Source organism: Sporosarcina sp. SAFN-010 (assembly GCF_059415065.1).
The window spans coordinates 1-57,671 of the sequence record NZ_JBPFDS010000006.1 but is presented as its reverse complement, the minus strand read 5'-3'; the positions used below and the strand labels follow the sequence as shown (position 1 = coordinate 57,671).

57 protein-coding genes and 1 rRNA gene (1 of these 58 running past the window's edge) are annotated in these 57,671 nt (G+C 40.4%); 12 read left to right on the top strand and 46 right to left on the bottom strand.

Going from position 1 to position 57,671, the window contains the following annotated elements:
* The 5 genes from ACR65F_RS08720 to ACR65F_RS08700 form a co-directional block, all read right to left on the bottom strand.
* Positions 1–18 carry the beginning of an MFS transporter gene (locus ACR65F_RS08720; RefSeq protein WP_440504099.1) on the bottom strand. It extends 1,248 nt beyond the left edge of the window, so 18 of the gene's 1,266 nt are visible here — the first part of the coding sequence; its start codon is at positions 16–18; its stop codon lies beyond the left edge, outside the window.
* An 897-nt stretch (positions 19–915) separates the two neighbouring features.
* Positions 916–2,214: an FtsW/RodA/SpoVE family cell cycle protein gene (locus tag ACR65F_RS08715; protein WP_440504097.1), complete on the bottom strand. Its 1,299-nt coding sequence runs from the start codon at positions 2,212–2,214 to the stop codon at positions 916–918.
* Positions 2,204–2,602: a helix-turn-helix transcriptional regulator gene (locus tag ACR65F_RS08710; RefSeq protein ID WP_039041388.1), complete on the bottom strand. Its 399-nt coding sequence runs from the start codon at positions 2,600–2,602 to the stop codon at positions 2,204–2,206. Before ACR65F_RS08710 ends, ACR65F_RS08715 begins: the two co-directional genes overlap by 11 nt.
* 1 nt (position 2,603) lies before the next feature.
* The gene (locus tag ACR65F_RS08705; RefSeq protein ID WP_440504095.1) at positions 2,604–3,140 is read right to left on the bottom strand and encodes a sigma-70 family RNA polymerase sigma factor; all 537 of its coding nucleotides are present in this window, start codon (positions 3,138–3,140) and stop codon (positions 2,604–2,606) included.
* 427 nt (positions 3,141–3,567) lie between these two features.
* Positions 3,568–4,446: a LysR family transcriptional regulator gene (locus ACR65F_RS08700; RefSeq protein WP_440504093.1), complete on the bottom strand. Its 879-nt coding sequence runs from the start codon at positions 4,444–4,446 to the stop codon at positions 3,568–3,570.
* Between the two features lie 134 nt (positions 4,447–4,580).
* On the opposite strand from ACR65F_RS08700, the gene ACR65F_RS08695 reads away from it, so the two are divergent.
* Positions 4,581–5,771: a coenzyme F420-0:L-glutamate ligase gene (locus ACR65F_RS08695; protein WP_440504091.1), complete on the top strand. Its 1,191-nt coding sequence runs from the start codon at positions 4,581–4,583 to the stop codon at positions 5,769–5,771.
* 435 nt (positions 5,772–6,206) lie between these two features.
* Here the strand turns inward: ACR65F_RS08695 and ACR65F_RS08690 are convergent, their stop codons facing one another.
* The 10 genes from ACR65F_RS08690 to ACR65F_RS08645 form a co-directional block, all read right to left on the bottom strand.
* Positions 6,207–6,920 (bottom strand): DUF8548 family protein, encoded by a 714-nt coding sequence (locus tag ACR65F_RS08690; RefSeq protein ID WP_440504089.1) that lies wholly within the window; start codon positions 6,918–6,920, stop codon positions 6,207–6,209.
* A 438-nt stretch (positions 6,921–7,358) separates the two neighbouring features.
* Entirely contained in the window at positions 7,359–7,664 is a 306-nt protein-coding gene (locus tag ACR65F_RS08685; protein ID WP_440504088.1) for a hypothetical protein, read from the bottom strand.
* 83 nt (positions 7,665–7,747) lie between these two features.
* The gene (locus ACR65F_RS08680) at positions 7,748–9,388 is read right to left on the bottom strand and encodes a recombinase family protein (protein ID WP_440504086.1); all 1,641 of its coding nucleotides are present in this window, start codon (positions 9,386–9,388) and stop codon (positions 7,748–7,750) included.
* 286 nt (positions 9,389–9,674) lie between these two features.
* Entirely contained in the window at positions 9,675–11,369 is a 1,695-nt protein-coding gene (locus ACR65F_RS08675) for a DNA primase family protein (protein WP_440504085.1), read from the bottom strand.
* 73 nt (positions 11,370–11,442) lie between these two features.
* Positions 11,443–12,003, bottom strand: coding sequence for a hypothetical protein (locus ACR65F_RS08670; protein ID WP_440504083.1), 561 nt, complete (start codon positions 12,001–12,003; stop codon positions 11,443–11,445).
* 266 nt (positions 12,004–12,269) lie between these two features.
* Positions 12,270–13,124, bottom strand: a complete 855-nt coding sequence (locus ACR65F_RS08665; RefSeq protein ID WP_440504081.1) for a hypothetical protein — start codon at positions 13,122–13,124, stop codon at positions 12,270–12,272.
* Between the two features lie 223 nt (positions 13,125–13,347).
* Positions 13,348–13,653 carry a hypothetical protein gene (locus ACR65F_RS08660; RefSeq protein WP_440504079.1) on the bottom strand — a complete coding sequence of 102 codons (306 nt, stop codon included), beginning with the start codon at positions 13,651–13,653 and terminating at the stop codon, positions 13,348–13,350.
* Between the two features lie 62 nt (positions 13,654–13,715).
* Positions 13,716–14,237 carry a DUF1643 domain-containing protein gene (locus tag ACR65F_RS08655; protein ID WP_440504078.1) on the bottom strand — a complete coding sequence of 174 codons (522 nt, stop codon included), beginning with the start codon at positions 14,235–14,237 and terminating at the stop codon, positions 13,716–13,718.
* Between the two features lie 100 nt (positions 14,238–14,337).
* Positions 14,338–14,568 (bottom strand): hypothetical protein, encoded by a 231-nt coding sequence (locus ACR65F_RS08650; protein WP_440504077.1) that lies wholly within the window; start codon positions 14,566–14,568, stop codon positions 14,338–14,340.
* Positions 14,569–14,768: 200 nt separating this feature from the next.
* Positions 14,769–16,007, bottom strand: a complete 1,239-nt coding sequence (locus ACR65F_RS08645) for a DNA cytosine methyltransferase (RefSeq protein WP_440504076.1) — start codon at positions 16,005–16,007, stop codon at positions 14,769–14,771.
* 205 nt (positions 16,008–16,212) lie between these two features.
* On the opposite strand from ACR65F_RS08645, the gene ACR65F_RS08640 reads away from it, so the two are divergent.
* Positions 16,213–17,115 (top strand): HNH endonuclease, encoded by a 903-nt coding sequence (locus tag ACR65F_RS08640; protein WP_440504074.1) that lies wholly within the window; start codon positions 16,213–16,215, stop codon positions 17,113–17,115.
* Positions 17,116–17,177: 62 nt separating this feature from the next.
* On the opposite strand, the gene rlmH is transcribed toward ACR65F_RS08640, so the two are convergent.
* The 18 genes from rlmH to rpsF all read right to left on the bottom strand — a co-directional run bounded on the left by rlmH (position 17,178) and on the right by rpsF (position 33,342).
* Positions 17,178–17,657: a 23S rRNA (pseudouridine(1915)-N(3))-methyltransferase RlmH gene (gene rlmH / locus ACR65F_RS08635; protein WP_440504072.1), complete on the bottom strand. Its 480-nt coding sequence runs from the start codon at positions 17,655–17,657 to the stop codon at positions 17,178–17,180.
* 79 nt (positions 17,658–17,736) lie between these two features.
* Entirely contained in the window at positions 17,737–17,901 is a 165-nt protein-coding gene (locus tag ACR65F_RS08630) for a CxxH/CxxC protein (protein ID WP_125101109.1), read from the bottom strand.
* A 165-nt stretch (positions 17,902–18,066) separates the two neighbouring features.
* Positions 18,067–19,368 carry a S1C family serine protease gene (locus ACR65F_RS08625; RefSeq protein WP_440504071.1) on the bottom strand — a complete coding sequence of 434 codons (1,302 nt, stop codon included), beginning with the start codon at positions 19,366–19,368 and terminating at the stop codon, positions 18,067–18,069.
* Between the two features lie 116 nt (positions 19,369–19,484).
* Entirely contained in the window at positions 19,485–19,946 is a 462-nt protein-coding gene (locus ACR65F_RS08620) for a ribosomal eL19 family protein (protein ID WP_440504069.1), read from the bottom strand.
* On the bottom strand, positions 19,909–20,094 hold the full coding sequence (locus tag ACR65F_RS08615) for a hypothetical protein (RefSeq protein WP_440504067.1): 186 nt from the start codon (positions 20,092–20,094) through the stop codon (positions 19,909–19,911). Before ACR65F_RS08615 ends, ACR65F_RS08620 begins: the two co-directional genes overlap by 38 nt.
* Before the next feature lie 39 nt (positions 20,095–20,133).
* Positions 20,134–20,922 (bottom strand): MBL fold metallo-hydrolase, encoded by a 789-nt coding sequence (locus ACR65F_RS08610; RefSeq protein ID WP_125101111.1) that lies wholly within the window; start codon positions 20,920–20,922, stop codon positions 20,134–20,136.
* Positions 20,923–20,934: 12 nt separating this feature from the next.
* Entirely contained in the window at positions 20,935–21,753 is an 819-nt protein-coding gene (locus ACR65F_RS08605; protein WP_440504066.1) for a two-component system regulatory protein YycI, read from the bottom strand.
* Entirely contained in the window at positions 21,740–23,074 is a 1,335-nt protein-coding gene (locus ACR65F_RS08600) for a YycH family regulatory protein (RefSeq protein ID WP_440504065.1), read from the bottom strand. Before ACR65F_RS08600 ends, ACR65F_RS08605 begins: the two co-directional genes overlap by 14 nt.
* Entirely contained in the window at positions 23,071–24,900 is a 1,830-nt protein-coding gene (walK, locus tag ACR65F_RS08595) for a cell wall metabolism sensor histidine kinase WalK (protein WP_440504064.1), read from the bottom strand. Before walK ends, ACR65F_RS08600 begins: the two co-directional genes overlap by 4 nt.
* A 4-nt stretch (positions 24,901–24,904) precedes the next feature.
* Positions 24,905–25,615 (bottom strand): response regulator YycF, encoded by a 711-nt coding sequence (gene yycF, locus ACR65F_RS08590; protein ID WP_039044061.1) that lies wholly within the window; start codon positions 25,613–25,615, stop codon positions 24,905–24,907.
* Positions 25,616–25,859: 244 nt separating this feature from the next.
* Positions 25,860–27,149: an adenylosuccinate synthase gene (locus ACR65F_RS08585; RefSeq protein WP_039044060.1), complete on the bottom strand. Its 1,290-nt coding sequence runs from the start codon at positions 27,147–27,149 to the stop codon at positions 25,860–25,862.
* A gap of 123 nt (positions 27,150–27,272) precedes the next feature.
* Complete coding sequence (dnaB, locus tag ACR65F_RS08580) at positions 27,273–28,625, bottom strand: replicative DNA helicase (RefSeq protein WP_037592940.1); 1,353 nt, start codon at positions 28,623–28,625, stop codon at positions 27,273–27,275.
* Between the two features lie 15 nt (positions 28,626–28,640).
* Positions 28,641–29,087 (bottom strand): 50S ribosomal protein L9, encoded by a 447-nt coding sequence (gene rplI / locus ACR65F_RS08575; protein ID WP_039044059.1) that lies wholly within the window; start codon positions 29,085–29,087, stop codon positions 28,641–28,643.
* Between the two features lie 2 nt (positions 29,088–29,089).
* A complete protein-coding gene (locus ACR65F_RS08570) occupies positions 29,090–31,060 on the bottom strand; it encodes a DHH family phosphoesterase (RefSeq protein ID WP_039044058.1) in 1,971 nt (656 codons plus the stop codon).
* Positions 31,061–31,072: 12 nt separating this feature from the next.
* Positions 31,073–32,047, bottom strand: coding sequence for a YybS family protein (locus ACR65F_RS08565; RefSeq protein WP_125101115.1), 975 nt, complete (start codon positions 32,045–32,047; stop codon positions 31,073–31,075).
* A gap of 161 nt (positions 32,048–32,208) precedes the next feature.
* Complete coding sequence (gene rpsR / locus ACR65F_RS08560; RefSeq protein WP_025784263.1) at positions 32,209–32,445, bottom strand: 30S ribosomal protein S18; 237 nt, start codon at positions 32,443–32,445, stop codon at positions 32,209–32,211.
* 42 nt (positions 32,446–32,487) lie between these two features.
* Entirely contained in the window at positions 32,488–33,009 is a 522-nt protein-coding gene (ssb, locus tag ACR65F_RS08555; protein ID WP_039044056.1) for a single-stranded DNA-binding protein, read from the bottom strand.
* Between the two features lie 45 nt (positions 33,010–33,054).
* Positions 33,055–33,342, bottom strand: a complete 288-nt coding sequence (gene rpsF, locus ACR65F_RS08550; RefSeq protein ID WP_025784265.1) for a 30S ribosomal protein S6 — start codon at positions 33,340–33,342, stop codon at positions 33,055–33,057.
* 179 nt (positions 33,343–33,521) lie between these two features.
* On the opposite strand from rpsF, the gene ACR65F_RS08545 reads away from it, so the two are divergent.
* A complete protein-coding gene (locus ACR65F_RS08545) occupies positions 33,522–34,094 on the top strand; it encodes a DUF3267 domain-containing protein (protein WP_440504062.1) in 573 nt (190 codons plus the stop codon).
* Positions 34,095–34,206: 112 nt separating this feature from the next.
* On the opposite strand, the gene ychF is transcribed toward ACR65F_RS08545, so the two are convergent.
* Together ychF and ACR65F_RS08535 are read right to left on the bottom strand one after the other, a co-directional pair.
* The gene (ychF, locus tag ACR65F_RS08540; protein ID WP_125101117.1) at positions 34,207–35,307 is read right to left on the bottom strand and encodes a redox-regulated ATPase YchF; all 1,101 of its coding nucleotides are present in this window, start codon (positions 35,305–35,307) and stop codon (positions 34,207–34,209) included.
* Between the two features lie 92 nt (positions 35,308–35,399).
* A complete protein-coding gene (locus ACR65F_RS08535; protein WP_025784268.1) occupies positions 35,400–35,603 on the bottom strand; it encodes a DUF951 domain-containing protein in 204 nt (67 codons plus the stop codon).
* A 131-nt stretch (positions 35,604–35,734) separates the two neighbouring features.
* On the opposite strand from ACR65F_RS08535, the gene yyaC reads away from it, so the two are divergent.
* The gene (gene yyaC, locus ACR65F_RS08530; protein WP_440504060.1) at positions 35,735–36,376 is read left to right on the top strand and encodes a spore protease YyaC; all 642 of its coding nucleotides are present in this window, start codon (positions 35,735–35,737) and stop codon (positions 36,374–36,376) included.
* Here the strand turns inward: yyaC and ACR65F_RS08525 are convergent.
* The 11 genes from ACR65F_RS08525 to rpmH form a co-directional block, all read right to left on the bottom strand.
* The gene (locus ACR65F_RS08525) at positions 36,287–36,991 is read right to left on the bottom strand and encodes a DUF554 domain-containing protein (protein WP_440504058.1); all 705 of its coding nucleotides are present in this window, start codon (positions 36,989–36,991) and stop codon (positions 36,287–36,289) included. The genes yyaC and ACR65F_RS08525 overlap by 90 nt on opposite strands.
* A gap of 63 nt (positions 36,992–37,054) precedes the next feature.
* Positions 37,055–37,897, bottom strand: coding sequence for a ParB/RepB/Spo0J family partition protein (locus tag ACR65F_RS08520; protein WP_039044052.1), 843 nt, complete (start codon positions 37,895–37,897; stop codon positions 37,055–37,057).
* A complete protein-coding gene (locus ACR65F_RS08515; protein WP_125101120.1) occupies positions 37,890–38,651 on the bottom strand; it encodes a ParA family protein in 762 nt (253 codons plus the stop codon). Before ACR65F_RS08515 ends, ACR65F_RS08520 begins: the two co-directional genes overlap by 8 nt.
* Positions 38,652–38,797: 146 nt before the next feature.
* On the bottom strand, positions 38,798–39,661 hold the full coding sequence (gene noc, locus ACR65F_RS08510) for a nucleoid occlusion protein (protein ID WP_039044050.1): 864 nt from the start codon (positions 39,659–39,661) through the stop codon (positions 38,798–38,800).
* A 216-nt stretch (positions 39,662–39,877) separates the two neighbouring features.
* Positions 39,878–40,594: a 16S rRNA (guanine(527)-N(7))-methyltransferase RsmG gene (rsmG, locus tag ACR65F_RS08505; RefSeq protein WP_440504056.1), complete on the bottom strand. Its 717-nt coding sequence runs from the start codon at positions 40,592–40,594 to the stop codon at positions 39,878–39,880.
* A gap of 55 nt (positions 40,595–40,649) precedes the next feature.
* Positions 40,650–42,539 (bottom strand): tRNA uridine-5-carboxymethylaminomethyl(34) synthesis enzyme MnmG, encoded by a 1,890-nt coding sequence (mnmG, locus tag ACR65F_RS08500; RefSeq protein ID WP_440504055.1) that lies wholly within the window; start codon positions 42,537–42,539, stop codon positions 40,650–40,652.
* Between the two features lie 56 nt (positions 42,540–42,595).
* A complete protein-coding gene (gene mnmE / locus ACR65F_RS08495) occupies positions 42,596–43,981 on the bottom strand; it encodes a tRNA uridine-5-carboxymethylaminomethyl(34) synthesis GTPase MnmE (RefSeq protein ID WP_039044047.1) in 1,386 nt (461 codons plus the stop codon).
* A gap of 399 nt (positions 43,982–44,380) precedes the next feature.
* A complete protein-coding gene (gene jag / locus ACR65F_RS08490; RefSeq protein ID WP_440504053.1) occupies positions 44,381–45,190 on the bottom strand; it encodes an RNA-binding cell elongation regulator Jag/EloR in 810 nt (269 codons plus the stop codon).
* Complete coding sequence (yidC, locus tag ACR65F_RS08485) at positions 45,187–45,969, bottom strand: membrane protein insertase YidC (RefSeq protein ID WP_440504051.1); 783 nt, start codon at positions 45,967–45,969, stop codon at positions 45,187–45,189. The genes jag and yidC overlap by 4 nt, the downstream gene beginning before the upstream one ends.
* A 73-nt stretch (positions 45,970–46,042) precedes the next feature.
* Positions 46,043–46,387, bottom strand: a complete 345-nt coding sequence (gene rnpA / locus ACR65F_RS08480; RefSeq protein WP_039044044.1) for a ribonuclease P protein component — start codon at positions 46,385–46,387, stop codon at positions 46,043–46,045.
* A gap of 77 nt (positions 46,388–46,464) precedes the next feature.
* Positions 46,465–46,599 (bottom strand): 50S ribosomal protein L34, encoded by a 135-nt coding sequence (rpmH, locus tag ACR65F_RS08475; RefSeq protein WP_025784280.1) that lies wholly within the window; start codon positions 46,597–46,599, stop codon positions 46,465–46,467.
* Positions 46,600–47,119: 520 nt separating this feature from the next.
* Between rpmH and dnaA the strand changes: the two genes are divergently transcribed.
* The 8 genes from dnaA to ACR65F_RS08435 form a co-directional block, all read left to right on the top strand.
* Entirely contained in the window at positions 47,120–48,469 is a 1,350-nt protein-coding gene (dnaA, locus tag ACR65F_RS08470) for a chromosomal replication initiator protein DnaA (protein WP_039044043.1), read from the top strand.
* Positions 48,470–48,642: 173 nt separating this feature from the next.
* Positions 48,643–49,779, top strand: a complete 1,137-nt coding sequence (gene dnaN / locus ACR65F_RS08465; RefSeq protein ID WP_039044042.1) for a DNA polymerase III subunit beta — start codon at positions 48,643–48,645, stop codon at positions 49,777–49,779.
* Between the two features lie 98 nt (positions 49,780–49,877).
* Entirely contained in the window at positions 49,878–50,117 is a 240-nt protein-coding gene (gene yaaA / locus ACR65F_RS08460) for a S4 domain-containing protein YaaA (protein WP_440504049.1), read from the top strand.
* On the top strand, positions 50,107–51,231 hold the full coding sequence (recF, locus tag ACR65F_RS08455; RefSeq protein WP_440504047.1) for a DNA replication/repair protein RecF: 1,125 nt from the start codon (positions 50,107–50,109) through the stop codon (positions 51,229–51,231). Before yaaA ends, recF begins: the two co-directional genes overlap by 11 nt.
* A 79-nt stretch (positions 51,232–51,310) precedes the next feature.
* A complete protein-coding gene (gene gyrB / locus ACR65F_RS08450; RefSeq protein WP_440504045.1) occupies positions 51,311–53,233 on the top strand; it encodes a DNA topoisomerase (ATP-hydrolyzing) subunit B in 1,923 nt (640 codons plus the stop codon).
* An 80-nt stretch (positions 53,234–53,313) separates the two neighbouring features.
* Positions 53,314–55,875, top strand: a complete 2,562-nt coding sequence (gyrA, locus tag ACR65F_RS08445; protein WP_440504044.1) for a DNA gyrase subunit A — start codon at positions 53,314–53,316, stop codon at positions 55,873–55,875.
* Positions 55,876–55,986: 111 nt separating this feature from the next.
* Complete coding sequence (locus ACR65F_RS08440) at positions 55,987–57,099, top strand: HD-GYP domain-containing protein (RefSeq protein ID WP_440504042.1); 1,113 nt, start codon at positions 55,987–55,989, stop codon at positions 57,097–57,099.
* 422 nt (positions 57,100–57,521) lie between these two features.
* A 16S ribosomal RNA gene (locus ACR65F_RS08435) occupies positions 57,522–57,671 on the top strand; the annotation flags it as partial.

The following is a 57,671-nucleotide window of genomic DNA, read 5'->3' as shown; positions in this document are numbered from 1 at the left end:
TTTCTTTGACTGACTCATGATGTTTTCCCCTATTCCATATTTCATTTCTATTTTCAAAGTAACTGTCTAACGTCCTTTTCTACTTTGAAAGAAGTTTTATGATGAAAGTGCCGTTATTAAAGAGAATTCTTCAGGTTAATATATCCATCATTAAATTTATTATTACCGCCTACTATACTTGCTCCTTCCCACACAGTTCCTTAAAAAATTATTTTATTTAAAATACAAGCAACATTCATAATTATAGTGACTTTTAATAACCAAGTTACTTTTCGTAACAATAATAAACCTCTGTGGATAATGTGTCAATGCTATGAACTTCGTTGGAATAATAAGATAAATTTAAATAATTCATATGTATACCATTTGCGAGTTTTGTTATTAATTCATAAATTACAGATAGGTATTTTAACAAATACACTTCTGCTCTAGTATTACTTCAAACATAAAAAATAAACTGAAATTATTAATTCTATTAAAATGAATAAAACCCCGTCATATTTAATCGACGGGGTTGCATATTGTCAAACTCGCAAATATAAACTAAGAACACACCTTGTAACAATACTTCTAAGTAACAACTACAATAGGTATTTCTTTATGATCCCTTACTGATTGGGTCTCATATTAGTTTGAAAGAAACGATAGAATTTCAATGGAGAGTAACTCGAGTAAACCCTGTATGATTTCTGTTAATCAACACGACTGACAAAAATAATAAGAACCTTATTTACTTTGATACGGTTCTCAGTCTTAGGGATAAGCACAGTTTGATACAGCACTTTTATAAGTCCAACTAAGTCTCAATTTTGGGCTTTCTAGTGGGCTATCCTTCATTACCATTTTAAATATGAATTTTTCTGACGCTATTACAAATCGCGAAAAAGCGGATATAGGCTTTTCATACGGCTTTCTTTAAGCTGAAAATACTTGTTTTCCGATGTACGCTTTTCGTCGATAGACACTTAAGACTAAGCCGATTAAAAAGGCATTTAGCAGTAATGGTGTAATTCCGTAGCTAATAAATGGTAACGGCACACCTGTTAGTGGTAAGAACCCAAACACCATGAAAATCGAGTAAATACTTTGAAAGCTGTATAATGCCACTGCTGCTAAAACCAGTAGTTTACCAAATGATTGTGGCATTGTACGAACCATCCATAAAATGCGTAGTGCAACAGCGAGTATGACAATAATAACTGCGATTCCTGCAACATAGCCATACGATTGAATCAGCTGTACCAGTGCGTAATCAGTATGTGCTTCCGGTACATAGTACATCGTCTCCGCACCGAACCAGCCAGCTCCTGCGAGTACTGTTCTTAAATGAAGCATCATGTAACCTGCTGAATCCGCGTATAATTCAGGATGTAAAAATGCTGCAATGCGCTCTGTTTGGTAAGGCACAAGTAAATAGTTATAGGCATATACACTATACGCCAATAGTGCTAATCCAAGTCCCCCTGCTACTAAAAATACATAAAGCTTCACTTTTCGATTGAAATAGCTAAAGCTAAACAATACAGCTACAACTCCAATAAATAAAAGCATTACAGCAGGATTCGCTATCATTATGAAAAAGAATAACGGAAGTAGAAATAATCCTATCAGTGTCCAACCTTTCCATTTACGTTCAGTAAAAAATCCTGCAAAAGCTACTAATAATAATGGTAGTACCGCCCATGGCTGAATACGAATTGGACCTATTGTAAATATTGCCTGCCCATTAACAAAGTCGGTCGGCATAAACCATAAACTAGATAAAAACAACAGCCCAACCCCATAAATTAGCATACTAAAGCGTTGCAATTTACGATAATCGAAATACATGATGACAGCTATTCCTGCAATGGCTAGTATAATATGTATAATTTTATGTTCGACAAAGTAACGATTCATACCTGATCCAAATTGTTGACTAAAATCCGTCGTTAAAATCGGTATAAAGCTTACGAGAATTAATAACATTACTGCACCAATTAGCCAGAAATCCCACTTTGGCCTATGAATTTTGTCCATCGATTTCCCAAGCTGTGAAGCAGAGCCCATTTCTGCAATCGCTTTTTGCTCAGCTTCTTTTGGTGAGTGGCCTTTATTCACCCAGGCTTGTTTGGAATTAGTCAGATGGTGCTGCAATTCTTCTTCTACATAGCTTCGTGCCTCTTTTGAACGAATATAGCTTGTGACTTGCTGCAGAAATTGTTTACTCGACATGCATTCGCACCCCCCAAATTAATTCTTTAACGGATAGCTTTACATGTGCATTATCTTCTTGTAATTGCTTTTTCCCGAGCTTTGTTAATTGATAATACTTCACACCACTTTCCCACCTTGCAGAAAGCCATTGGTTCTGCTCGGCTTCATGTAAAATCGAATAAATAGTTCCTTCATTGTTAACAATTTGTTCTACACCGCGTACATGCAGCATTTGCGTTAACTCCGTGCCTGATTTTAATTCTGTAAGCATGGATAAAATTGTTTGTTTTAGGGGCACAATGTGTAATTGGTTATGTATTTGCTTTTGATGCTTTGCCATGAATTCTACTTTATTAAAGACAGTTTGATCGACTGCTTTTTTCAAATTTTTTAAGCGTTCTTCCACCTTAATCACGCTCCAGTCGTTTTTTTAATGATTGTTTTGCTTTTCGAAGTCTCGTTTTTACCGTACTTTCGTTTAGCTGCAGGACGTCTGCTATTTCCTTCATTGATTGCTCTTCGTAATAACATAAATAGATCACTTCACGGTACTTCACCGGTAGCGCGAACACGGCTCGTGCTAACTCATCGTCTTGTTGCTGCTGAATAACCTGCTGCTCGACACAATCCCCACTATTCACTTGTGTGAATATGTTTTCTTCAGTCACATGCACATTTTTTGCATACCAACTTTTCAAATAATCTTTTGAATGATTAATCGCAATGCGCCATAACCAAGTTTTCATTGAGGAATTAAACTGGAAGGTTGGCAATGCTTTATAGCACTTCACAAAAATTTCTTGTGTTAAATCTTCTGCAATAGGGAGGTTATGTACGTACTGCATAACAAGCTGTAATATATCTTGACCATAATCGTTCATTAGTTCATCGATGATTGTTTCATACGGAAGTAATTTCGCTTGTATAATTGAGTAACTACCCATTCCATGCCCTCCCTTCATAACATTAGACGAGTGCCGACTGTTATTAGTTTTCTTTTTATTTACAATAAAATTTACTATGCAGCACCTTCGAGTAATTGTGATGAAAAAGAATTTTCTTTTAGTATGCCGCAGCATTTGAAATGGATAATGTCATTTGTTGATTTTATTCGCGTCAAATAAAAATATCGTTCTCACTTAAAAGTTTGGTGACGCATTAAAAACCACTTCAACACTGCTAATTCTAAGTGTGAGGCATTTTTAAATACTGATTTATAATTATTGAGACGAAAATATTTAAAATTTAACTAAAACAAAAATCACCTAGAGTGTTGATATATCAACACTCTAGGTGATTCTCTTCAAAACCGCACTTACGTATGGTCTGGTTCTCCATACTACATGTTAATGAGTATTTTCAGCTTCGGCATTATTTTATAAGTTCTATAAATCTCTTTGCAGCACGCGTTAATGGAACGTTCTCTAAATAACATAGGCCAATAATCCTCTTTGGAATTTCCTCTACTAGCTGTATCTCGTATAATTCCCCACTCTCTAAATATTTTTTTGAGAACTCCTTGATTACACACGAAATCCCTAAATTTATTTTTGCGAATTCTAAAACCAAATCAAAAGATCCTAATTCAAATACAGGTGAAAATTGAAAACCCTTCTTTTCAAAGAAATGCTCCACAAACAATCGTGAATTCGATTTCTTTTCTAAAAAAATGAGTGGCATTCTCATTAAATACTCAAAACTAACCGGTTGTTCAGTAAGAGTTTTATATTTTTCTCCGCAAACAAAGATATCTTGAATTTCCTTACAGGGAATGACTTGTAGATTTTCCTCATTGATTGGTAAATTACACACACCAATATCTACCTTTCCTGATTTAATTAAGTCACAAATTTCTGTTGTAGTTCCATTTAATATATTTAATTTGATCCCAGGATATCCCTTATGGAATTTTTCCAAGTAAGGTAATAAGAAATAGCGAGAGATGGTGTCTCCAACTCCGATTCGTAATTGTCCAGTCTTTAATGATTTAAATTCTAAAAGTTTGTCTTCTGCAGCGTTTATGATTCCCAATGCTGACTTTATATGCTCATTCAACAGTTCTCCTTCAATTGTTAATACCACTCCTTTTGATGTTCGATGGAAAAGCAGAATATCTAGTTCTTTCTCCAATTTCGATATAGATTGACTAACAGCTGGTTGGGTCATGTAAAGTTCTTGTGCTGCTTTTGAAAAACTTTTATTAGCGCTAACAACGTTAAATATACGGTATAAATCCAATTTCCCTATCATATAAGCCCTCCTTATATCTGATATAATGAATATTAATTTTACTTATATCACTTTGTAAGGGTATAGTAAACATATAATGTTTATATATATGGACATAATTATAGTAAACATACTCGATTAGAGGAGAGATTAAATTGACAAGAGCCGTTGGAACAGTAGTTCGTGGGCTTCGCAGTCCCATCATCAACCAAGGTGACAATATGGAACAAATCACTGTTGACACAGTATTAAATGCAGCAAATCTCGAAGGCTTTACGATAGAGGATCGCGATATTGTTACAATTACTGAATCCATTGTCGCTCGGGCGCAGGGAAACTATGCGACAGTTGATCATATAGCAACAGATATAAAAACTAAATTCGGCGATGATACAATTGGTGTCATTTTCCCGATTCTTAGTCGTAACCGATTTGCAAACTGCTTGAGAGGGATTGCAAAAGGAGCAAAAAAAATAGTCTTAATGCTAAGCTATCCTTCTGATGAAGTGGGGAATCACCTGGTAGACATCGATGAGCTAGACGCGAAAGGCATCAATCCATGGACGGATGTATTAACTGAAGCCCAGTTCCGTGAACATTTCGGTTATGGCAAACATACTTTCACAGGCGTTGACTACATCGAATACTATAAATCCTTGATTGAAGCTGAAGGTGCAACTTGTGAAGTTATCTTCTCTAATAATCCAAAAACAATTCTGGACTATACAAAGAATGTTTTAACATGTGATATTCACTCACGCGTAAGAACAAAACGTATATTAACAAACAATGGTGCTGAAAAAGTATATGGTCTAGATGATGTTCTTTCAAAATCAATTAACGGCAGCGGCTTTAATGAAGCATATGGCCTACTTGGTTCAAATAAAGCAACCGAAGACAGTGTAAAACTATTTCCGAACAACTGCCAACCAGTCGTTGATGGAATTCAAGCAAAAATTAAAGAATTAACTGGTAAAACTATTGAAGTAATGGTTTATGGCGATGGAGCATTTAAAGATCCTGTGGGTAAGATTTGGGAGCTTGCGGATCCAGTAGTATCACCTGCTTATACAAAAGGACTTGACGGTACTCCAAACGAAGTGAAACTAAAGTACTTGGCAGATAATAACTTCTCTCACCTACATGGTGAAGAGTTAAACCAAGCTATTACTGAATTCATCCAGAATAAAAAAGAAGACCTAGTAGGTTCAATGGAAGCACAAGGTACTACACCTCGTAAACTAACTGACCTAATTGGATCTTTATCTGATTTAACTTCAGGAAGTGGAGATAAAGGAACTCCAATTGTCTATATTAAGGGTTACTTCGATAACTTTACAAAATAAACTCATAAGAAAAGGATGCCTCTTTAAACGAGGCATCCTTTTCTTATGTTACGAATCAACTAGCATTCTCGCGTTAGTTAATAATCTACTTTGCAAATGGATGCTTATTGTCATGTGTTACATCACTACTTAATTATTATTTTTAAATGAAGCAAGCGTTAACTCCATAGGCTAGTCATCAACTAAGCAATTGCCCCGGAACAGATTTCTCGGCATATTAAGCGCGGGAGCCTGTCCCGTTACTTTTCCCTTGTATAACCAATTTCGAGAAATAGCGTTGATGTTTTGTTATCGAAGCAAGAGATTCATTAAGATTTGTGAGGCAGCACTTTTTGCTAATGCAAATAGTGCTTAATTAAAACCTAATTTACTTATGGTATGGTTCCCCGTAATGTATCTAAGTGAGGTTTTTATAAAGTAAGGTTTGATTAATCGTTATCTGTCGTTTCTAGCATAGTTCCATATTTGATAATCTAGTAAACGAGGAGTAATATTTGAATATTGGTTCCCCAGTAATTCGCTAGAACGTTCAAGAAGATTTTGGGCTTCATCAATCCTTACGCCTCTTTTCAATACCTTCTCTAGGAAGCGAACGACCATTCTATCGGGCTTTATCCACTTATCTTCTCCAGCTAACATATAGAAGTAAACAAGTGAAATTCCACTTTTTTGTCCTGGTATTGATTTTATTTCACTTTCAAAGTCTGCATTTCCATAGAGCACTTTTACATCCTGTAAATAATTCACTTTATACTTTTGAAGTACTTTACTAAATCTATAAACCGCTTCAGTTTTCAAAATTCCATTAACAGAAGACGTTCTTTGTCTATTAGCAAATACTTTTTCAGCATATTCGTTAATGCCTGGCTTCTCTAAGGACGCTATAAAATCAACTATAGATAATTGTTCCGTAATATTTGGGTAATCTATTCCTGGGCGTCTTGATTCAAGATTAAAATAGTTACTAAATCTGTCTACTACATTTTTTACTCCTTCATAACGGACTCCAATAGAAAAAACCGAATCTATTACACAATACGGAACGCTTGTGTAATAATACTCTGCTGGAAGTTCAGCATCATCTAACTCTAATTCTCTACTGCAAAAATCAGCTATTAGTTCTATATCTTGAATTGAAATTCCTTGCATCTTAACAATCCTCCAGAAAAAATATATATTCTAATTGATACACTTATTATACTTGATAGGGTAGTATTTTAGTTGCTTCATTTTTCTCTAACAACTTATGGAATCGCACCACGATATTCCATATAGAAAATCATAAATGGTTATATTCCTCTTTATTTTGTATTATTATTACTTCTATCTACAATATCTGTTACTAAGCAAGACAGTACTCCAACCACTGTTCCAACAACAAAATACGGCATTATTTTCCCTCCTTCATATTCTTTTTGATTGTTGCGTAAATAGAAATACCAAATGCAAATCCTGCTTTAAATAAATCAATTGGTTTCATCTGTTCAATAGGTAACTTCAATGATAACTACCTCCCCACCATTAAATATAGACAAAATAAAAAGACTATATCTTTATAGTCCCTTACAACGGCATAAGTGTTTTTGCTCATTCATCATTAGCCTCAATAAAGACGATTGGCTTAATCAATTCGTCTTCTCTTACTAAAACAATTTCAATATCCTGTACCCTCTGCTTATCCTGTATTAAATAAACAATGTTCGGTGCACCCCCATCATAGAAGAACTTCCAGCAAGTTACTTCCCCAGTAATTTCACTAGGTATTGTAGCTCTAATTTCTTCATTTTGAATATCAGTTAAGGCTACTACCTTAACGTCTACTTTCCAGTCCTTCACTACTAAGTGTGGATGATTCTCCTCTAAATAACTTCTAAATACACTAATTACGCTCATTTCTAATCATTCCTTTTTGGTTAATTGGTTGTTACTTATGAACACTCCTCAAATACAATAGCCCTGCTTAATACTCACCTCCTTTAAATAGCAATCAAAATAGAAAAAGGAGCGGATGACTCATCATTAGATAAGTCATCCGCTCCTATTTTTAATTCTTCCAATATGGAGTTGTTAAGCATCAACTGAATGCTTTCAATTTTTCTATCTTCCCCAATGGTGATTTTATGAATAATCAAGTGATACAGCCGTTTTCGCTGTTCTCGTGTTAATGCTTTTTTAAAAGCCAAGGAAAAGTTCGTTAACACATCTTTAATTACTTCATATGACACATTTTCAACTGTATTCCCTGCCATCTGCTTTCTTAGAGGCTCTATTTGTTCCCTCAATCGATGGAGTTCTTCTTCAAGATTTCTAGCTTTGTCCGCATACATTGCTTTAGAAATTAATTCATCCGTATAAGCATCAAACGTCTTAGATAGCTTGTTCTCTAAATCCTTCATCTGTTTCTGATACAAATCGTATTCTCTCTGCAAAGGAGCAAACATCTCTTCATTACGACCGTTCACCCTTTTCACAAGCTCTTTAATGAGGTTATCACTACGCATTAATCGTTGTAGCTTTTCCAGTACAAAAGCATCTGCATACTCCGTTCGCACACCATTGGAGCGACAGACTAGCGTACCTTTATTTTTCCATGCCCCACAAACGTAATATTCAAGTACACGCTTTGTACCGTCCTTTAAGGTGTTTGTAGTTCGACCAATGACCATTCCAGCTCCACAAACTGGACATCTCATAATACCTGTCAACGGAAATTCACCATCATGGACTCGGTTTGGTTTACATGAACGACTCTTATACACACTTTGTGCAATCGACCACATTTCCTCTGTTATGATTGGCTCATGTTCTGCTTTCTGTATTATTGGGTCGGGATTTATATTATTTCTCCGTTTCTCATTCCAATCTCTACGGACATTGTAACGAATGTACCCTGCATATACAGGGTTCGTCACAATCGTTTTAATCGCATTCAACGAAAATGTATTTCCTTTTTTCGTTACGTATCCTTTTTTATTGATGCAGTTTGCAATTGATTTATACCCATGACCAGAAGTGTACATTTGAAAGATAAACCGCACCATGTTTGCTTCCTTCTCATTGACCACGAGATGTGTTTCTTTTCGTTTCTTATTATCGTTTGGTAACTCTACAACATCATAGCCAAGCACTTGTCCACCATTCCAACGACCTTCTTTGGCTCTAGCAAGCATCCCCATTTTCACGTTTTCTGCAATGTTGTTACGCTCGTATTCAGCGATAGCAGCCATCATTTGAAACTGTAATTTACCAGTCGGCGTTTCCGTTTCATACTTTTCTGTGTAAGAGCGAAAGGCAATATTTTTGCTGTTTAGCTTTTCAACAATATTCATCAAGTCCAAGCTTTTTCTTGCTAACCGATTCATCTTCCAAACTAAAACTATATCAAATTTCTTTTTCTCAACGTCTGCAAGTAATCGTTGGACTGACGGTCTGCCAGTAATATTTTTACCACTAATCCCTCTGTCAACATACTCATCATAAATAAAATACCCCTCGTGTTCACAAAAGTCTTTTAGGATACGAATTTGCTCATCAATACTGTAACCTTCTTCTGCTTGTTCTGTAGTAGAAACACGAGCATAAATAGCTACCCTTTTTTGGTTACTATCATATGACATATTTATCACTCCGTTTCGGACTTTTCATCATTACTTAGTATCAAATAGCTTGCTACCATTTCGGCTAAAATATCTAACACCTGACTATATTGATATTCCTTTGATTCTTGCCCCATCTTTCCTGCCCCCACATCTACTATTATAATAATATATATTTGGAAATAGTTTTGATTCACTGGGGGTCGAGGTGGTCTGTTGTTTCCAAAGTTTTCGTTTGAAAAATTTAGTAATAATTATTTCTTGAAGAGAACTTTTACTTTTACACACCACCCACACCCCCGCTTTTTTAAAAACGAACTGTTACTGGCAATGATAACGATTGAGTACCTTCATCTAATCCGACAATTGTTAAACCTTCATAATAAATCGTACCTCTAACCTTCTTTTTGGAAATGGCAATGGCTTCATTCTCCAATACAATTTTTAAATACCTCCAAAAATTTTGTTTGGACTTTGTCCCTTTATCATCTATACCTTGTAAACTCAACCAAAGTAAATACTTCTCGTGGAATTCAGCCTGTCTGGTCCTACCACCTTCAGTTACCTGTACGTGTTCTAAAAAGAACTCTTTTACAGGATTCTGTTCCGCATAGTAAGCTTGATGGCTATGTTCAATAGCTTTACACGAACTGAATTGATACTTATTTTGCTTTAATTGATGCAAGCCTATCATTGCCCAATTCAATATGCCTGATAGTTCTTCCAGTAATTCATTAGTGAGATTTACATTCCGCTCTTCAGGTTTAAATGTTCTTCTAAAAGGAATAATCATGAGCTTTCTAAAGTAGCCGTTTGTAACATCCATAGAATCTGGCAAGCTGTTTACTAGAAAGACTAATTTACAGTGCGGTTTGTAGGCGATAGATGACCGATATTTAACTTCGATGTTAATAACATCGCCACTTACAATTGCCTTGAAGTTTTCTGTTTTTAGTGCTTTTCCACCTAACTCATTTTCAGCCGCAATATTTACAGATTTATTAATGAGTCCTTCCAGACCAAAACGTTGACCAAACTCAGCTAACGGAATACTACTAATATTTTCTTTTCCCACTAGATGTGTAATGATGGTGGCAAGTACACTCTTTCCATTCGCACCTCCACCAAACAAATAGAAGGCTTTTTCAGCTTTGGTTTCACCTGATAATATATAACCCAGAAATTCTTGTATTACAGTAATAAGTTCTGCATCATTTAATGTAATATCTCGTAGAAAGCTTTGAAACTTAGGTGCTTCAGCTTGTGGATTGAAATCGATTGGTATTTGTACTGTAGACAAATAACTCGCTGAATGTGGTAGTAACTTCATCGTATTTAGATTTAACATACCGTTTGTTAGGTTAATGAAGTCTTTTTGGTTATTCATCTCATCAACAGTAACTGCTTCACGCAATAACGCCTTAACGGCTTCTGCTTCGTATGAGCTTTTCCAACTATTCCAGACACCTTCATGCATTACAATTCGAATAATTTTACCTAACTCTACTTCAAGTAGTTCTTCATAGACACCTTTATAATTGTACAGAAACAGGCGACCATCTTTTGTAGAGCGCATACTACAACGAGTGACAAAATGCTTCGCAAAAGCATTCGCATTGAACTTAAATTTATTTTGCTCTTCATCATAGTAGAATCCCCGACCCTCTGCATTACTGACTTGGACAATGGACATTATCTCCATCACAAGTTCTTCCGAAATTAGGCTATCGGAAATAGGTAGGGCTGATTTATATAACCGTGCGCTTTCATAAGGTGGTGTTTGATTAAAACCATACAACAATGCATTAAAGTACTGCTCACTACCTTCTGAAACTACCAATTGTAAAGCTGTGACTAGGATAGATAGTTGCTCGGCTTCCTGAATACTCTCAAGAAGCTTTTTCGTTTTTTCACTCGTTGCAAGTAGTCGCATATTTTTTACTTGGTAAGGAGTTAAAAATGATGCAACTAGCATTTCATCTAATTCTTTATTCTGATTCATATGTATTAATTTCTCCTTTAAGCGGACGGCTAAATGCGTCCGCATTGGTTTTTATTTTTTTCCGTACTCGTCTTTAGTAACAATTTTGTACACTCGTAATTTCAACTTGGTCATAAACAGCGCCTGAAGCCGCCTGATAGTGAAAAATTGTACAACTACCACTTAATCCAACCAATTGGTCGAGGGTAATATTTTGACCATCAAAAATTGTTCTGAAATGTGACATCAATTTCATGAATTGAGAATCTACCTTAGTCGAAAGTGTATAAGGTACAGTAATTTCCATTGGCGATTCCCAGCCATATTTGGAAATAGCATAAGTAATAAAGACTTGGTCATAATTGCCGTACTGACCAACCACACCATTACGCATTTTCAGGTTAATGATATTAAAATAGTAGTCAGAACCTTCCTGAAGTTGTGCCGTTCTAATTATTTTAGTACCTTGTGTTGTAAATGAAATCATACGGCAATTAGGTGCCTGATTTCCTTCTAAGTTTTCATTAGTCATTGGAGGTCCAATAACTTTGCCTGGCTGTGAATTAACAAAAGCGTTAGTTGCATTCATTCCGTTGTTTTCCTCCAATGTTGTATTGATAGGCTGGTCTAAATTGTACTGATTATATTGATTCATCTGGTTCAGCTCCTTGCTCTGTTGTGTATTTTTCGTAATGTTCAGATTGCATTCACTTAAAGGGATTTTAGATTTTCTAAGCATTTTTCTACACTCTCCTATTAATAATTTATTGTGATTTTTTCGAATCACTATTTTCTTTCTGTAACAAATCATATCAATCGATATAAACATTATTTAGTAGGGGGAAAAAAATAGTTTTCCCCCCCTACTCAAGAAATATAAAAAGCCACCATGAAAATGGCAGCTAATTAAAGTAATTATTCTTATTTATGGAGCTCTTTTATTGCTTTTTCCAACACTGATTTACTATCATCATAGGTTATATCATCAGGATTCTCGTTTTTGCTAATAGCTTGCATTACCTTATCTTCAATCTCTTCATGACGGATTTCGCTAAACATATCTGTCACTTCACCAAATTCCATAAAGGATTGGTAAATCCTTTTCTCTAAATAGTCGTACAGTTCAATTACATCATTTTCATTAAGTAATCGAGCAACATAATCACTGTCATCGAAATCATATAATTCATCACTATAATTTTCTACTTCATATATCTCCTTTTTTTGTAGACTATCGTTTTCATTACCTAAATTTTCAAATGTCCCATATCGTAATTCTGCCTCTTTTAACAACCTGCTAAATTTATCAATTAAACGGTTATGTCTCTCTATTGAAAAATACTGATGTTGTGAAAAGATTTCCAACCTTATTTTCTCTTTTTGACCACTATCCTTAACATCCTTAGTGCTATATTCAACTAGTCCATTCACCAATTCAACCCATTGAGAATAAGGTAAACCTTCAAGCCCACATTTCCTGATTACTTTCACTGGTTTTGAAGTAAAGTTTAGAAGTAAATATTTTATGTATTTCTTTGATTCAATTGGTATTGCAAATTCCCTGCCATTCTTTATAGCATTTTTATCAACTCCTTTAACCTTGAGAAGTTCAGTCAGCCTTTTTACCTGCTCTTTCTTATGGTTGTCAAAAACATTCCTTTTCTCCTCTACTACTTTTATATTTCCATCTTCTTCTCTTATTACGCAGTCGTTGTTACTTTCCAGTGCAATTTCTTTTGAAATTTGATACATAGTAACAGTTTCTTTTAAGTCCATTATCATACGCTCCAGTCTTAGGGGTATAGGGGGAATGAGAATCAAAAAAAATTCAGTTATTCTCATTGTTTATCTTACTACTGTTTTTTCATTTGTTCATCTTAACATTGAAACAACATGTTGATTTTACTTTTCACTTGCACCCTTAGTTCATTTTCAGGAAGGAAAAAATCGGTAAATTAAATGCAAAAAAAAGAGCTGATTCCGCTCTTTTCTCATTGTATTACTCTGAAAGTATTTCTTGATATACATTTAGCCCATCCTTTAAACAAATTAAAAAGAGTGGATAGTTCGTGTCGGCATCTGAAGCCACACAAACTATCCACTCATTTTCAATTGTATCGTATACGCATGTGTGCAAAAGAACTAGTTCAGTCGCTACTTCCAGCAATGCTTCCGCTACTAGATTCTTATCCAACTCCTCTTTGTAAAGCAGAACTGACTCTTCCCCTACCTGTTCTTCGTCCACTTCAATCCCATATTCAGATGCCATAAACATTGCAAAATGTTCAATATTAAAGTAACACACAATTATCCCTCCTAAAATGGATTCAATGAAATTATATATGCTTATATTTTTAGTTGAAACGCTTAGTTAACTGGCTCTGAAGGCAAGATTTCATAGGGAACTAACTTCCATTCATTTTTGACTGCCGGATAAAGTGGATGAAAGCCCCTTCTACCTTTAGGGCATTCTATTTGAAGAATAGTTGCTTTCTTGTCGAGCAAAATAGCAACAATCATATGCAATCGCTTTTGTGCCTCTTTGTTGGTTTCACTACCTGTACCAACTGCAATGATGATATCATCTACCTTTTCAACTTCTTCTTGTACACATTTCAAATTTTCAGTTGCAGACTCGTTTGTATCATTGCATTCAAGTGACGGAAACAAATTCATTATAATGACTGAGCCATAATCTAATTTTGCGAGATTATTCATTACATACATTGTTGTTTGGTCTTGCACAATCTCATCTGCTTGACCTGCATTTTTCATTAATACAAGTGCTCTTCTCTTGTTCTTATCCCACTCTTTTCTAACAACATACTTACTTTTCATTTCGGCATCATACGTGACCTCTGTTTTAATTATACTTTTTATTACTTTCACTGTTTTGCGCTCCTTTCAGTAGCAGCAATTTTTGTCCCAAATAAATAAAAGTCTAAGTATCATAATCGATACTTAGACTTAAAATGTTTATATTCTACAATTAGTTATGATTAAACTCGTCAACCTCTGTCTGAGCTTCTTGTTCGGTTTTAAAAATCCAGCTACCGAAGAACTCAGCACTTTCTCCATTTAAGTCGTAACCTGTATTTTCATCAATACCCACAAAAACTTGTTTTACTACTTCTTTTCCATCCTCGACTTTTTCAGCCTTCTCTTTTTCCAAAAATAATACATCGTGTATCCGCCACATTCGTTGCACATATTTCTTCATTTCATAGCCACTCCTCAACTTTATCGCAAACAAATTTCTAAAGCCTAGATTTCTTTGATAATTGTAGACTTGGACATGCAAAGCCTTACTCATTACCTCATGTATCCTATATCCATGAATGAATTATTACTATATTAGTAACACCGCTAAGCAATTCCTTTGAGTACATATCACCAACTAGCTCTTTTTTAGAGTTAAATCTACCCGAAAGCTAAAGTAGTTTGTATACTAAATACACTAATATCATCAAGAGTTTCCCTTAAAGAAATTGCAATTTGATATGCTAACATTGGTGGAACCGCATTTCCAATTTGTTTAAACATATGTGACTGAGAACCCTGAAAAATAAAGTTATCAGGAAAGCTTTGCAACCTTGCTGCTTCTCTTATTGATAAGGACCGTGCTTGTTCCCTATCAGGATGAATGAAAGCTAAACCATCTTTGTGTAAATGAGCAATTATTGTTGGTGATGGACGTTCCCAATTAAGTTTTCTATAAAAGTCGTCGAATCCATTTCTCAAACGTACTGGTAACTCCTTAAAACCATTATCCCTAAGATAGGCAGTTATCTCATCTAAATCAAGTTCTCTTAGTTTTTGAAAAGGCGCTAGTCTGCGGAATATCTCTCTGTCACGGGGATTATTGTATCTTGTAAGGTGATTATAGGCGTAACCTTTTTCGTAATTATTATCTCGACGCAATTCAAGAGCATTTTCATTGAGCATAGTTAAAAATGAATTGTGTTCTATTTGATGGACGGTTTTATTCTCTCCATCCTTCACTCCTAAAGCAGGTAAATCTCCAATTGCATCTCTTACTGTATAGAATTCATTTTCATGTAAGACTGGTTCTGGAAATTGAAAGTCAATGTCTTCAAAATCACCTCGAACCCCAACGAAGAACACTCTCTCTCTCTTTTGAGGGACCCCAAACTCAACTGCTCTCAAGATTGTTGAAGTAACCCTATAACCAATGTATCTACCTTCAGGGTCATCATGAGAAAAATCATTTTCAATATTTTCTCTTATTGCTCCTTCTTGCATAGTAAAAAGTCCTGGAACATTCTCCATTAAAAACATTTTAGGTTGATAATAACGAACGTATTTTACAAATTCTTTGTACAAACTATTCCGAGGGTCCTCTCCAAATTCTCCAAAGTCACTTGTTCCCAATCGTGTACCTATAGAGGAAAACCCTTGGCATGGGGGACCACCAATAATTAAATCATAGTTTGAGATTTGAGTCTGAAGCTCCAACTTTTCTGGACTTAGTTCAGTCAAATCTCCTTGAATTATTATAGTTTCAGGATGGTTTTTTCGTTGTGTTTCGCAAGCTTTTTCATCAATTTCTATTGATACTGCAACTTCATAGTCAGCTTGTAAAAAACCTTCACTGAGACCTCCACATCCTGAGAATAAATCTAAAACTTTATACTTCATAAGTTTCACCTTTTTAATTTTGATATTGTAATCATATCATCTTTCCTGAAAAAACGCTAATCAATTGAAACGTGCGTTCTTATTTCTCCCCGACTATTCCCTGTTCAAATTAATAATATAACCGGTTTTACCCGATAAATATATATTGACTTACCCGATTTTACCCTGTATTATATGAATTACTAAAGATGAAAGGGATGGTCGTATGGGTTGGATGAAAGATGAGTTACTTGAAGTAATAGGAGCTGAGATTGGAGCTGCTTCTCCCATTACTCAGCGTGAAGCTACTGGAGATAAAAGTGTTACACTTGATACATTTGAAAAAAGCGTTTTACAAACTTCTTATCCTGATATGGACTTTCCCAGAAAAGGTGGAACAACAGATAGCAGTAGCTCCAAGAACTTTAAGTTCTTTGTTCATGCTTACAATGACTTGGAGAATTTTAATTTAAGAACTGTTTCTATTGTTTACCCAAAAAGAACTGGGAACGAGATTCGATTGTACTTTAATAAGGCTTCGGAGTTTACAATCGATACTGACACGTTTAATCAGAAAGCAGTTGAAGATGAGCCATTTTGGTATGTTTTCAAAAAGGCTGGTGAAGAGTTTCCTCATATCGGGATGGCTGACTCTAAATTTCTTGAGGAGTACGCTACTCAACATGTTGATTTATTAATAAATGAAGATATTGATGACATTTCATACCAAGCGGCTCTCCAAAACGAATTAGGGAAGAAAAGAGTCCTGACTAGCTCTGCTCAATTCAAAAGAAACATGCAAGAATCAGCCCAAGCCTTAGTAAAAGCAAATTTCTCTTGTGAAGTTGACCCAACCCACGTCACTTTTTTATCAGCTTCTTCAGGCAAGCCTTTCGTAGAAGGGCACCACTTAATTCCTTTATCGTTGCAAGATGAATTTGAACACAGTATTGATATTAAGGAAAATATAGTCGCGCTCTGCCCGAATTGTCATCGCCTCTTACATCATGGTATCAATGATGATAAAGAAGAATTATTGTTTAAACTATGGACAGAAAGAAAAGAACTTTTGAAGAAAAAGGGAATTAAGGTTGAAATCCAAACCTTCCTAGGCTTTTATCTCAAATAAAAAAGTCGCTCAGTTCAAACAAGAACTGAGTGATTTTTTTTATCTTTGTATAAAAACCTCATTTACTTGTGGTACGGTTCATTCCTCATAATTCTAAACCCTCGATACACCTGCTCCAACAAAATCAGCTTCATCAACTGATGCGGGAATGTCATCTTCGAAAACGACAGCAGCTCATCCGCTCGCTTATAGACATCTGCATGTAATCCTAGGGATCCTCCAATGACAAAGGTGATTTTGCTTTTACCGTAAGTCATCAGTGATTGCAGATTTTCTGCTAGTTGCTCGGATGTTTTCTGTTTTCCTTCGATCGCTAATGCAATGACATGGGCATCTGGTGAAACTTTCGCCAGAATGCGATCTGCTTCTTTTTTCTTGACGATTTCCATATCAGCTTCGCTTAATTGCTCGGGTGCTTTTTCATCCGCCACTTCGATCAAGTCGATTTTGGCATACGCACCGAGTCGCTTTGCATACTCCTCGATGCCCATTTTCAAATACTTCTCTTTCAGTTTTCCCACAGTCACAATTGTAATATTCACAGCCTTGTCCACCTTTTTTGAAAAGTTATACACCGAAGTTATACACATATCCACAGCCATCTCTAGATGTTGTGTCCGATTATGTGTTCGTCACAAGATAGACAGGAAGCGCTTCACAGTAATCACATGTTGTGGATAACTTCTCTCCCTCTGTAATTGGTTCCATGCTCGGAAATGTCTCCTCTTTTGCAACAAATTCGTCAAGTGCCCGGTTTATATGGGTTTCACAGCTATGAATTTTCATATTATTCACCTCTTTTTCACTTTTATTACCCCACAGAGTTATGCACAAATTTTCAGTTTTATCCACAAACATAGAATTGTTGATAAAAAAAGCAGACACAATAGCTATTTTTCTGCTATCGTGTCTGCTGTGGATAACTAAATGGTTATTTTATGCACATGTGCATTAGAACGAGTTGCCATCTTTCAGAACCATGTCAATTGTGACAGGTTTCCCTTCACGGTAGACTTTCATCGTCATGCTATCGCCGACTTTCTTTTCGTTGTACAAGTGCTTGCGCAACGTCACCATGTCTTCAATCGGCTCTCCGTCCATTTCTACAATTGTATCATATTTTTGGACTCCGGCAGTTTGCGCTGGTGTATTTCGGAAGACTTCTGTAACCACAACACCATTTTTAACGTCTTCGGGTAACTTCAGCACGCTCTGCTGTTGAACAGGGATATTTCTTAAGTCGAGTAGTGATACGCCCATTGTTGGACGATTCACTTCACCTGTCTGTTCAAGTTGTTCAATTACTGGTAAGGCTAAGTTGATAGGGATCGCTAGACCAATTCCTTCTACCGTCTCCTCTGTAATTTTCATGGAATTGATGCCAATTAGCTGGCCCGCCATATTGATAAGAGCCCCCCCTGAGTTTCCTGGGTTGATGGCTGCGTCGGTTTGAAGGACATCCGCTTGCCAGTCCACACTACCGTCCTGGTTAATGTCGATTGGAATGGAACGGTCTTTACCGGATACGACACCCACTGTAACCGAACCAGAGAAGCCAAGACCTAGTGGGTTTCCGATTGCAATAACCGTTTCTCCACGTTTTAACGCATCAGAATCTCCGAATTCCATTGTTGACGTTATATCTTTGTCGTCAATTTCAACAACAGCAAGATCTGTCCAGACGTCACTTCCAATTAACTTACCTGACATCTTTGTTCCATCATCAAGTGTCACTTCTAATTCTTCTGCATCTTCGACAACATGATGATTGGTAACGATATAGGCTTTCCCATTTGCCTTCTTGTACAATACACCTGATCCTGTTCCAATCGCTTGTGGCGTGTCAGATTGAGTCCAGAAATCTTGACCGCGTTGTAAATTTGTAATCCCAACAACCGCGTCGGTCGATTTTTCGACGACTCCTGTTAAATCACTATCGATGTCAACACTCACTTGCTTGGAGCTTCCCGAATCCTTTACTGTGCCCGTAGTCTTGTTTTCATTATCATCTGGTCCACCTATGGTAAACATGAGCAACCAGACGAGCAGTCCGCCTATTATGGCTCCAAATAATGCAGGCAAAAATCCACCTCGTCGTTTGGGTGGGTCTGGAGGTGGCGGTGGTGTAGTATTTTGTGTTCTGTACATGGGCTCGCTCTGTGGTGTTTCATAATTTCCCGCATGTGGCGGTTCGTTCAGCGGGTCAGATGACCTCGGTTGTTCCTCTCCCCGATCCCTGTTGTAGTCGTCCATGGCTCTCGTCCTTTCGATTCCATTCTCTCTTTACACTTTACCCCATTCTGATAATTTTAAAAGAAATATGGGAACTTCTATAAAAAAGACGATGGAATGGAGTAAATCGTTCCCATTTAGCTTAGGACGTTATAAAGTTTGTACCGCTCGAGTTTTGTATCAATTAATTTTTTTGGGGTGTGTTCTAGGAGGGAGTGATCGGGTTCAGACGTGGAACGGGCGGGTTGTACGAGTGAACGATCGGGTTCAGTTGCGGAATGGGCGGGTTGTACGTGAGAACGATCGGGGTCAGCCGCGGAACGGGCGGGTTGTACGTGAGAACGATCGGGGTCAGCCGCGGAACGGGCGGGTTGTACGTGAGAACGATCGGGTTCAGCGGCGGAACGAGCGGGTCGAACGAGAGAACGATCGGGTTCAGTCGCGGAACGGGCGGGTCGAACGAGAGAACGATCGGGTTCAGCCTCGGAACGGGCGGGTTGAATGAGAGAACGATCGGGTTCAGCCGCGGAACGGGCGGGTTGTACGTGAGAACGATCGGGGTCAGCGGCGGAACGGGCGGGTTGAACGATCGGGGTCAACCGCGGAACGGGCGGGTTGAACGAGTGAACGATCGGGTTCAGCCTCGGAACGGGCGGGTTGAATGAAAGAACGAGCAGGTTCAATGGCGGAACGATCGGGTTGTCCCGCGAATCGAGCGCGTTTACTAGCCCAATCAATTTCATCCAACAAAAAAACCGCATCGCCTTTAGCGATACGGTTTTCTCCTCAAACAGTAATTAATTCAGTCGGTTCTTCTGCATCGGTGTCATGCAAATGCACAAACTCTCCTGCTATAATGCCGCATGTTTGTAACGTCTGTTCAACGCTCATGCGGGCAAGGTCTTTCATGTTATTGTCGCGGCTTAAGTGAGACAAATAAATCTGAGTCTCTTTTTGCTCGATGACATCATTCATCGCAATCGCTGCATCTTCGTTCGATACGTGACCGACATCACTCAAAATACGTCGCTTGACACTCCATGGGTAACGCCCCATTTGGAGCATACCAACATCATGATTCGATTCAAACACGAAAGAATCCGCACTCTTAATGATCCCTTTCATGCGATCACTCACGTATCCTGTGTCTGTAATGATCGCAAGTTTACGATCGTCTTCATGAAACACGTAGAACATCGGATCCACAGAGTCATGGGAAACGGCGAACGATTCAATCGAGATCGAACCGAAAGAATGGACCGTTTCCATATCGAACTGAAACCGCTGTTCAAGAGAGATGTCACCAACTAACCCATCCATTGCTTGCCATGTCTTCTGGTTCGCGTAAATCGGAACGCCATGCTTTCTCGCTAAAACACCGACACCTTTAATGTGATCGCTATGCTCATGTGTGACGAAAATAGCGTTAACATTTTTCATGGATCGACCAATTTTCGCAAGCTGTGCTTCGATTCGTTTTGCCGTTAAGCCTGCGTCCACGAGATAGGCCCCTGAATCATTTTCTATATAAATTGAATTACCAGTGCTGCCACTGGCAAGTATGCTGAATCGCATCGTAAAAACTCCTTATTCGGATTGCTCTTTCTCTTCTTCCGGATCCTTATCAAGTTGGAACTCAATTACTTTCCCTTCATTAGCACTGAGGAAGTGATGCTCTTTTTCCCCACTCTCTAATTTTACTTGAACATCCCACGTTGGGGCAAACACTTGAGTTTCTGTTAAGCGCACAAGCGTTGAATAGCCCATTTTGACATTCGTCACTTCAGAGTTCTGTTTCAACAATCCTCGTGAAGCGAGAGATCCAATAATTTCTAGTGGCGACAGCAAGTCTTTCTTATTGAAATTCGCAAATTTCTTCAACATACGCTGCTCATAAGATTGAAGTTTTTCATCATCATCCCATGAGACCTCGAGCATGGCACTCGGACTATAATAGATCGGACGTCCCTGGAATTGTTGGAAGAAGAATGCTTTCTTTTGTTCTTCCGACACCTCCCATAGTACGTATTCCGTTCCGTTCAATACGTATTGGGATAGGAATGATTTGAAATCATCTTTCTTCGCTTCTTCAAGTGTTATTTTATCGGTAAGTGTTGACCGTAGTAGGTTATCACTCATGATGGAAGTTTTTTGACCCTTTAAATCTTTTAGTGATTCTTTGTTAAAGTCAACGACATCTGCAGAAACAAATGACGCTTCTTTGTCTACAAATGGAGGCAGCTTGTAGGTGATGTTTTCTTGTTTTAAGACATCTTCCATAGAAGTTTTCCCCGCCACTTCAAGGTTTTCAATATTAGCATTCCGATTCAAATACAGGAAACACAGTAATACATTCAGTATCGAAAACACAATGATGAAAATTGTTTTGGTTTTACTCCAATCCAAGAAGGCCGCCTCCCTTCCGATTTAGCTCTTCCTTATACACTTCCCAATTCCCTTTGATGTAATAGAACCAATGGGGCTCGAATTTCAAGACACCAACATCCGTATCATGAATAAGTGAATAGCCAGGCTTTATTTCTTCGATTGCTGAGAAATCGAGAGCGTCTGATGCTTCTAGGTGACGGGCTACCTCCGTTGCTGGAGGGAGTGTCACTTCATAACTTTTGATAGGCGAGTTGAGTGTGAAATAAGGTCGACTATAACGGTATACTCGGTTGTCTCCCAGTATTTCCGTTATCTCTGCCCCGTCCGGGACGTCACTAAAGACTGGAAGTCCATTGTCATGGAGCTGAAACTTAATGTAACGCGAAACTGGGTTCATATAAGAATAGCGGTAATCATCTGTCCAGCCGCTATGATCATTTACAAAGTCTATAGTAGCTGTCATCAGTTCAGACGGAATCGCTAATTCCTGACTTTCAAGAGGGTAATAGAAGTTCAGAACTTTCGATTTCGTGTTTACCTTCATCAGCGCATGATCATCCCCATACTCTTCTTTATGGGCATCGACCAAATTTCTTCGGACAGCATATGGATCATTAAACAGCGCTTCTTTAAACAAGGAAGGGTTAATCTCCTCTTCAATGTACGTCGAGTGGATCGCTGTGAGGGGTTCACTTGAAATAGCTAATGTCTTAGTTTCATTCACCTGCACTTCTTCAAATCGAGACAACTTTTTGCCTTTATCAATAATCGACTTTTGGAAACGCTGAGTGTCTTCCATTTTCACTTTAGCTTTATAATGCGTCATGCTGACAGTACTGACAAAGTGAACCTCAGGGAGACTGTCATCTGGATCCCAATTGACAATAAGTTTATTGAACAAAACTTCAGGAACAGCTTTGTCTTCAATTTCCAGCACGTCCTCATAGACAGAAACCGGTACCTCTCCAGGGTAATAGAGGACATACTGATTTCCTTTTGTGAGCAAGTCATTCATCTCATCTTTCGTTAAATCCAGATTTACTGCAGTGAGTCCGAACACTTTCCAACGCATCATTTCCTCAAGCACAGGTTTAATGACTGTAGTATCTGTCGTTCCATATAATTCTTCATCATTAAACTTGAACACCCATTTGTAAGGAAGAACAATATCGGATATCGGCTTCTTATTTTGTATGCTTGTAATAGATCCATCGACTGACTGATTTTGATCAATCGAATCGAACTTCGGTGCATACGACCAAATTGAAAATGTAAACGTAATGCTCAGAATGACGAGTAGTAGCAGGACGACTGATTTGATTGTCTCGATATGTCTCACACGTCCCACTCCCCATCATCGTGTTGTTCATAAGGCAATGTGAAGAAGATCGTTGTCCCTTCTCCTTCTACACTATTGGCCCAAATCTTTCCGCCATGAGCACTAATCATTTCTTTCGCAATTGCGAGTCCTAGACCCGTTCCACCCATTGCACGAGAACGGGCTTTGTCTGAACGGAAGAAACGATCAAATATCCGATTTACGTTAGCCGCAGGTATCCCTAAACCTTCGTCTGAAATACTTACACGGATCGAGTCATCCAATACCGCCACATTGAAGCGGACAATGCCTCCATCGGGCGAGTACTTCAGTGCATTAGAAATGATGTTATCAATTACTTGCGTCAATTTGTCGGTATCTATTTCAACAAACAGATCGACTGGTGGAACAATTCTCCTGAAGCTTACTTCCTGTGATTTCGAAAACTCGAATCGATCAATAATTGAGTTGAAGAATGTATTAAAATCTACCCACTCTGTATTGAGCTCGTATTCGTTACTGTCCATTCTAGAAAGTTTCAACAAATCATTTACTAAACGAATCATTCGTTCCGTTTCCGTCTGTGTCACGTTCAAGAAAGCAGGTGCAATGTCTTCATTCCTCCATGCCCCTTCAGCAAGAGCTTCTAAGTAGCTACGCATCGTAGTTAGTGGAGTTCTTAGTTCGTGTGAAACGTTTGAAACAAATTCACGACGTTCCATTTCGATTTTTTCTTGCTCAGTGTTATCGTGTAGAACAGTTATGAGTCCATTCACAAAACCAGTCTCACGCTGAGTAACAGAAAATGTTGCGCGCAAAATAGATGGCTCATTTTCAGTACTAAAGTCTAGCGGAATCGATTCACGCATCTCTACCAAATCTTCAAAAGAATACTCTTTTTCAATCCCGAGAATGTTATTAATCGGTCGATTCAACACGAGGTCACTAGTCATTCGAAGCATGCCAAGTGCAGAGTCATTTATGAGATTTACACGACCTTTTCGATCTGTTGAAATAACTCCGTCTGTCATATTTTCAAGGACGGATGCTAACTTTCGCCTTTCCGCTTCAGTCGTGGACTGTGACTCCAACAGCTGATTGGTTAAATGGTTAAATGCAATCGCCAGTTGTCCCATTTCATCATTTCCGTAGACCCGGACTTTTCTTGAATAATTGCCTTTCGCCATCGCTTGCGCTTGTCTGCGCATATCTGAAATAGGTCGAGTAAACGTCTGTGCAATGAAAATTCCGATGATGATGGTAATCGTAAGCGAGACCGCAGCCGCTCCTGCAAGGATTCGATTGATTTCGTCGATCTGCTTAAAGACTTTCTCAATGTTGGACTCCACGTAGAGTGCTCCGATGACTTCACTGCCGTTCATAATCGGATGCGTAAGCTTTTGCACTTTTTTATTTGTTTTTTTATTGTAGTTAATGACACTTTGAGGACTTTCAGAGACTATTGCCCTTTTGACGATATCGTCAGTAGATTTCTGTCCAACGATCGTTTTCTGGTGATCCTGTATAGAGGACGCTAAAATACGATATTTTGAATCGATTACTCGTACTTCAATGATATCATCAGAACTAAAACCTGAAAGGACGGTCCGCAAACTCGTTTCGAGTGACGGATCGTCCGAGGATAGTTCTTTCAGCATTTCTTCACGTACGCTAAATTCAACGAGATTAACACGGTCTTTAACCGATGTGGTGAAGTTATCTTTCAGCTTTTCTTCTAACTCTTTGGAAAAGTACAGACCGATAATCTGCAAGGCGAGTAGAATGAGCATGACGTAAATCAGCACAAACTTAACATGAATGGAATTGAAGATCCCCACTTTTCTCATTCGGTTACTCCTGTTCCGGATCTCGCAAGTAATAGCCAACGCCACGACGTGTCACAATCCATGTTGGATGGCTTGGTGTATCTTCGATTTTCTCTCGAAGTCTTCGAATGGTAACGTCCACTGTTCGAACATCGCCGAAGTAATCATAGCCCCAGACCGTTTGCAACAAGTGCTCACGTGTCATCACTTGTCCAATATGATTAGATAAGTAATGCAACAGTTCAAACTCACGATGTGTAAGTTCGATTGTTTCCCCTCGCTTTTGTGCAAGATACGCATCCGGCTGTATGACAAGACTTCCGACTGCAATATCATTTGTAGCTTCTTCTGCGTCCTCAGCTGTAGCTTTCTGATGTCTCCGCAAGTTCGCTTTGACCCGAGCAATCAGCTCTCTTGTTCCAAATGGTTTAGTGACATAATCATCTGCACCAAGCTCCAATCCAAGAACTTTATCGATTTCAGAGTCTTTTGCTGTCAGCATGATAATCGGAAAGTCATACTTTTTACGAACTTCACGACACACTTCCATCCCGTCTTGCTTGGGCAGCATGATGTCGAGTAACATGATATCCGGCTGGACCTCTTCCACTTTCGCCAATGCCTCATCGCCATCATAAGCTGTATAGACGTTAAAACCTTCTTTTTTTAAGTTAAACTCCAATATATCCGCAATGGGTTTCTCGTCATCTACAACGAGTATTGTTTTGTTTTGCATGAGTTCTACCCTTTCCGGCCGAGTCGGCACATTTACTTGGTATCCTTTTACTCTACCATTCTTCATGCATTTTCGCACGTTCCAATCGTTTCCCAAACCGCTTAGAAAGAGCCTTTATTCCACGTTGGTAATTTATTTCCCGGGGAATATTTCCCGGTTTTTGTCGAAATTCCTCATAAGTAAAAAACACTCCCTCAACTCCGCCAAATAGGCAGAAACTGAGGAAGCGTTTTACATGTATAAGTTAAGCACGCCAAACGCTTTTGATAACGTTTGTCTGTGTACGATCCGGTCCTACTGAGAAAATTGAAATCGTTACGTCTGTGAGCTGTGCAATACGCTCTAAATAGTGACGCGCGTTGTCTGGTAGCTCATCAAGTGTTTTACACTTAGTGATGTCTTCAGTCCAGCCTGGTAGTTCTTCATAGATCGGTGTACATTCAGCTAGCATCCGCAAGTTTGCAGGATACTCTGTAATTGTTTCACCTTTGTACTCATAAGCCGTACAGATTTTAACTGTATCCAAACCTGTCAATACATCAATTGAGTTTACCGATAGATCTGTCAATCCACTAACACGACGAGCGTGGCGAACGACAACACTATCAAACCAACCGATTCGACGTGGACGTCCTGTTGTTGTACCAAATTCTTTACCTACTGTACGGATCTGATCGCCAACTTCGTCAAATAGTTCAGTTGGGAAAGGACCGTCACCGACACGAGACGTATAGGCTTTACATACACCTACTACGTGATCAATCTTAGTCGGGCCGACACCAGAACCAATTGTTACGCCACCCGCGACTGGGTTGGATGAAGTGACAAATGGATAAGTTCCTTGGTCGATATCGAGCATAACACCTTGTGCACCTTCAAATAGGACACGACGTGCTTGGTCAAGTGAATCATTTAACACTTTAGATGTATCTGTAACATACTTCGAAAGTTCTTGACCATAACCGTAGTACTCTTCTAAGATGTCTTCAATGTTGAATCCTTCTGTATCGTACATCTTTTCAAACAGACGGTTCTTTTCTTTCAAGTTCATGCGAAGCTTCATCTCAAATACTTCGTGGTCAAGTAAGTCTGCAACACGGATTCCGATTCTTGCAGCCTTGTCCATGTAAGCTGGACCAATACCTTTACCCGTTGTCCCGATCTTGTTTTCCCCGCGGCTCTCTTCTTCCACAAGGTCTTGCTTCAAGTGGTAAGGTAAAATGACATGCGCACGATTAGAAATACGTAAGTTGTCTGTGTTGACGCCTCGGTCTTGAAGGCCTTTTAATTCGCCGACGAGTGCTTTTGGATCGACAACCATGCCGTTCCCAATAACAGACGTCTTCTCTTTATAAAAAATGCCGGATGGCACGAGGTGAAGTTTGTATGTTTCCCCGCCGAAGATAATCGTATGACCCGCGTTATTTCCGCCTTGGTATCGCGCGATTACTTCTGCATTTTCTGAAAGGAAATCTGTAATCTTCCCTTTCCCTTCGTCTCCCCACTGTGTTCCAACAACTACTACTGATGGCATTATAAGCACCTCCGCTGGATGCATAAGCATCCTCATTCAAACAGCTATTATTGTACCAACCATGGTGAACCACGTCAAGAAAAACACGAACATTAGAGAACTACTATTCTCCTACATTCGTGTTTAAGCACCAAAGGATTCATGTTGTGACCAATCGATATTCAAGAACTTGTTGTATTCCTTTGCAAATGCTAACGTCACCGTTCCTGTTGGGCCGTTACGTTGCTTTGCAATGATAATCTCTATCATATTCTGGTTCTCAGTCTCTTTGTCGTAATAGTCTTCACGATACAAGAACGAAACGATATCCGCATCTTGCTCAATACTTCCAGACTCTCGTAAGTCAGACATCATCGGCCGTTTGTCTTGACGCTGCTCAACACCACGGGACAGCTGTGACAAGGCGATTACTGGCACTTTCAATTCACGGGCAAGAGCTTTCAACGAACGGGAGATTTCCGATACTTCCTGCTGTCGGTTCTCACCCGATCTGCCACTTCCCATAATGAGTTGCAAGTAATCGATCATAATCATTCCGAGTCCATGCTCTTGCTGCAGACGGCGACATTTTGACCGAATTTCGTTAATGCGTATACCAGGAGAATCATCAATGAAGATTCCTGCGTTGGACAGGCTGCCCATTGCCATCGTCAGCTTACGCCAATCCTCTGCCTCGAGATTCCCTGTCCTTAGCACAGACGCATCAATATTGCCTTCTGCACATAGCATACGCATGACGAGCTGTTCAGCACCCATCTCAAGACTAAAGATCGCGACGTTTTCATCTGTCTTAGTTGCAACGTTCTGTGCGACGTTCAGGGCGAATGCCGTCTTACCCACGGAAGGTCTTGCCGCAACAATGATCAAGTCATTGGGTTGGAAACCAGCAGTTATCTTGTCAAGGTCGGCGAAGCCCGTTGGAACACCTGTAACGTCTCCCCTGCGCGTATGCAAAATTTCTATGTTGTCATACGTATCTACAAGGACGTCCTTGATATGACGGAAGTCTCCGGCATTTTTGCGGTTCGCAACTTCCATCATCTTCTTTTCAGCTTCCGATAGGAGTGCTTCCACTTCGTCTTCTCGCGTATAGCCATCTTCCATAATTGTCGAGGCCACTGAAATCAGACGTCTCAGTAAAGACTTTTCCTCAACGATGCGAGCATAATGTTCAATGTTCGCTGCAGTTGGAACGGAGTTCGCGACCTCTGTTAAGTAAGAAAGGCCCCCGACGTCTTCTAATTCCTTTTTTGCAGATAGTTCTTCCGTGACAGTGACAACATCGATCGCCTGCCCCTTATCACTTAAGCCGATCATAGTTAGAAAAATCTTATGATGTGCAGTACGGTAGAAATCCTCGGGCATCAAAATCTCAGCCGCTGTAATAAGTGCTTGAGGATCCAAGAAAATTGCACCGATGACGGACTGCTCGGCTTCGTTATTATGAGGGGGAATACGATCTATCATTTGATCCATCAGACTATCTCCTTATCATTCTTCCGTTACGTGGACTTTCAATACCGCGTTGACATCGTGATGCAATTTCACAGGTACATTTGTGTATCCAAGTGCACGAATAGCTTCAGGAAGATCCATCTTACGCTTATCAAGCTTAATACCGTGTTGTTTCTCTAGAGCTGCTGCAATTTGTTTTGAAGTAACCGATCCAAATAACCGACCGTCTTCTCCAGATTTTGCTGTCAACTCAACTGCGAGCTCTTCGATATGAGCTTTTAGCTTCTTCGCATCTTCCAACTCTTCTGCAGCATCTTTTGCCTGGCGATTCTTTTGACCTTCCAACTTACTGAGGGCCGCTGGTGTTGCCTCGACAGCCACATTGTTTTTGAGTAAGAAGTTTTGAGCATATCCTACAGATACCTCTTTTACATCACCTTTTTTACCCTTACCTTTTACATCTTGTAGAAAAATAACTTTCATGTTCACTCTCCCCTTTCCTGATCATCCATAATTACTTGTTTCAACTGCTTTTCAGCCTCTTCTACTGTCTCTAAAGTAAGCTGTGTTGCGGCATTCGTCAAATGCCCTCCGCCGCCCAGCTGTTCCATCACTCGTTGGACATTCAGTTCACCTAGTGAACGGGCGCTTATACCGATTTTGCCATCTGACCGCGGTGCGATGACAAAGGATGCAGATACTCCTTGCATCGTTAGAAGGATGTCGGCGGTTTGTGCAATCAGTACGGAATTGTATGGCTCACCATTTTCACCTTTCGCAATGGCGACACCACCATCCATGATTTCAACCGTTTCAATTAGCCTCGAACGCTCTACATACGTTTCAATATTCTCTTTCAACAAGCGTTGTACGAGAACGGTATCTGCACCATTCGTTCGTAAGTATGAGGCTGCTTCAAACGTACGGGAACCTGTCCGTAATGTAAAGCTCTTCGTATCGACCACGATTCCTGCGAGCATAGCCGTCGACTCAAGCATCGTCAATTTCTCGTTTTTCGGCTGATACTCAATAAGCTCTGTCACCAGTTCAGCTGTCGATGATGCGTATGGCTCCATGTAAACAAGCATTGTATTTTGTACAAACTCTTCCCCTCGACGATGGTGATCGATGACAACTAGTTTTTCTGCCTTATCAATCACACGTTCATCGATGACCATGCTCGGTTTATGTGTATCCACTATGACCACAAGTGATTTGTCCGTCATTTTAGCTAAAACCTCATCAGGATGGATGAAATGATCATACAAATCAGGGTCTTGTTCAATCTCGTCAATTAGTCGATTAACACTTGCATCCAATTCATCAAAATTCACGACGACATATCCTGGAACATTATTCATCCGTGCCATCTTACGTACACCAATAGCTGCACCAATCGCATCCATATCCGGCGTCTTGTGGCCCATCACAAAGATCTGATCACTACCCTGGATTAAATCACGTAACGCATGAGAGATGACTCGTGCTCGCACTCTCGTCCGCTTCTCAACTGGATTCGTTTTCCCACCGAAGAACTTCAACTTTCCGTCTGAACGTTTAATGGCAACTTGATCGCCCCCGCGTCCGAGCACAAGGTCCAAACTGGATTGCGCCAGCTCACCTAATTCAATCAAGGACGGAGAGCCCGCGCCTACCCCGATACTTAATGTAAGACCATTACTTTGTTTCGCAGTTTTTTCCCGAACATCATCTAAAATCGCAAACTTACTCTTTTCTAATTCATTTAGCATCGATTCATTGAACACCGCGAGGAAGCGATCCGAAGCTACACGCTTCACAAAGATTCCGTTGTCCGCACCCCAGCTATTAATAAGCGAGGTCACAAGAGAGTTCAGCTGACTTCGTGTTTGGTCATCCATCGTCTGTGCGAGTTCGTCATAGTTGTCGACAAGTAATATACCGATAACTGTTCGATCTGCATAATACAGGGATTCAATCTTCTGCCTTTTTGTTACATCAAACAAGTAAATCAGGCGATCCTCCGGCTTATAAGCGAGTCTGAAGGAACGTTCTCCCACCGTCAACGTCAAATCATCAGGTACATCGTCTTTTAAGAAAGAACGAAATTGTTCAGCTAGCTCAAAAAGCTCTTCACCAATTAAGGAATCCTCTTCAAAGATTTGCGCAGCATAAGGATTGGCCCATTCAATGATTTGCTTATCATTGAGTAGAATAATACCTATTGGTAGTTCAAGTAGCGCTTCTTCTCCTACTTTTTTCATCCGATACGACATCGTCTCAATATGTTTTTCAGTATCCATATACGTTTGTTCTTCAATCTTCCATGATGAGCCAATCAGTGCAAAGAAAATCACTGTATAGATCAGCCCAATCCAAAAGTTAAACATGAACAAAAATACTGCCGCTAGGACGCCGAGGAGTGAGACGGCTGCAAGTGGATAACGAATCGCTCTCCTTCTAAAAAAAGATGTCATTGTCTCATCCTCCTAGTTCACCTTGTCTTTTCCTATCCAAGCCCGAATGTCAATGGCCGTGTCCAGTGTCCCAAGCAGTATCGTCATCGGATTCAGCATCACCGCAAACACTGTCGCAAGCACAGTGATGAAACCCGGTGACTTCCGTTCATGTAAAAAGTAGTAAATTAATGAGAGTCCTTGTAGTAAGAAGACAAATCTCAAAATAATCATCGCGTTAATGTAAACCAGATAGCCTGTAGAAGTTGTATCATTTCCAATTAGAAACGATGACAAGATAACAAGCGCATAAATGACGATTGTCATGAATGGTAATTTCATTTCTCTAAATGTAGTGAACTTCGGAACTTTTGCCCCTATCCGTTCAGCCGTATAGAAACTTGCAATAACAAAAAGATACCCCGTAAGAAGGGAACCTAAAATCATCAAGGCAGGGATAGTTAAGCGATAAAATAAAAACGTGTCTGCAATTGTTTTTTCATAATCTTGAGGAAGGAATTTGAGATCAGACGAATATTCTATCATCTCTTGTTGTGCCTTTTTTAAGATCTCCATGATTACTTCCATCGCGTTGAATTGGAAAAACAACACTGCGCCTACGTAGGTTGCCGCCAATGAAATGAGAATAGTCAAGCCTACCGTCATCACTGTGTAAAACTTCGATTTCCCGGCCTGTATGGTTTCCCCCATCACAAATCCGAGGAAAACGAACACAAATGCAATTGGAATCGTAAATAGTCCTCCGAATAATGAAGACACTAAAATAGCAACGACAGCAACAAGTAGACTGGCGTTTCGATCATAGCGAAGTCGGTAAAGTAAGATTGGGAGCGGTATAAAGAACAGCAATACACTGCCAAGTAGCGGTACAAAGAGGCTCCCCACGAATAGGACTGTAAACAGTACAATCATCATCGCTCCATATGTCAGTTTTCGTGCATTGTCTTGCATAATTTGGATTCCTCCGGTTCGTAGTACATCATCCATGTGAAAAGCTCCATAAGATTCATACAGATGTCCTCCTCTAATTGTATCACGATTAGAGTGTAGACACCAAAACCACACAGCTGTTCCCTGGAGTTTTACTGGGAATAAAAAAACCACCCTTCACCCCAGGAAAACCCAGGCTGACAAGGTGGCTTGTGTAATTATCTTTCTTCTGCTACGAATGGTAGAAGTGACATAATACGTGCGCGTTTGATAGCGGAAGTCAGCTTACGCTGATACTTCGCGCTTGTACCTGTAACGCGACGTGGCAAGATTTTTCCACGCTCAGAAATGAATTTCTTGAGCAAGTCTGCATCTTTGTAGTCAATGTGTGTAATGTTGTTAGACGTGAAATAACATACCTTACGACGTCTTTTTCCTCCACGACGTGGTGCCATAATCGTTTCTCCTCCTTTTTATCCGTATAAGTGAAATCCGGATCAGAACGGCAAATCATCGTCCGATACTTCAATCGGACCGCCACCTGATTGGAACGGATCCTCATCAGTACGTGTATAGTTTTGCTGGTTAGGCTGATAAGATGGCTGATTCTGTTGCTGATTCTGATTATACGGACGGTCAGACTGTTGGTTTCCGTACGCAGGTGCACCACCTTGTGAGCTAGGTCGGTCAGAGTTCGCATTACGTGGTTCCAAGAATTGAACGCTATCTGCCACAACTTCCGTCATGAAGACACGCTTGCCATCTTGTCCATCAAAATTACTCGTCTGAATACGCCCATCTACACCAGCTAGACTACCTTTGCGTAAGAAATTCGCAGTGTTTTCCGCCTGTTTTCTCCAAGCTACACAGTTAATGAAGTCCGCTTCACGATCGCCTGACTGGTTTGAGAACGGTCTGTTCACAGCCAGTGTAAAGCGAGTGACCGCGATTCCACTTTGTGTATATTTGAGTTCAGGATCTTTTGTCAATCGGCCGACCAATACGACACGGTTAATCATCAGAATTCAGCCTCCCTCATCGTTTTTTACGTTGTTTTTTATGGATTATGCGTCAAGACGAACAGCCATATGACGAAGGATTCCTTCGTTGATGTTCGCAAGACGTGTAAATTCGTTGATTGCTTCTGTACCTGCGTTAAGAGTTACCAATTGGTAGAAACCTTCACGCAAATCGTCGATTTCGTATGCAAGACGGCGCTTGCCCCACTCTTTCGACTCGATGATCTCCGCACCGTTCGAAGTCAAGACTCCGTCGAAACGTTCGATCAATGCTTTTTTCGCGTCGTCATCTAGACTTGGGCGAATAATGTACATAATTTCATACTTTCTCATCTGTAGTCACCTCCTTATGGACTTGGGCCCTGCTGCATGCAGCGGGCAAGGAGTAAGTAAATTTGTTTACTCACATCAATACATACTATCATAGGTTCCATCGTAATTCAAGCGTTTCTCCTGTATAGTAAAGAAAATGTTAGACAGTATAGTGATTGATAAAAGAGAGAGGTGATTCTATGCTTGTGTCTAGTGAACCTGCACACATTGTTGACTTGGACCTACAAAGAGTTGCAAAAACAGGTCTATGGGTTACCTTATGGACAACAGTTGGATTATTTGCACTCGATATCCTGATTCAACTCATTATCCAACCTGAGCTCGCGTTTTCTTTCTCTTTTTGGAAAATCCTTTTTGTAGTCATCGGATATATCGTGCTGATTGTAGTACATGAGTTGTTTCATTTACTAGGGTTTCGTATCTTTGCAGGCACTCCCTGGAGGAAGATGATTGTCGGAGTGAACTTAAAGCTAGGCATCGCTTACGCTACGACGGATGAATGGATGACCAACGCTGCCATTCGCAAGGCCTTGCTCCTACCCTTCTGGACAACTGGTGTTATTCCAGCTGCTGTCGGCTTGTACCTTTCTGATGGTGTGTGGCTCTTGCTCGGCGGCCTACTCATTGGGGGAGCAGTCGGAGATTTTGCGATGTACAAAGAACTTAAACAATTTCCAGATGAATGGCTCGTGAAAGACGATCCGGAACGTCCACGACTCTATTTGCATGAACCTGTTCGGTCTGTAGATTAAAGCGTTCAGTCCTTCTTTTTAAACAGAGTATAAAGATAGTATTCATTTTAATAAAAAAAGCCAGACATGGAGGATTTCGCGTCCTCACATGCCTGGCTTTTTTCAATCCTACTTACACATTAAAACGGAATAGCATAACGTCGCCATCTTTAACGATGTATTCTTTTCCTTCAAGACGTACTTTTCCAGCTTCTTTTGCAGCAGCCATTGAACCTGCTGCCATAAGATCGTCATATGCAACCGTTTCAGCACGGATGAACCCACGCTCAAAGTCCGTATGGATGACTCCAGCACACTGAGGTGCCTTCATGCCTTTACGGAATGTCCATGCACGAACTTCCTGCACGCCTGCCGTAAAGTACGTTGCCAATCCAAGCAACTGATATGCAGCACGAATCAGCTGATCAAGACCAGATTCTTCGATGCCGAGCTCGTCTAGGAACATTTGCTTCTCGTCATCTTCGAGCTCAGCCATCTCTTCTTCGATCTTCGCACAAACAACAATGACCTCTGCATTGTCTTTTTCCGCGAAGTCACGAACCGCTTGTACATACTCGTTGTTTGCAGCATCTGCAATTTCATCTTCCGAAACGTTTGCTACGTAGAGCATCGGTTTAATGGTCAACAAATGCATGCCTTTTACAACTGCTGTTTCTTCTGGCGTGAGTTCTACAGAACGAGCAGACTCCCCTGCTTCAAACGCATCTCTCAATTTCAGCAACACCGGTTCTTCGATCATTGCTTCTTTGTCTTTCTGCTTTGCCATTTTTGTAACGCGTTGAAGGCGCTTATCTACGCTTTCCATATCTGCGAGAATCAATTCTAGATTGATTACTTCAATGTCAGACAAAGGATCCACTTTACCACTTACGTGTGTAATATTGTCATCTGCGAAACAACGTACAACCTGACAGATTGCATCCGTTTCTCTGATGTGAGACAAAAACTTGTTTCCAAGTCCTTCCCCTTTGCTCGCTCCTTCTACAATCCCAGCAATATCTGTAAACTCAAAAGCAGTAGGTACTGTCTTTTTAGGTGTGACAAGTTCCGTTAGCTTTTGAAGACGCTCATCGGGTACTTCTACGATGCCGACGTTTGGATCAATTGTACAGAACGGATAGTTTGCAGCCTCCGCACCAGCTTTTGTAATTGCGTTGAACAACGTGGACTTTCCTACGTTCGGAAGTCCGACGATACCGGCTGTCAATGCCATAACTTTCCCAACCTTTCATCTATACCAATTTATTATGTTCGATTATTCAATGCAGCTCTTCCATTATAAGGAGAGAACGTCTTTCTGTCCATTCAGTTTTCCGTTTGCCCTTGCTGGATAACACGCTTCATTTTTTTAGTGAATTCGTTACGTGGAATCATAATACTATGGCCACACCCTAAGCATTTAATGCGGATGTCTGCGCCCATTCGAATGACTTTCCAAGAATTTGTTCCACATGGATGTTGTTTTTTCATCTCCACAACATCATTGATACCAAATTGCTTCGCTTCCAATCTATTCACTCCGATCATTCATTCTTATAATTTCGCTTGAGATTAGTTATTTACGTATAATCCAGCTTTGTTTTGAGTATACTGCAGGACACCACACATTCCTACTACTATTCCTAGACAGGAGCCTGATTATGCAAAAACTTGAACAAGCTGAATTGAACTCACGTATTCACTACAAAGAAACTGGAGCCGTTTGGAAATTGAGCACATTATTCCTAGAGAATATCCCTTTTACAACACGCGAAATCCTATTCCTATGTATTGGAACAGATCGTTCAACTGGTGATGCACTTGGTCCGCTCATTGGCTCGCTACTCACAGAAACTCGATCCTTTCCCTATCGTGTCCTCGGTACACTAGAAGAACCGCTTCATGCACTCAATATTGAACAAACAATAACTGAGCTCGCTTTTACTCATCCCGATGCATACCTCGTCGCCATTGACGCTTGTCTGGGTAAAAGTGATTCTGTAGGACATCTCCTTATACAAGATGGTCCATTGCAGCCAGGAAAAGCTGTCGGCAAAGAGCTCCCTTCCGTTGGTGACATTGCTATAAAAGGGGTCGTCAATATAGGTGGCTTTATGGAGCATTCCATCCTTCAAAGCACACGGCTTCATCTATCTTATGAAATGGGACGAACCATCTCAAGAGCACTGCAACTTGCTCATGGTCGACTACAGTCAAAACGCGTATATGATACTTACAATCAAAGCCACTACCGGAATAGCGGGAATGAAATTGGCTACTCGGATCTTAGTCAAGCCGATTAAGTTAAGTCCAATTGCCAAAATCATAAGACCCCCTGTTGCCGTCATCTCAGATATGAAAAGCTCAAGAAGTTCGTCCGGAACAAAACGACTGATTTGCGTAGAAAATAATGTGATGAGTCCTTGATAAAGCAATACGGGTACTGCTGAAAAAACGACTCCGATCCCGAGGGTTGAACTGAGAATGATCGCTGTGAACCCATCGATTATCCCTTTCATCACCAACACATCGTGATCGTTTCGTAATCCGCTGTCAATGGCTCCTATTATCGACATAGATCCGATAACAAAAATCATTGTTGCTGTGATGAACCCTTTGGAAATGCCTTGTCCACCTTTTTGGGCAGGCATTTTTGATTCCAGCCATTTTCCTGCCTGTTCCATCATTTTATCAACGTTAATCCATTCCCCAATTACAGAACCAATCACAATACTAATAATTACAATGAGCAATTGTGTGCTTTCAAATGTCATTTGGATTCCGATTGCCATGACTGCTAATGCAATTCCATACATAACTGTTTGTTTCATACGATCAGGAATATTTTTAAAAACCCTCCCAATCAAAGCACCTGCGATAATTAGTGCTACGTTCACTAGCGTACCGTAAAGCACCACGTTAACCACTTCCCGACCATTAAAAAATAGTACCTATTCCGCTAGTGCGAAATAGGTACACGTTCAATCATTCAGCAAATCTAATATTCGTTCAAAATCTTCTTCAGAGAAAAATTCAATTTCAATTTTGCCCTTATTTTTTGTTTTCTTAATAGATACGTTTGTTCCAAAGTGTTCACGTAACGTCGTTTCCTGCTCAACGAGAAACAAATCTTTCTTTTCTTTCTTCTTATTTGTTTCACGTGAAACATGTTCATTCAGTTTTTGAACTAACGCTTCCAATTGACGAACATTTAAGCCCTCTTTCATCGTCTTTTCAGCGATAATATTAATCTGTTCTTTTTTACGCAAACCGAGTAGTGTACGACCATGCCCCATCGATAACTTCCCTTCCGTAATATCTTTACGGACTTTTTCAGGAAGTGCGAGTAATCGAATATGATTTGCGATATGCGGACGGCTTTTTCCTAAACGAAATGCAAGTTGTTCTTGGGTAAGCCCTAAACTATCCATTAAGTTCTGGTACGCTTCAGCTTCTTCAATCGGTGACAAATCTTCACGTTGAAGATTTTCCAAAATCGCTAGTTCCATTGACTCTGCATCTGTCAGCTGACGAACGACTGCTGGAATTTCTCTAAGTCCCGCTAATTTCGCAGCACGGAACCGGCGCTCACCTACAACGATTTCATGTGCGGATCCGACTTTACGTAAAATAATGGGTTGCAAGACACCGTGTTCCTTAATGGAAGCACTGAGTTCTTGAATTGCAGCCTCATCAAAACGTTTTCTCGGTTGATACGGATTTACAGTAATACTTTTAAGATTGATTTGCTCCACTGATTCTGCTTTTACAAGCGACTCTCCTGGAAACAATGCATTAATACCCTTACCAAGACCTTTAGCCATTGTGGACCACTTCCTTTGCCAGCTCTAAGTAAACTTCCGCTCCACGTGACCGCGCATCATATAAAATGATCGGTTCACCATGACTCGGTGCCTCACTCAACCTTACATTCCGTGGAATAATCGTTTTATATACTTTGTCTTGGAAGTATTTCTTTACTTCGTCAATCACTTGAATTCCTAAATTTGTACGCGCATCAAACATCGTGAGTAACACACCATCAATGACAAGATTTTCGTTCAAATGTTTTTGTACAAGACGAATCGTGCTGAGCAACTGACTTAATCCTTCCAGTGCGTAATACTCACATTGTACTGGGATGATAATAGAATCTGATGCGGTCAGAGCGTTAATCGTTAATAACCCTAGTGATGGCGGACAGTCAATAATGATGTAATCGTAGTCTGCTTTGACTTCTTGAATGGCATGTTTCATGCGAACTTCCCTTGAAATTGTAGATACTAATTCAATTTCGGCCCCTGCCAAAGAAATCGTTGCGGGAATACAATCCAATTGAGGTACTTTCGTCGGCAAAATCACGTCTTTCATAGGAACATCATCTATTAGGATGTCATAAATACAATTTTGGACGTCGCCTTTGTTAATACCTACCCCACTTGTTGCATTCCCCTGTGGATCTGTATCAATTAACAATACTTTTTTTCCAATATGTGCAAGACAGGCGCTGAGGTTTACCGAGGTAGTTGTCTTGCCAACGCCGCCTTTTTGATTGGCTATTGCGATAATTCTTCCCAAACGAGCACCTGCTTTCTTCCTTACATGCTGTTCGATCCTTGCATATTTGTTCTATCTATCAGTTTACCAAAAAAGTGTTGTAAATGGTATGAATAACAGAGCAAAAACTCTTGCCATCTGAAAGCAAGAGTCATTTCACACTATTATCATTTTGATTTTGGGATTTTAACCGTAAATGTGTAATAGTCCTCCGAGTCTTCCTCTTCCGTAGTTAGGTCAATTCCACTCTTAGTAACCATCGTTAGCGACTGGCGTATCGTATTGACTGCAATGCGGACGTCTTTACTCACTGACTTCCTCCGTGGAGCTTTCTTTTTTTCTTTTGGCTCAGGAGGCGTTAATACTTCTTTGATTCTGGCTTCTAGTTGTTTTACGTTGAGACCATTTTCTATTGCTTCCTGAAACACTTGTTTCTGAAGTTCAGGATCTTTCAACGCAATGAGTGCTCGAGCATGACGTTCTGATAACTCTTTTGTCAAAATTGCTTGTTTAATTTCTTCTGGCAATTTTAGCAATCTCATTTTATTTGCAATAGTTGACTGACCTTTACCTAAACGTTGTGCCAAAGCTTCTTGAGTCAGAGCATGAAGCTCTAATAACTTTTCATAAGCATATGCTTCTTCAATTGCTGTAAGTTCTTCCCGTTGTAAGTTTTCAATTAAAGCAATAGAAGCTGTTTCTTTATCGTCCAAGTTACGTACAATTGCAGGAACTTCTTCCCACCCGAGCTTTTTCATTGCCCGGTAACGTCGCTCCCCTGCGATGATTTCATATGCGTCTTCATCAGTCTGTCGTATGACGATTGGCTGGATGATCCCGTGCGTATGAATCGTACGAGCCAGTTCCTCGATTTTCTCTTCAGAGAAGATGGTGCGCGGTTGAAAACGATTTGGCTTAATACGATCTATTTGAATTTGTTCTACGGATTCATTCACCATAGGTTCCGCCTCTTCTAGCGGGGGGAGTTCTTTTTCTCCATTCCCAAAAAAACGTGAGAACGTATTTTTCATTCCAGACACCACCTTTATAAGACTATCCTCTGTTGTGAACACGAACAGTCGCTGCAGAGAGGATGATTTCCATCCATCATTCGTTCAATGTAATGCTTATTGAAACGTTTTGACGGCAGTCCACTTCATTGGAGATGGACTGAAAACCTATGTAAGAAAGAGAGCAATACAATCACTCTCCTTCTATATGGCCTACAATGTTCCACGTGAAACAGTTCAACAGATTGGAGTCTTATTTGGCATGCCCGGTTTTCGTGGATACTTTTTAGGCGTTTTTTTAACTTTTGAGAAAACAAACACAGTCCGCTCACTCTCTTCAAGTGGAAGAGAGAATGTATGTTTATCTTCTAACACAACGCCGAGAGTTTCAAGTGCTTTTTTTGCATCAACCATTTCGTCAGCTGCAGCAGCACCTTTCATAGCAATGAAACGTCCATCAACTTTAAGTGCGGGCACGCATAATTCAGCGAGGACACTTAGCCGTGCAACAGCTCGTGCAGTTACGATGTCAAACTGTTCTCGGTACACTGGATTTTGTCCGAAATCCTCAGCACGTGCATGGACGAATCGAACATTTTTCAATTCCAACTTATCTGCAAGTTCATTAAGGAAATTGATACGTTTATTTAATGAATCCACGATTGTTACGTGCAAATTCGGGAAGCAAATCTTTAACGGAATACTCGGAAAACCTGCACCTGCTCCTACGTCACAAAGTGTAAGCTCTTGCGTCAAATCCGTGAAAAATGCTGCTGAAATTGAATCATAAAAATGTTTAAGATAAACGGAAGGCGCATCAGTAATTGCCGTCAAGTTCATCTTTTCGTTCCATTCTACAAGCAGTTTAAAATACAGATTAAACTGAGAGATTTGCTGATCATTAAGGGTTATTCCCTTTTCCTGCAGCGCTTCAATAAATTGTTCTTCGTTCACTGAAATCCACCTTTCAAAAAAGCTAATACGGACTTCATATCCGTATTAGCTGGGGTTAGCCGGATATTTTAGCGATTTTACCTTGTTCAATGTAGACAAGAAGGATGGAAATGTCTGCTGGATTCACTCCTGAAGTTCGGGAAGCTTGTGCAATTGATAACGGACGTACATCACTTAAATTCGCTCTTGCTTCTTTTGCAAGACCTGAAATTGCATGATAATCAATGCCATCTGGAATCTTTTTGTTCTCCATCTTCTTCATACGATTTACTTGTTGCATCGCTTTTTCAATGTATCCTTCGTACTTAATAGAAATCTCAACTTGCTCCGCTACGTCTGGTGTACACGCCGTTTCCGGGGGAACAACCTTACTAATTTCATCGTATTTCATCTCCGGACGCTTCAACAGATCTGCAGCTTTCATTGGCTCACGAAGTGCTGTTCCACCTGCCGCTTCAATGATTGCCTGAACAGCTTCTTCAGGCTTCACAGATACTTTGCGTAACCGCTCAATTTCTTCTTCAATTTGTTGTTTTTTTACTACAAATTTCTCATACCGCTCATCAGAAATCATACCCAGTGTATGGCCAATTTCAGTGAGACGTAAATCCGCATTGTCATGACGCAACAATAGGCGGTATTCTGCGCGGGAAGTGAGTAGACGATAAGGCTCGCTCGTTCCTTTTGTTACAAGGTCATCGATTAGGACTCCAATGTAAGCATCAGCTCGTCCAAGAACCACTTCTTCTTTTCCGAGAACACGACTTGCAGCATTGATACCTGCCATGATGCCCTGTGCAGCGGCTTCTTCATAACCGGATGTTCCGTTTAGTTGGCCCGCAGTATACAAATTCTTAATTTTTTTCGTCTCCAGTGTTGGCCATAGCTGTGTCGGTACGATAGCATCATACTCGATTGCATAACCTGCACGTAGCATTTGAGCCTTCTCTAGTCCTGGGACACTTTCAATCATTTTACGTTGTACGTGCTCAGGTAAACTTGTAGATAATCCTTGAACGTACATTTCACGTGTATTCCGGCCTTCAGGCTCAAGGAAAATTTGATGCCTTGATTTGTCAGCAAAGCGAACAATCTTGTCCTCAATTGATGGACAATAACTTGGGCCTTTGCCTTTGATGACACCTGAATACATTGGTGATAAGTGAAGATTATCGTTAATAAGCTGATGCGTTAACGGTGATGTATATGTTAACCAGCAAGGCAGCTGATCTGTTATGAATTCAGTCGTTTCGAAACTGAATGCACGTGGTGTATCATCGCCCGGTTGAATTTCAGTTTTGCTATAATCGACCGTATTACTATTAACACGTGGAGGTGTTCCGGTCTTAAATCTGACTGTATCGAAACCTAGGTCACGGAGGCTATCTGCTAATTTGATAGAAGGCATCTGGTTGTTTGGACCACTTGAATATTTCAAGTCCCCGATGATGACTTCTCCGCGTAAAAACGTCCCTGTTGTAATAATGACTGTTTTCGCTCGATAAATGGCTCCGATTTGCGTGAGCACACCTTTTACTTCACCGTCTTCCACAATCAGTTCTTCCACGACACCTTGATGAAGAGATAAATGTTCTTCGTCTTCAAGGATGCGCTTCATTTCTTGTTGATAAAGGACTTTGTCTGCTTGCGCTCGAAGTGCACGAACTGCAGGTCCTTTTCCTGTATTCAACATCCTCATTTGGATGTGTGTTTTGTCGATTACTTTACCCATCGCTCCGCCTAATGCATCGATCTCTCGGACAACAATCCCTTTTGCAGGACCTCCAAGTGATGGATTACATGGCATGAAGGCAATCATATCCAGGTTCATGGTAAGTACGAGTGTGCTCGCTCCCATTTTTGCTGATGCATATGCTGCTTCTACGCCTGCATGGCCGGCGCCGATTACGATAACATCGAACGTGCCTGCTTCAAATTGTGGCATGCTCGTTCATCCTTCCTGTATATGAATCACATGGCTGTAGCCACGCGTTCAATTGTTTATTTCCCGAGGCAAAACTGAGAGAATAGCTGGTTGATGAGGCTGTCTTGAACGGTATCTCCAACAATTTCACCGAGCAGTTCCCACGTCCGTGTAATATCAATTTGGATCATATCGATAGGAACGCGCGCTTCTGCTGCTTGAATAGCGTCTTCAATAGACGTTTTCGCCTGATGCAACAATGCAATATGGCGCTCGTTTGAAACATACGTCGGGTCTTCTGCTTCGATTCCACCACCAAAAAATAGGCCCGCAATCGTTTCTTCCAGCTCATCTACGCCTTCATCTTGAAGGATAGATGTAGTAATGACGTGCTTTTGACCTGCCAATTGGTTGACGGTCTCTATATCGATTTGCTGAGGTAGGTCCGTCTTGTTAACGACAATAATTGCATCCATTGGACGAATCGTTTCAAGTAACCGTTCGTCTTCAGGAGACAGTGCTTCAGAACCATTCAACAGCAAGATTACGAGATCTGCTTCTTTTAGTACTTGTCGAGAGCGTTCTACACCAATCCGTTCCACTAAATCTTCCGTTTCACGAATACCCGCTGTATCGACCAATTTTAATGGTACGCCTTTAACGTTCACGTACTCTTCAATAATATCACGAGTTGTCCCCGCTATGTCAGTTACAATTGCTTTATTTTCCTGGACAAGGCTGTTAAGTAAGGAAGATTTCCCTACGTTCGGACGTCCAATAATAACTGTCGAAAGCCCTTCGCGAAGAATTCTACCTTGAGAAGAAGTTGAGAGAAGCCTAATAATTTCACTTCGCACCCACTCCCCTTTCTCAATCATGAGCGGAATCGTCATTTCTTCTACGTCATCATACTCTGGATAATCGATATTCACTTCGACTTGTGCAAGTGTCTCAAGAAGTGCCTGACGTAACTCGCCAATCAGACGAGATAATTTTCCGTCCATCTGATTCAACGCAACATTCATAGCCCGATCGGTTTTTGCTCGTATTAAATCCATTACAGCTTCTGACTGAGACAAGTCAATCCGCCCATTTAAAAAGGCACGCTTCGTAAACTCACCTGGTTCAGCTAAACGTGCACCATATTGGAGTACCAGTCGAAGTACTCGATTCACGGACACCAATCCACCGTGACAATTCAATTCGATTACGTCTTCACGCGTGAACGTTTTCGGCGCTTTCATGAGAGAGACCATTATCTCTTCCACGGTTTCGTCAGTCGAGGGATCCACCAAATGACCATAATGAATCGTGTGGGACGATGAATCTACTAAACGCTTCCCAGACGGAGAACGAAACAATCTATCCGCAATTTCAACAGCTTCATCTCCGCTGATTCGGACTATCGCAATTGCTCCTTCTCCCATCGGCGTCGAAATTGCCGCTATTGTATCAAATTGCACGCTGACTCACCTTCCTATTTCTCGTTATCCACATGTGTACAACCATTTTCCAGGCGTAACTATCTAACAGTAAATTTTATCATAAATCGGTCTGTTGTCCTAGCATGTGGTACGAAAATATGTGGATAACTTGAAAATTTTGTGGCTGTTTCCTCTTTAATGTCGATACAACAGCTTTTCAGTAAATGGAATTTGTATAAGAATGTCGTTTTCTCTACATGAAATGGTGCATGAAAACTGGAAATTTCACGTGTCAAATCAAGTTACTTTTATTCGAGTTGTGGTGATTTGATACGGGGACGATTCAATGAAATGAATGTAAGGATTTAGAGGTTTTGCAGTCTTTTTATACTTCTCCAGCTAAAAAAGGCATAAAAAAAAGGGCTTTTTTAGCCCTTTTTAAACAATCGGTTCGATCACTAAGTAACGACGTGGATCTTTGCCTTCAGAGTACGTTTCAATGTCAAGTCGGTCTGCTAATGCATGATGCAAGACTTTTCGCTCGTTCGAGGGCATCGGTTCCAGCTGAACCTTTCGCCCGCTACGAATAGCTTTATCGGCCATTCGTTCTGCAAGTTGCACAAGTGCCTGTTCACGACGAACTCGATAATCTCCGACATCAACACGAACTACTTTGTAAGTCCCGGTTCCTTTGTTCGCTACTAGTTGCGCTAATTGCTGTAACGCATTTAGTGTACTTCCTCTTTTACCTATTAAAAATGCTGCTTTTTCACTTTCTAATTGAAAGTAAATGACTTTCCCATCTGTTTTATGGGTAAGTTGTAGATCTTCCACACCCATGTCGTTTGCAATCTGAGAGAGATACGCACTCGTTTCTGCGATAATTTCATCGTCCGTCAAGGTGGGTTCCGACAGTGCTATTGAGACAGTTTCTGCTTCGGAATCTAACTTTTCAGTTCGGTCTTCGGCTATTTCTATAGTAGAAACTTGAACGGAAGGCGGTTCTTGTAAAAGTTCTTCAACACCCTTTTCTTCCTTAACATCTGAAATGGGTGAATTATTTTGAACCGGTTCTTCAGGGAGACGTTTAACTACTACTTCGGCAGCTACTGCACCAAAGCCGAGAAAACCTTTCTTCCCTTTGGTGATCACTTGGACATCGACTTGGTCCCGCAAAGTATTCAATTTCTCTAACGCAGAGGCGATTGCGTCTTCAACGGTTTTGCCGGTCTGTCTGATCTCACTCATTTCCGCTTAGTTCCCCCTTTCCCCTTGGGTTGCTCAACCACAACTTCTTTTTTCTTAAATGGTTTGTAGATGAAGAAGTTTTGAACAATCGAAAATGTATTTCCGACAACCCAATATAACGCTAGGGCTGCCGGTAAAAACGAACCGAAAATCATAATGAAAAACGGCATGATGTACATCATGATCTTCATCTGAGGGTTATCCATTGCTGGACCCGTGCGCAATACTAAGAATTGCATAATTCCTGCAAAAACAGCTAACGCAATACTTGGTGCTGCTAGATCAAACACAAGGAATTTGCCTAGTGGAATATCTGGTGATGCATTCATACGACTAATTGCATGATAGAAACCAATCAATATCGGCATTTGAACAAGTACAGGGAGACATCCTGCTACTGGATTGACTTTGTTTTCCGACATGACAACTTGCATTTCTTCACGGTACTTCTGTTGAGTGACTGCATCTTTTGACTTGTACTTCTCTTTTAATGCCTTCAGTTTCGGTTGAATTGCTTGCATTTGTTTTGAACTTTGAGTTTGCTTCAATGTTAGTGGCAGTAAGATGAGACGTATAATAATCGTTACTGCGATAATTCCGAGCCCATATGTGCCAAGTAACTCTTTAAACGTTTCGATTAAAGAAACGAGTGGCCACACAATATATTTACTCCAAAACCCTTCACTGGAAGCCGATATAGGCTCATTGAAATCTGAACAGCCCGCCAAAAAAACGGACATTGCTGTTAGCATGAACAGCAACCCTGCTTTTTTCTTCAATATAGTTCCCCCAAATCTCATTCTTTTTCTAGTCAGTCTTAGTGTCAGTGTATCACGAACGCTGATTTCAGTTCTACTTCTTCTTTAGTACGCGTGCGATTCGTAACACATGCTGCAAACTCTTTTTTGTTTCATGAAAATCTAATTTGGCCGCCGGATGTCTGGCGATAATGACATAATCTTGATCTTGCCGAAGGTCTTCCTTCATCTCTAAGAAGGATTGGCGAATGCATCGTTTTATACGATTACGCATGACGGCGTTCCCAATCTTTTTGCCTACAGAAAGTCCAATTCGGAATTCATCCTGGTTTTCTGCTTTACATACGTACACAACGAATTGTCGGTTTGCAAATGATTTGCCGGTTTTAAAAACTCGTTGAAATTCTTCGTTCTTTTTAATACGTTGACTCTTTTTCATTAGGCACCTGCTCCATCGCGTGTAGTAGTAGTTTTGTGACTTTGGCATAAAAAAAAACCACTGAATGTGTCAGTGGCTTACGCTGAAAGAACTTTTCTTCCTTTTCTGCGACGGGCTGCAAGGACTCTGCGTCCGTTTTTCGAGCTCATGCGTGCACGGAAGCCGTGGACTTTTGCGCGTTTACGTGTATTTGGTTGGAATGTACGTTTCATGTTAGAAGACACCTCCTGCTTTACTGACTCAATTACATGTTACATATAACAGTCTTGACAAGTATAGCTGTCTGAAGAGTCATTGTCAAACGGTTTTTCCAGTATCACTTGAGTTCTTTCTCGAGATCTGGTTTATCTTCACCAAATTTCAGCACATATAGTTATCCACAAGTTTTTCCCTAGACGAAATTTTGTTCTGTGCATGATTGCCTTTTTGATTTTTTCAAAAACCAACAATTGTCGACAGCTTTTTCACATATCCCTGCTTGTGGATAACAATTCTGTCCACATTTGCCCACGATGTGTATAACTCATCCAATCCCTTGCGATGTAAGATCATTGCTGATACAATGAGAAAGATTTTGTTGTGTATATAATTTCATACATCTACCCTTATCCACAATTGTTAATAAGTTGTGGATAATTTTTTCAACAACTTTGAATAATAGTTACCCACAAGCGTGGAAACTGTGTATAATACATACTTCCGGGTTTAGTTCGGCGAAAAGGAGGTTCACGTGTGGAGCATTTAGAAAACCTTTGGCAGGAAGTTCTGTCGAAAGTAGAAGAAAAAATCTCCCGGCCCAGTTTTGAAACGTGGCTGAAATCGACAAAACTTTTATCGTACGGATCTGAAAATGTAACAATTGCTGTTCCAAATTCATTTTCAAAAGAGTGGTTGGAGACCCATTACGTACATTTAATAACAGGAATTCTTTCTGAGTTGACTGGCGAAGACCGGTTAATTCAATTTGTAGTTCCTGAAGACATGGCCGAGAAAGACTTTGCTGTGCCTAAACCAGTCGTTAAAAAAGTAGAGAAATCAGCTGTTGCTACGACGGCTGCAATGCTGAATCCCAAGTATACGTTTGACACGTTTGTCATCGGATCAGGAAATCGCTTTGCGCATGCGGCATCATTAGCAGTAGCAGAAGCGCCTGCCAAGTCATACAATCCGTTGTTCATCTATGGTGGCGTAGGACTTGGGAAAACTCACCTTATGCATGCAATTGGACATTACGTATTGGAACAAAATCCTGCCCTTAAAGTGGTCTACTTATCGAGTGAAAAGTTTACAAATGAGTTCATCAACTCGATTCGTGATAACAAAGCAGGGGAGTTTCGTGACCAATACCGAAGCGTAGATGTGCTGCTAATTGATGATATTCAATTTCTTGCTGGAAAAGAACAAACGCAAGAAGAATTCTTCCATACTTTTAATACGTTGCATGAAGAATCCAAGCAAATTGTCATCTCCAGTGATCGACCTCCGAAAGAGATCCCTACATTGGAAGATCGACTCAGATCTCGATTTGAATGGGGATTAATCACCGATATTGCACCGCCTGACTTAGAGACACGGATCGCAATTTTACGTAAGAAGGCTAGAGCAGACGGTCTTATTGATATCCCAAATGAAGTGATGCTATACATTGCCAATCAAATTTACACGAATATCCGCGAGCTTGAGGGGGCACTGATTCGTGTTGTTGCCTATTCATCACTCGTCAATATGGACATCACACCGGATCTTGCTGCAGAAGCATTGAAGGATATTATTCCGAATGCACGACCACGAATGGTTACTATTATTGATATTCAAAAGACTGTAGGGGAGCACTTTAGCGTGCGCTTGGAAGATTTCTCAGCTAAAAAGCGAACTCGCGCAATTGCATTTCCGCGTCAAGTTGCCATGTACCTTTCTCGTGAACTGACAGATGCTTCTCTACCTAAGATTGGTTCGGAGTTTGGGGGGCGTGACCATTCAACAGTCATCCATGCGCATGAGAAGATTTCTAAAATGGTCAAAGAGGATAAATCACTCCAACAAGACATACAAGATATTCGGGCAGCGCTAGGAAGAAGTTAACGAGACTGTGGATATCCTAGAATAACTAGTGCACGTTCACACACAAGTTATGCACATGTGGAAAACCTTACTTGTTATTCGTTCAAAGGGCTTTTCCACATATCCACAGCCCCTACTACTATTACTACTATTCTTTTAAGTACTTTAATTCATTATATAAGCGAGGGGTTCACATGAAATTTGAAATCATGAGAGATAAATTGCTCGAAGGTTTGAGCGATGTCATGAAAGCGATTAGTCAAAAAGTGACGATCCCGATTCTTACGGGTATCAAAATCGAAGTGACTGAAAAAGGATTAACGATGACCGGTAGTGATTCGGATATTACAATCTGTACATCCATTCCTGTAGAACAAGATGGTGAACAGATCATTCAAGTCATGGAAAGTGGCATGATTGTTCTTCAGGCGAAGTTCTTCAGTGAAATCATACGTAAACTTCCAACTAATGAAGTTGTGATTGAAGTAACGGAAGGCATGCACACACATATCCGTTCTGGAAAATCGGAATTCCATCTCATTGGATCCGATCCGTACGAATACCCGATACTACCTGAGGTCTCTGATGAACACCGGATGTCTTTGCCATCTGATCTCATCAAGTCTGTCATTCGTGAGACTGTGTTTGCAGTCTCTCAACATGAGACGCGCCCTATACTTACAGGCGTACATTGGGAGTTAAAAGATGGAGAGCTAGTTTGTGTCGCTACAGATAGTCATCGTTTAGCTAGTCGAAAGACAAGACCTGAACAAGTTCCAGAGCAACCATTTAGCATTGTAATTCCAGGAAAGAGTTTACAAGAGCTGAACAAGATTCTTCCGGATACACAAGAGCCAGTGGAAATCATTTTTGCCGATCAACAAGTATTGTTTAAAACACGTAATGTTTTATTCTATTCAAGATTGTTAGAGGGTAATTATCCAGATACATCACGTCTAATTCCTTCTGAATACAAAACATCTGTAACTGTAAACGGAAAACAGCTTTTGCAAGCAATTGACCGTGCATCGTTATTGGCTCGTGAAGACCGCAACAATATCGTTCGTTTTTCAGCTGAAGGTGGCAATACTCTCGAAGTCTCTTCTAATTCACCGGAAGTCGGAAAGGTTGAGGAATTGATTGAGGCACAAGAAGTAACAGGAGAAGAGTTGAAAATTTCGTTTAGTGCTAAATATATGATGGATGCTTTAAAAGCGATTGATGGACAAAATATCGAAGTCCATTTCACTGGAACGATGCGTCCATTCATCCTAAAAGCAACAGACAATGATTCTATTCTCCAACTCATTTTGCCAGTTCGCACATATTGAACAAAAAAGGATGGCCGTAAAGCGGCTATCCTTTTTACTTATAGTCAAAAGTCCGGTAAAATAGAAATACAACTAACTTTGTGAGGGATTGAATGCAAATGGAAGAAATACACTTCAATACGGAATATGTAACGCTAGGACAACTCTTGAAAATGGCCAATGTGATTAGTTCAGGAGGAATGGCAAAATGGTATCTCAGTGAGAACGTAATTTACGTGAACGGTGAGGTAGAACAGCGAAGAGGTCGAAAACTATATGATGGAGATCTTGTTATGGTGCCAAGTGCTGGTAAGTATAAGCTGATCGCTGATCCATATGGAACTCGGGATGTACATTGATCGCCTCGCGTTAACTGACTACAGAAATTACGCCTCCCTCGATTTATCATTTTCTCCGCACATTAACGTATTCATTGGCGAAAACGCACAAGGGAAGACCAATGTCATGGAAGCAATTTATGTGTTAGCTATGGCAAAATCACATCGAACGTCAAATGATCGTGAACTTATCCGTTGGGGCCAGGAGTATGGTAAAATAGAAGGTGATGTAGAACGCAAGTATGGACATCTTCCCATTGAGCTAGTAATTTCCAAAAAGGGAAAAAAAGCTCGTGTGAATCATATTGAGCAAAACCGGCTGAGTTTGTATATCGGGCAAGTGAACGTTGTCATGTTTGCGCCTGAAGATCTCAATCTCGTAAAAGGTAGCCCTCAAGTAAGACGGCGCTTCCTTGATATGGAGATTGGACAAATTTCGCCGGTTTATCTGCATGACTTACTGCATTACCAAAAACTCTTGAAACAGAGGAATGCGATTCTAAAAGATAACCGTGGAAAACGTCAATTCGAAGATGTCATGTTTGACGTCTATACCGAACAGTTTGTCGATAAAGCGGTGCAAATTATAAAAAAGAGGTACTACTTTTTGGAGTTGTTGCAAAAGTGGGCTGGACCGATTCACCACGGTATTTCTCGTGGACTAGAGAACTTGGAAGTCTCTTATAGCACATTAAAAGAATTGTCACCTGCGCAATCCGATGACGAGATGAAGGATATCTTGATGAAGAAGCTAGCGGAGGTCAAAACGCGTGAACTTGATCGGGGTATCACTCTCATTGGACCACATCGCGACGATTTAACGTTTATGGTGAATGGTTATGATATACAAACCTACGGATCTCAAGGACAACAGCGCACGACAGCCTTGTCGTTAAAGCTTGCTGAAATTGAGTTAGTACGTCAAGAAGTAGGAGAAGCACCTATTTTGCTACTCGATGATGTGTTGAGTGAATTGGACGATTACCGTCAATCCCATTTACTGAATACGATTCAAGGGCAAGTGCAAACTTTCGTTACAACAACAACCGTTGCAGGAATCGAACACGAAACCATTCGTCAAGCTGCCATCTATGAAGTTGAAGATGGAACAGTGTCTAGACGAGACAACGTGTGAGACTTGTTTATGAATAGATACCGGAAAAATAAGACCGGGATGCCGGCGTGTTCTGAAAGGAAAGGTGAACAGTTTGGCCATGGAAGAAAAAGAGTTACAAAACGTATACGATGCCAATCAGATCCAAGTGCTGGAAGGGTTGGAAGCGGTTCGTAAACGACCTGGTATGTATATCGGGACAACGAGCGGAAAAGGTCTCCATCACTTGGTTTGGGAAATTGTCGATAATAGTATCGATGAAGCATTGGCGGGTTATTGTGACCACATTGAAGTTACGATTGAAAAAGGGGACTGGATTCGTGTCGACGACAATGGTCGAGGTATCCCTGTAGGTATACAAGCTTCCACTGGACGTCCTGCAGTAGAAGTTATTATGACTGTGCTGCACGCTGGAGGTAAATTCGGCGGTGGCGGATATAAAGTTTCAGGTGGATTACACGGTGTAGGGGCTTCAGTTGTCAATGCCTTGTCCATAGAGACAGAAGCATTCGTTAAACTGAATAGCAAACTGTACTCGATTAAGTTTAGCAAAGGTAAAGTGGTTCAGGAATTGAAAGAAATTGGCGTTTCTGATGAAACAGGTACAACAATCCGATTTAAAGCTGACCCTGAAATCTTTACAGAAACAACTACTTACGAATACGGTATTCTAGCACATCGTCTGCAAGAGCTTGCTTACTTGAATCGCGGACTCAGAATTACGATAACAGATGAACGCGTGGAAGAAGCACGTAAAGATACGTATTATTATGAAGGCGGCATCAAGTCCTATGTCGAGCACTTGAACGAAAACAAAGAGCCGATTTATCCTGAGCCAATTTTCATTGAAGGAGAAAAGGACGGAATTTCAGTGGAAATCGCGATGCAACATAATAGCGGTTATGCTGATAACCTGCTCTCATTTGCAAATAATATTAATACGTACGAAGGCGGGACACATGAGTCCGGTTATAAAACAGCATTAACTCGTGTGATTAACGACTATGCTCGTAAAAATGGTTTGTTACGTGATGCCGATCAGAACCTTACAGGGGATGATGTACGTGAAGGATTGACAGCAATCGTCTCCGTTAAACACCCAGATCCACAGTTTGAAGGACAGACGAAGACAAAACTTGGAAACTCTGAAGTGAGCACAATTGTGAATTCATTGTTCTCAGAAGGATTCCAACGCTTCATGCTCGAAAATCCACAAGTTGCTCGTAAAGTAATCGACAAAAGCTTGATGGCGGCTCGTGCGCGTCTGGCTGCGAAAAACGCTCGTGAGTTTACTCGCAGGAAGTCTGCACTGGAAGTTTCGAGTTTGCCAGGTAAACTTTCAGACTGCTCATCACGTGATCCAGCGATTAGTGAATTGTACATCGTAGAGGGTGACTCGGCGGGAGGATCTGCAAAAGGAGGACGGGATCGTCACTTCCAAGCAATTTTACCGTTACGCGGTAAAATCCTGAACGTTGAAAAAGCCCGTTTAGATAGAATTTTAAGTAACGAAGAAATCCGTATGATGATTACAGCACTCGGTACTGGCATTGGAGAAGAGTTCAACTTAGAAAAGGCTCGGTATCACAAAATTGTGATCATGACCGATGCCGACGTTGATGGTGCACACATTCGTACATTGCTTTTGACATTCTTCTTCCGCTTCATGCGTCCGTTAATCGAGGCAGGGTATGTATATATTGCACAGCCACCTCTTTACCGGGTCAAACAGGGTAAGAACGAAGAGTATTGCTATGACGAAGAAACTCTAAAAGAAATTTTGGGTCGTTTATCATCAACACCTAAACCAATCATTACTCGATATAAAGGTCTTGGTGAGATGGATGCTACACAATTGTGGGAAACTACGATGAATCCGGATCAGCGAACTTTGCTCCAAGTACATCTTGAAAATGCAATCGAAGCAGATGCGATTTTCAACCGACTTATGGGCGATGAAGTAGCTCCAAGACGAAAATTCATTGAAGATAATGCAATTTACGTGAAGAATCTAGATGCTTGATTGCCAAGCAGTGTGACTGTTATGGAGAGCCGCCCTTGTTTACTCATAAATAAGGGTCAGGCTGAAAGGAGTATGACAACATGGCAGATCTGCCAAAACGCGGTGTGCAGGAAATCAATATTAGCAAAGAGATGGAGACGTCTTTCCTTGACTATGCAATGAGTGTTATCGTCTCACGGGCACTTCCTGATGTGCGCGATGGACTGAAACCAGTTCACCGTCGTATTTTGTATGCAATGCAGGATCTCGGAAATACAGCAGACAAGGCTCATAAAAAGTCTGCTCGTATTGTTGGAGACGTTATCGGTAAGTACCACCCGCACGGTGATACTGCTGTTTACGATACGATGGTACGAATGGCGCAAGATTTCAACTATCGCTATATGCTCGTTGATGGTCATGGAAACTTTGGTTCTGTAGATGGAGACTCGGCAGCAGCAATGCGTTATACAGAATCTCGTATGTCCAGAATCGCTATGGAACTATTACGTGATATTAACAAAGACACAATCGACTACAAAGATAACTATGATGGTCAAGAAAGAGAACCAATTGTATTACCAAGCCGTTTTCCGAACCTTCTCGTCAATGGTACATCCGGAATCGCGGTAGGAATGGCAACGAACATTCCTCCTCATCATTTAGGTGAAACGATTGACGGTGTTCTTGCACTTGCAGAAAACCCAGCAGTTACGACGGAGGAATTGATGGAAATCATTCCAGGTCCGGACTTCCCAACGGGCGGTATTATTTTAGGTCGTAGCGGGATCCGTAGAGCTTATGAAACGGGTCGAGGCTCTTTGTTAGTACGCGGTAAAGTTGAGATTGAGCAAGCGGCTAACGGTAAAGAAACAATTATCGTCTATGAGCTGCCTTATCAAGTAAACAAAGCTCGATTGATCGAAAAAATTGCTGAGCTCGTACGGGAAAAGAAAATTGAAGGAATCACACACCTTGCGGACGAATCTGACCGCACTGGTATGCGTATTGTCATCGAAGTTCGTAGAGATGCGAATGCCCACGTGTTGTTGAATAACTTATACAAGCAAACGGCGCTTCAATCCAGTTTTGGTATTAACATGCTTGCACTTGTCGACGGGCAACCTAAAGTTCTCGCATTGAAAGAAATTTTGTATCATTATTTGGAGCACCAAAAAGTTGTGATTCGACGCAGAACACAATACGAACTGAAAAAAGCAGAAGATCGCGCGCACATCCTTGAAGGATTACGAATTGCACTCGATCACATCGACGAAATTATTGCACTCATTCGTGGTTCTAAAACCGCTGATGAAGCTAAAAGTGGGCTAATAGAACGTTATAGTCTATCAGACCGTCAAGCACAAGCTATTTTGGATATGCGCTTGCAACGTTTAACAGGATTGGAACGCGACAAAATTGAAGAAGAGTATCAGCAATTGGTACTGCTAATCAATGAATTGCGTGCCATTTTGGCAGATGAACTTAAAGTAATTGAGATTATTAAAGAAGAACTTCTTGAAGTCAAGCATCGCTTTGCAGACAAACGCCGTACAGAAATTACGCTTGGTGGTACGGATATGCTTGAAGATGAAGACCTGATTCCTGAAGAGAACTCTGTCTTAACGCTTACACACCATGGATATGTGAAACGCCTGCCGGCAAACACATACCGAAGTCAGCGCCGCGGTGGACGTGGAATTCAAGGAATGGGTACAAACAATGATGACTTCGTGGAGCACTTGTTGAATACATCTACTCATGACACGATTTTGTTCTTTACGAGCAAAGGTCGCGTATTCCGGAAAAAAGGTTACGAAGTTCCGGAGTTTAGCAGAACAGCTAAAGGATTACCGTTAGTGAATTTGTTAGACGTAGAGAAAGATGAAAAAGTAACAACAATGATTCCAATCGAAAAGTTTGAAGAAGACCAGTACTTGTTCTTCACAACACGTGATGGTCTCGTCAAACGAACGTCTGTCATGGCATTTGCTAACATCCGTTCTAACGGATTAATTGCCCTACGTCTTCGTGAAGAGGATGAACTCATTAACGTGAAGTTGACAGACGGCAGCGAGACGATTGCTATCGGTACAAAAGATGGCATGCTCATTCAGTTCACTGAAGAGTCGATTCGTCCATTGAGTCGTACAGCAAGCGGTGTGATTGGCATTCGTTTACGTGATGGCGATCATGTCATCGGCATGGATATCGTCAAAGAAGACGATGAAATTCTTGTGGTGACGGAAAATGGATTCGGTAAACGGACTCCTGTCGCCGAGTATCGCTTGCAGTCTCGTGGCGGATTCGGGTTAAAGACGCTAAATATTACGGAACGTAACGGTAAGATGGTTGCGATGAAATCTGTAGACGGCACTGAAGACCTCATGCTGATCACCCTCCATGGGATTTTGATACGTATGGATATTCACGACATTTCTATAATTGGTCGAAGCACACAAGGTGTTCGGTTGATTCGCTTAGGAGATGAAGAATTCGTCGCGACCGTTGCCAAGGTCGAAAAAGAATCATTAGAAGAACTAGATGAGACTGAAGACGAATCTATTGAAGAGGGTCAATCCAGCACATCTGACACTGAAACTCATGCAGATGAGATTGAAAACCTTCCAGAAAATTCATCAGAAACTGAAACTGAAGAGTAATACATTTAATACCGGTTTGGAGAAAATTCCAAACCGGTATTTTTTTGATGTTTAGAATAGAGTATGATGAGGAGAGAACAATCATCTGGAAAAGGAATGCGGTGACTAAAAATGGAAAACTACAAAAACTTAAGTGACCTTCGACCAGGTACAACTATTGCCGAAGACATTTACGCAAATACAGCATTTCCCATCATTCGAAAAGGAACAACACTTGAAATTGAGCATTTAGAAGTGCTAGATCTATTTTCCATTAAAAGAGTGAAAGTAGAAGAACGTATCATTAATCGTGTTCAGACTGATCAGCGTGAAATAGGAAAGACTGATGTCATTTCAAGTGATATAGAACAGTTGCTTGAAAACAAAATCAGTCGAACTTCAGATCTGCATACAATGTATAAAAAAGCGGTGAATGATTATAAAAGGGAATTTACATCATGGAGATCTGGCGTGAAGCTAGACATTGCAAAAGTACGTTTACTCATTATGCCGTTGTTAGATTCGTATATGGAACATAAAAAGATGCTCGTATTATTGAATGAGTATTCGAATAGGAAAGAATATATCTACCACCATGCGGTCTCAGTAGGTATCTTGACTGCGGCACTCGCTAGTGAGCTTGACTATCCGAAAGGAACAACACTTCAATTAGGGCTAGCAGGAACGCTTACAGACTGCGGAATGGCAAAAATTAATCCGACTTTGCTAGAAAAAGCAGCATTCTTAACAAAGGATGAGTTTGCTGAAGTAAAAAAACACCCTGTGTTTAGTTATCAAATGACGCAGGATTCACCTTTGTTACGCCAAGAAATGAAACTAGCTGTTTTGCAACATCATGAGAGATTGGATGGAAGTGGATACCCTCGTGGAGATAAGGATGAAAAGATTTCACAGCTTTCTCAAATACTCGCCGTTGCAGACGTTTTCCATGCAATGACATGCGAACGAGTGTATCGCGCAAAAGAATCTCCATATAGAGTTGCAGAAATGATGAAAGAAGAGGACTTCGGAAAGTTCGATCCAACTATACTAGGTGCATTGTATGAAATTATAGGTATGCCTAGTATTGGTGATAAAGTTCTTTTAACAAATGGTGATGTGGGAGAAGTACTCTCAATAAATCATGATCGTCCATTGCGTCCAAACGTGAAATTACAGGGTAGAGCAGAGATAGTAGATTTAAGTATGAATCGTTCGATTGCGATTGAGAAGGTAATAAACTAAATGAATAATAGAAGATGATGAATCTTTATCCAAGCTTGCCGTTTCACGTCAAACGTTGAAATGGCGGGCTTTTATTTGTTTTTTAGAGATATATTTCTACGAATATATAAAAAGGCTTGCACTATTAAACTAGGCATGATATATTAGAACACGTTGCTCTTACAGAAAGCATTTCAGTGAGTTGCAACAATGAAAAAAAGAAGTTAAATAAAGTTGTTGACACGATGATTACAAGATGTTATGATGTAAGAGTTGTTAAAAACAAAACAGAAACACTATGAACCTTGAAAACTGAACAGCAAAATGTCAACGAATTATCGTTTGGGAAACCGGTTCTGCCGGTGAAACAAACACAAACAGATCTTAATTGATCTGATAGACATCTTAAATGATGCCAGTACGAATTGAGCAATCAATTCTCTTTTATGGAGAGTTTGATCCTGGCTCAGGACGAACGCTGGCGGCATGCCTAATACATGCAAGTCGAGCGAATTGATAGGAGCTTGCTCCTTGAGATTAGCGGCGGACGGGTGAGTAACACGTGGGCAACCTGCCCTGCAGATGGGGATAAC

What these genes read in the sequence shown, in the direction of transcription:
- ACR65F_RS08715 (WP_440504097.1), bottom strand. Translation starts at nt 2,214, where the DNA reads ATGTCGAGTAAACAATTTCTGCAGCAAGTCACAAGCTATATTCGTTCA.
- ACR65F_RS08705 (WP_440504095.1), bottom strand. Translation starts at nt 3,140, where the DNA reads ATGGGTAGTTACTCAATTATACAAGCGAAATTACTTCCGTATGAAACA.
- ACR65F_RS08700 (WP_440504093.1), bottom strand. Translation starts at nt 4,446, where the DNA reads ATGATAGGGAAATTGGATTTATACCGTATATTTAACGTTGTTAGCGCT.
- ACR65F_RS08690 (WP_440504089.1), bottom strand. Translation starts at nt 6,920, where the DNA reads ATGCAAGGAATTTCAATTCAAGATATAGAACTAATAGCTGATTTTTGC.
- ACR65F_RS08685 (WP_440504088.1), bottom strand. Translation starts at nt 7,664, where the DNA reads ATGAGCGTAATTAGTGTATTTAGAAGTTATTTAGAGGAGAATCATCCA.
- ACR65F_RS08680 (WP_440504086.1), bottom strand. Translation starts at nt 9,388, where the DNA reads ATGTCATATGATAGTAACCAAAAAAGGGTAGCTATTTATGCTCGTGTT.
- ACR65F_RS08675 (WP_440504085.1), bottom strand. Translation starts at nt 11,369, where the DNA reads ATGAATCAGAATAAAGAATTAGATGAAATGCTAGTTGCATCATTTTTA.
- ACR65F_RS08670 (WP_440504083.1), bottom strand. Translation starts at nt 12,003, where the DNA reads ATGAATCAATATAATCAGTACAATTTAGACCAGCCTATCAATACAACA.
- ACR65F_RS08665 (WP_440504081.1), bottom strand. Translation starts at nt 13,124, where the DNA reads ATGGACTTAAAAGAAACTGTTACTATGTATCAAATTTCAAAAGAAATT.
- ACR65F_RS08650 (WP_440504077.1), bottom strand. Translation starts at nt 14,568, where the DNA reads ATGAAGAAATATGTGCAACGAATGTGGCGGATACACGATGTATTATTT.
- ACR65F_RS08645 (WP_440504076.1), bottom strand. Translation starts at nt 16,007, where the DNA reads ATGAAGTATAAAGTTTTAGATTTATTCTCAGGATGTGGAGGTCTCAGT.
- ACR65F_RS08640 (WP_440504074.1), top strand. Translation starts at nt 16,213, where the DNA reads ATGGGTTGGATGAAAGATGAGTTACTTGAAGTAATAGGAGCTGAGATT.
- ACR65F_RS08630 (WP_125101109.1), bottom strand. Translation starts at nt 17,901, where the DNA reads ATGAAAATTCATAGCTGTGAAACCCATATAAACCGGGCACTTGACGAA.
- ACR65F_RS08625 (WP_440504071.1), bottom strand. Translation starts at nt 19,368, where the DNA reads ATGGACGACTACAACAGGGATCGGGGAGAGGAACAACCGAGGTCATCT.
- ACR65F_RS08610 (WP_125101111.1), bottom strand. Translation starts at nt 20,922, where the DNA reads ATGCGATTCAGCATACTTGCCAGTGGCAGCACTGGTAATTCAATTTAT.
- walK (WP_440504064.1), bottom strand. Translation starts at nt 24,900, where the DNA reads ATGAGAAAAGTGGGGATCTTCAATTCCATTCATGTTAAGTTTGTGCTG.
- yycF (WP_039044061.1), bottom strand. Translation starts at nt 25,615, where the DNA reads ATGCAAAACAAAACAATACTCGTTGTAGATGACGAGAAACCCATTGCG.
- ACR65F_RS08585 (WP_039044060.1), bottom strand. Translation starts at nt 27,149, where the DNA reads ATGCCATCAGTAGTAGTTGTTGGAACACAGTGGGGAGACGAAGGGAAA.
- dnaB (WP_037592940.1), bottom strand. Translation starts at nt 28,625, where the DNA reads ATGGATCAAATGATAGATCGTATTCCCCCTCATAATAACGAAGCCGAG.
- rplI (WP_039044059.1), bottom strand. Translation starts at nt 29,087, where the DNA reads ATGAAAGTTATTTTTCTACAAGATGTAAAAGGTAAGGGTAAAAAAGGT.
- ACR65F_RS08570 (WP_039044058.1), bottom strand. Translation starts at nt 31,060, where the DNA reads ATGACATCTTTTTTTAGAAGGAGAGCGATTCGTTATCCACTTGCAGCC.
- ACR65F_RS08565 (WP_125101115.1), bottom strand. Translation starts at nt 32,047, where the DNA reads ATGGATGATGTACTACGAACCGGAGGAATCCAAATTATGCAAGACAAT.
- rpsR (WP_025784263.1), bottom strand. Translation starts at nt 32,445, where the DNA reads ATGGCACCACGTCGTGGAGGAAAAAGACGTCGTAAGGTATGTTATTTC.
- ssb (WP_039044056.1), bottom strand. Translation starts at nt 33,009, where the DNA reads ATGATTAACCGTGTCGTATTGGTCGGCCGATTGACAAAAGATCCTGAA.
- rpsF (WP_025784265.1), bottom strand. Translation starts at nt 33,342, where the DNA reads ATGAGAAAGTATGAAATTATGTACATTATTCGCCCAAGTCTAGATGAC.
- ACR65F_RS08545 (WP_440504062.1), top strand. Translation starts at nt 33,522, where the DNA reads ATGCTTGTGTCTAGTGAACCTGCACACATTGTTGACTTGGACCTACAA.
- ychF (WP_125101117.1), bottom strand. Translation starts at nt 35,307, where the DNA reads ATGGCATTGACAGCCGGTATCGTCGGACTTCCGAACGTAGGAAAGTCC.
- yyaC (WP_440504060.1), top strand. Translation starts at nt 35,735, where the DNA reads ATGCAAAAACTTGAACAAGCTGAATTGAACTCACGTATTCACTACAAA.
- ACR65F_RS08520 (WP_039044052.1), bottom strand. Translation starts at nt 37,897, where the DNA reads ATGGCTAAAGGTCTTGGTAAGGGTATTAATGCATTGTTTCCAGGAGAG.
- noc (WP_039044050.1), bottom strand. Translation starts at nt 39,661, where the DNA reads ATGAAAAATACGTTCTCACGTTTTTTTGGGAATGGAGAAAAAGAACTC.
- mnmG (WP_440504055.1), bottom strand. Translation starts at nt 42,539, where the DNA reads ATGCCACAATTTGAAGCAGGCACGTTCGATGTTATCGTAATCGGCGCC.
- jag (WP_440504053.1), bottom strand. Translation starts at nt 45,190, where the DNA reads ATGAGTGAGATCAGACAGACCGGCAAAACCGTTGAAGACGCAATCGCC.
- rnpA (WP_039044044.1), bottom strand. Translation starts at nt 46,387, where the DNA reads ATGAAAAAGAGTCAACGTATTAAAAAGAACGAAGAATTTCAACGAGTT.
- rpmH (WP_025784280.1), bottom strand. Translation starts at nt 46,599, where the DNA reads ATGAAACGTACATTCCAACCAAATACACGTAAACGCGCAAAAGTCCAC.
- dnaN (WP_039044042.1), top strand. Translation starts at nt 48,643, where the DNA reads ATGAAATTTGAAATCATGAGAGATAAATTGCTCGAAGGTTTGAGCGAT.
- yaaA (WP_440504049.1), top strand. Translation starts at nt 49,878, where the DNA reads ATGGAAGAAATACACTTCAATACGGAATATGTAACGCTAGGACAACTC.
- recF (WP_440504047.1), top strand. Translation starts at nt 50,107, where the DNA reads ATGTACATTGATCGCCTCGCGTTAACTGACTACAGAAATTACGCCTCC.
- gyrB (WP_440504045.1), top strand. Translation starts at nt 51,311, where the DNA reads ATGGAAGAAAAAGAGTTACAAAACGTATACGATGCCAATCAGATCCAA.
- gyrA (WP_440504044.1), top strand. Translation starts at nt 53,314, where the DNA reads ATGGCAGATCTGCCAAAACGCGGTGTGCAGGAAATCAATATTAGCAAA.
- ACR65F_RS08440 (WP_440504042.1), top strand. Translation starts at nt 55,987, where the DNA reads ATGGAAAACTACAAAAACTTAAGTGACCTTCGACCAGGTACAACTATT.